General features: G+C 67.7%; 46 protein-coding genes and 1 pseudogene (1 of these 47 running past the window's edge). 33 read left to right on the top strand and 14 right to left on the bottom strand.

Annotated elements, in window-relative coordinates:
* The 3 genes in view from nirD to ACWDPV_RS22540 are tightly spaced (at most 30 nt apart) and all read right to left on the bottom strand, a layout consistent with a single transcriptional unit that may run on beyond the window.
* Nucleotides 1–315: the 5' portion of a nitrite reductase small subunit NirD gene (gene nirD, locus ACWDPV_RS22550; RefSeq protein WP_449744766.1), read on the bottom strand. The gene continues 99 nt to the left of window position 1, outside the view; 315 of the gene's 414 nt are visible here — the first part of the coding sequence; the start codon lies at nucleotides 313–315; its stop codon lies off the left edge, out of view.
* 15 nt (nucleotides 316–330) lie between these two features.
* Nucleotides 331–2,937 carry a nitrite reductase large subunit NirB gene (gene nirB / locus ACWDPV_RS22545; RefSeq protein WP_449744765.1) on the bottom strand — a complete coding sequence of 869 codons (2,607 nt, stop codon included), beginning with the start codon at nucleotides 2,935–2,937 and terminating at the stop codon, nucleotides 331–333.
* A gap of 30 nt (nucleotides 2,938–2,967) precedes the next feature.
* Nucleotides 2,968–4,416: a nitrate/nitrite transporter gene (locus ACWDPV_RS22540; RefSeq protein WP_449744764.1), complete on the bottom strand. Its 1,449-nt coding sequence runs from the start codon at nucleotides 4,414–4,416 to the stop codon at nucleotides 2,968–2,970.
* Between the two features lie 318 nt (nucleotides 4,417–4,734).
* Between ACWDPV_RS22540 and ACWDPV_RS22535 the strand changes: the two genes are divergently transcribed.
* The 11 genes from ACWDPV_RS22535 to ACWDPV_RS22485 all read left to right on the top strand — a co-directional run bounded on the left by ACWDPV_RS22535 (nucleotide 4,735) and on the right by ACWDPV_RS22485 (nucleotide 18,975).
* On the top strand, nucleotides 4,735–5,415 hold the full coding sequence (locus ACWDPV_RS22535) for a GAP family protein (RefSeq protein WP_449744763.1): 681 nt from the start codon (nucleotides 4,735–4,737) through the stop codon (nucleotides 5,413–5,415).
* A gap of 25 nt (nucleotides 5,416–5,440) precedes the next feature.
* Nucleotides 5,441–6,277 carry a thymidylate synthase gene (locus tag ACWDPV_RS22530; RefSeq protein ID WP_449744762.1) on the top strand — a complete coding sequence of 279 codons (837 nt, stop codon included), beginning with the start codon at nucleotides 5,441–5,443 and terminating at the stop codon, nucleotides 6,275–6,277.
* A gap of 90 nt (nucleotides 6,278–6,367) precedes the next feature.
* Nucleotides 6,368–6,856 carry a dihydrofolate reductase gene (locus tag ACWDPV_RS22525; RefSeq protein WP_449744761.1) on the top strand — a complete coding sequence of 163 codons (489 nt, stop codon included), beginning with the start codon at nucleotides 6,368–6,370 and terminating at the stop codon, nucleotides 6,854–6,856.
* Nucleotides 6,857–6,874: 18 nt separating this feature from the next.
* The gene (locus ACWDPV_RS22520) at nucleotides 6,875–8,110 is read left to right on the top strand and encodes a winged helix-turn-helix domain-containing protein (protein WP_449744760.1); all 1,236 of its coding nucleotides are present in this window, start codon (nucleotides 6,875–6,877) and stop codon (nucleotides 8,108–8,110) included.
* A gap of 183 nt (nucleotides 8,111–8,293) precedes the next feature.
* Nucleotides 8,294–11,158 carry a PEP/pyruvate-binding domain-containing protein gene (locus ACWDPV_RS22515; RefSeq protein WP_449744759.1) on the top strand — a complete coding sequence of 955 codons (2,865 nt, stop codon included), beginning with the start codon at nucleotides 8,294–8,296 and terminating at the stop codon, nucleotides 11,156–11,158.
* On the top strand, nucleotides 11,151–14,705 hold the full coding sequence (locus ACWDPV_RS22510; protein ID WP_449744758.1) for an AMP-binding protein: 3,555 nt from the start codon (nucleotides 11,151–11,153) through the stop codon (nucleotides 14,703–14,705). Before ACWDPV_RS22515 ends, ACWDPV_RS22510 begins: the two co-directional genes overlap by 8 nt.
* Complete coding sequence (locus ACWDPV_RS22505) at nucleotides 14,702–14,968, top strand: acyl carrier protein (RefSeq protein WP_449744757.1); 267 nt, start codon at nucleotides 14,702–14,704, stop codon at nucleotides 14,966–14,968. Before ACWDPV_RS22510 ends, ACWDPV_RS22505 begins: the two co-directional genes overlap by 4 nt.
* Nucleotides 14,965–16,044, top strand: coding sequence for an SDR family oxidoreductase (locus ACWDPV_RS22500; protein ID WP_449744756.1), 1,080 nt, complete (start codon nucleotides 14,965–14,967; stop codon nucleotides 16,042–16,044). Before ACWDPV_RS22505 ends, ACWDPV_RS22500 begins: the two co-directional genes overlap by 4 nt.
* Nucleotides 16,041–17,042, top strand: a complete 1,002-nt coding sequence (locus tag ACWDPV_RS22495; RefSeq protein ID WP_449744755.1) for a nucleoside-diphosphate kinase — start codon at nucleotides 16,041–16,043, stop codon at nucleotides 17,040–17,042. Before ACWDPV_RS22500 ends, ACWDPV_RS22495 begins: the two co-directional genes overlap by 4 nt.
* Nucleotides 17,039–18,040 (top strand): ScbA/BarX family gamma-butyrolactone biosynthesis protein, encoded by a 1,002-nt coding sequence (locus tag ACWDPV_RS22490; protein ID WP_449744754.1) that lies wholly within the window; start codon nucleotides 17,039–17,041, stop codon nucleotides 18,038–18,040. The genes ACWDPV_RS22495 and ACWDPV_RS22490 overlap by 4 nt, the downstream gene beginning before the upstream one ends.
* A gap of 74 nt (nucleotides 18,041–18,114) precedes the next feature.
* The gene (locus ACWDPV_RS22485; protein WP_449744753.1) at nucleotides 18,115–18,975 is read left to right on the top strand and encodes a hypothetical protein; all 861 of its coding nucleotides are present in this window, start codon (nucleotides 18,115–18,117) and stop codon (nucleotides 18,973–18,975) included.
* A gap of 29 nt (nucleotides 18,976–19,004) precedes the next feature.
* On the opposite strand, the gene ACWDPV_RS22480 is transcribed toward ACWDPV_RS22485, so the two are convergent.
* Nucleotides 19,005–21,674, bottom strand: coding sequence for a cytochrome P450 (locus ACWDPV_RS22480; protein ID WP_449744752.1), 2,670 nt, complete (start codon nucleotides 21,672–21,674; stop codon nucleotides 19,005–19,007).
* An 89-nt stretch (nucleotides 21,675–21,763) separates the two neighbouring features.
* Here ACWDPV_RS22480 and ACWDPV_RS22475 point away from each other — a divergent pair, with 89 nt between their 5' ends.
* Together ACWDPV_RS22475 and ACWDPV_RS22470 are read left to right on the top strand one after the other, a co-directional pair.
* Nucleotides 21,764–23,044, top strand: coding sequence for a glycosyltransferase (locus ACWDPV_RS22475; protein WP_449744751.1), 1,281 nt, complete (start codon nucleotides 21,764–21,766; stop codon nucleotides 23,042–23,044).
* Between the two features lie 103 nt (nucleotides 23,045–23,147).
* On the top strand, nucleotides 23,148–23,912 hold the full coding sequence (locus ACWDPV_RS22470; RefSeq protein ID WP_449744750.1) for an HAD-IIB family hydrolase: 765 nt from the start codon (nucleotides 23,148–23,150) through the stop codon (nucleotides 23,910–23,912).
* 27 nt (nucleotides 23,913–23,939) lie between these two features.
* Here the strand turns inward: ACWDPV_RS22470 and ACWDPV_RS22465 are convergent, their stop codons facing one another.
* Both ACWDPV_RS22465 and ACWDPV_RS22460 read right to left on the bottom strand, forming a co-directional pair.
* Nucleotides 23,940–25,361: an amidase gene (locus ACWDPV_RS22465; RefSeq protein ID WP_449744749.1), complete on the bottom strand. Its 1,422-nt coding sequence runs from the start codon at nucleotides 25,359–25,361 to the stop codon at nucleotides 23,940–23,942.
* A 296-nt stretch (nucleotides 25,362–25,657) separates the two neighbouring features.
* Nucleotides 25,658–27,418, bottom strand: coding sequence for an alkaline phosphatase D family protein (locus ACWDPV_RS22460; RefSeq protein WP_449744748.1), 1,761 nt, complete (start codon nucleotides 27,416–27,418; stop codon nucleotides 25,658–25,660).
* A gap of 229 nt (nucleotides 27,419–27,647) precedes the next feature.
* On the opposite strand from ACWDPV_RS22460, the gene thyX reads away from it, so the two are divergent.
* The 5 genes from thyX (at nucleotide 27,648) to ACWDPV_RS22435 (ending at nucleotide 35,403) form a co-directional block, all read left to right on the top strand.
* The gene (thyX, locus tag ACWDPV_RS22455) at nucleotides 27,648–28,400 is read left to right on the top strand and encodes an FAD-dependent thymidylate synthase (RefSeq protein WP_348803529.1); all 753 of its coding nucleotides are present in this window, start codon (nucleotides 27,648–27,650) and stop codon (nucleotides 28,398–28,400) included.
* Between the two features lie 130 nt (nucleotides 28,401–28,530).
* Nucleotides 28,531–29,436 carry a 4-hydroxy-tetrahydrodipicolinate synthase gene (gene dapA, locus ACWDPV_RS22450; protein WP_449744747.1) on the top strand — a complete coding sequence of 302 codons (906 nt, stop codon included), beginning with the start codon at nucleotides 28,531–28,533 and terminating at the stop codon, nucleotides 29,434–29,436.
* A complete protein-coding gene (locus tag ACWDPV_RS22445; protein WP_449744746.1) occupies nucleotides 29,436–31,457 on the top strand; it encodes a ribonuclease J in 2,022 nt (673 codons plus the stop codon). The genes dapA and ACWDPV_RS22445 overlap by 1 nt, the downstream gene beginning before the upstream one ends.
* Nucleotides 31,458–31,566: 109 nt before the next feature.
* Entirely contained in the window at nucleotides 31,567–32,202 is a 636-nt protein-coding gene (locus ACWDPV_RS22440; RefSeq protein ID WP_449744745.1) for a TIGR03085 family metal-binding protein, read from the top strand.
* A gap of 108 nt (nucleotides 32,203–32,310) precedes the next feature.
* A complete protein-coding gene (locus ACWDPV_RS22435) occupies nucleotides 32,311–35,403 on the top strand; it encodes a DNA translocase FtsK 4TM domain-containing protein (RefSeq protein ID WP_449744744.1) in 3,093 nt (1,030 codons plus the stop codon).
* Nucleotides 35,404–35,413: 10 nt separating this feature from the next.
* Here ACWDPV_RS22435 and ACWDPV_RS22430 read toward each other — a convergent pair.
* Nucleotides 35,414–35,840, bottom strand: a pseudogene (locus ACWDPV_RS22430) (hypothetical protein).
* Nucleotides 35,841–36,093: 253 nt separating this feature from the next.
* Here ACWDPV_RS22430 and ACWDPV_RS22425 point away from each other — a divergent pair.
* Entirely contained in the window at nucleotides 36,094–37,137 is a 1,044-nt protein-coding gene (locus tag ACWDPV_RS22425) for a TerC family protein (RefSeq protein ID WP_449744743.1), read from the top strand.
* Nucleotides 37,138–37,488: 351 nt separating this feature from the next.
* Here ACWDPV_RS22425 and ACWDPV_RS22420 read toward each other — a convergent pair whose 3' ends face one another.
* Complete coding sequence (locus ACWDPV_RS22420) at nucleotides 37,489–37,776, bottom strand: YciI family protein (protein WP_449744742.1); 288 nt, start codon at nucleotides 37,774–37,776, stop codon at nucleotides 37,489–37,491.
* Between the two features lie 50 nt (nucleotides 37,777–37,826).
* Nucleotides 37,827–38,450: an amino-acid N-acetyltransferase gene (locus ACWDPV_RS22415; protein ID WP_449744741.1), complete on the bottom strand. Its 624-nt coding sequence runs from the start codon at nucleotides 38,448–38,450 to the stop codon at nucleotides 37,827–37,829.
* Nucleotides 38,451–38,975: 525 nt separating this feature from the next.
* Here ACWDPV_RS22415 and ACWDPV_RS22410 point away from each other — a divergent pair.
* From ACWDPV_RS22410 to ACWDPV_RS22375, 8 genes are all read left to right on the top strand, one after another.
* The gene (locus ACWDPV_RS22410) at nucleotides 38,976–39,686 is read left to right on the top strand and encodes a DUF4132 domain-containing protein (RefSeq protein ID WP_449744740.1); all 711 of its coding nucleotides are present in this window, start codon (nucleotides 38,976–38,978) and stop codon (nucleotides 39,684–39,686) included.
* A gap of 178 nt (nucleotides 39,687–39,864) precedes the next feature.
* Entirely contained in the window at nucleotides 39,865–40,575 is a 711-nt protein-coding gene (gene pgsA, locus ACWDPV_RS22405) for a CDP-diacylglycerol--glycerol-3-phosphate 3-phosphatidyltransferase (RefSeq protein WP_449744739.1), read from the top strand.
* Nucleotides 40,576–40,877: 302 nt separating this feature from the next.
* Complete coding sequence (locus tag ACWDPV_RS22400; RefSeq protein ID WP_449744738.1) at nucleotides 40,878–41,216, top strand: helix-turn-helix domain-containing protein; 339 nt, start codon at nucleotides 40,878–40,880, stop codon at nucleotides 41,214–41,216.
* A gap of 173 nt (nucleotides 41,217–41,389) precedes the next feature.
* Nucleotides 41,390–42,202: a PspA/IM30 family protein gene (locus ACWDPV_RS22395; RefSeq protein WP_449744737.1), complete on the top strand. Its 813-nt coding sequence runs from the start codon at nucleotides 41,390–41,392 to the stop codon at nucleotides 42,200–42,202.
* 81 nt (nucleotides 42,203–42,283) lie between these two features.
* Nucleotides 42,284–43,504, top strand: coding sequence for a glycosyltransferase (locus ACWDPV_RS22390; protein ID WP_449744736.1), 1,221 nt, complete (start codon nucleotides 42,284–42,286; stop codon nucleotides 43,502–43,504).
* Nucleotides 43,495–43,689 (top strand): DUF3046 domain-containing protein, encoded by a 195-nt coding sequence (locus tag ACWDPV_RS22385; protein ID WP_348803546.1) that lies wholly within the window; start codon nucleotides 43,495–43,497, stop codon nucleotides 43,687–43,689. Before ACWDPV_RS22390 ends, ACWDPV_RS22385 begins: the two co-directional genes overlap by 10 nt.
* A 331-nt stretch (nucleotides 43,690–44,020) precedes the next feature.
* A complete protein-coding gene (gene recA, locus ACWDPV_RS22380; protein WP_348803547.1) occupies nucleotides 44,021–45,064 on the top strand; it encodes a recombinase RecA in 1,044 nt (347 codons plus the stop codon).
* A gap of 108 nt (nucleotides 45,065–45,172) precedes the next feature.
* Nucleotides 45,173–45,604 (top strand): regulatory protein RecX, encoded by a 432-nt coding sequence (locus ACWDPV_RS22375; protein ID WP_449744780.1) that lies wholly within the window; start codon nucleotides 45,173–45,175, stop codon nucleotides 45,602–45,604.
* Nucleotides 45,605–45,753: 149 nt separating this feature from the next.
* On the opposite strand, the gene ACWDPV_RS22370 is transcribed toward ACWDPV_RS22375, so the two are convergent.
* From ACWDPV_RS22370 to ACWDPV_RS22355, 4 genes are all read right to left on the bottom strand, one after another.
* Nucleotides 45,754–46,644, bottom strand: a complete 891-nt coding sequence (locus tag ACWDPV_RS22370; protein WP_449744735.1) for an amino acid ABC transporter permease — start codon at nucleotides 46,642–46,644, stop codon at nucleotides 45,754–45,756.
* On the bottom strand, nucleotides 46,641–47,324 hold the full coding sequence (locus tag ACWDPV_RS22365) for an amino acid ABC transporter permease (protein ID WP_449744734.1): 684 nt from the start codon (nucleotides 47,322–47,324) through the stop codon (nucleotides 46,641–46,643). The genes ACWDPV_RS22370 and ACWDPV_RS22365 overlap by 4 nt, the downstream gene beginning before the upstream one ends.
* Before the next feature lie 12 nt (nucleotides 47,325–47,336).
* Nucleotides 47,337–48,344 (bottom strand): glutamate ABC transporter substrate-binding protein, encoded by a 1,008-nt coding sequence (locus ACWDPV_RS22360; RefSeq protein WP_449744733.1) that lies wholly within the window; start codon nucleotides 48,342–48,344, stop codon nucleotides 47,337–47,339.
* A 70-nt stretch (nucleotides 48,345–48,414) separates the two neighbouring features.
* Nucleotides 48,415–49,143: an amino acid ABC transporter ATP-binding protein gene (locus ACWDPV_RS22355; protein WP_449744779.1), complete on the bottom strand. Its 729-nt coding sequence runs from the start codon at nucleotides 49,141–49,143 to the stop codon at nucleotides 48,415–48,417.
* Nucleotides 49,144–49,322: 179 nt separating this feature from the next.
* Between ACWDPV_RS22355 and miaB the strand changes: the two genes are divergently transcribed.
* On the top strand, nucleotides 49,323–50,957 hold the full coding sequence (gene miaB, locus ACWDPV_RS22350) for a tRNA (N6-isopentenyl adenosine(37)-C2)-methylthiotransferase MiaB (protein WP_449744732.1): 1,635 nt from the start codon (nucleotides 49,323–49,325) through the stop codon (nucleotides 50,955–50,957).
* Nucleotides 50,954–51,688: an Rv2732c family membrane protein gene (locus ACWDPV_RS22345; protein ID WP_449744731.1), complete on the top strand. Its 735-nt coding sequence runs from the start codon at nucleotides 50,954–50,956 to the stop codon at nucleotides 51,686–51,688. Before miaB ends, ACWDPV_RS22345 begins: the two co-directional genes overlap by 4 nt.
* Nucleotides 51,689–51,736: 48 nt before the next feature.
* Here ACWDPV_RS22345 and ACWDPV_RS22340 read toward each other — a convergent pair whose 3' ends face one another.
* Nucleotides 51,737–53,161, bottom strand: a complete 1,425-nt coding sequence (locus tag ACWDPV_RS22340; protein ID WP_449744730.1) for a DUF349 domain-containing protein — start codon at nucleotides 53,159–53,161, stop codon at nucleotides 51,737–51,739.
* Between the two features lie 279 nt (nucleotides 53,162–53,440).
* Here ACWDPV_RS22340 and ACWDPV_RS22335 point away from each other — a divergent pair, with 279 nt between their 5' ends.
* The 4 genes from ACWDPV_RS22335 (at nucleotide 53,441) to hflX (ending at nucleotide 57,585) form a co-directional block, all read left to right on the top strand.
* The gene (locus tag ACWDPV_RS22335) at nucleotides 53,441–54,187 is read left to right on the top strand and encodes a hypothetical protein (RefSeq protein ID WP_449744729.1); all 747 of its coding nucleotides are present in this window, start codon (nucleotides 53,441–53,443) and stop codon (nucleotides 54,185–54,187) included.
* Nucleotides 54,175–55,098, top strand: a complete 924-nt coding sequence (miaA, locus tag ACWDPV_RS22330) for a tRNA (adenosine(37)-N6)-dimethylallyltransferase MiaA (RefSeq protein ID WP_449744728.1) — start codon at nucleotides 54,175–54,177, stop codon at nucleotides 55,096–55,098. The genes ACWDPV_RS22335 and miaA overlap by 13 nt, the downstream gene beginning before the upstream one ends.
* Nucleotides 55,095–56,000 carry a diaminopimelate epimerase gene (gene dapF, locus ACWDPV_RS22325; protein ID WP_449744727.1) on the top strand — a complete coding sequence of 302 codons (906 nt, stop codon included), beginning with the start codon at nucleotides 55,095–55,097 and terminating at the stop codon, nucleotides 55,998–56,000. Before miaA ends, dapF begins: the two co-directional genes overlap by 4 nt.
* A 76-nt stretch (nucleotides 56,001–56,076) precedes the next feature.
* Nucleotides 56,077–57,585, top strand: a complete 1,509-nt coding sequence (hflX, locus tag ACWDPV_RS22320; protein WP_449744726.1) for a GTPase HflX — start codon at nucleotides 56,077–56,079, stop codon at nucleotides 57,583–57,585.
* The last annotated feature ends 86 nt before the right edge of the window (nucleotides 57,586–57,671 follow it).

The following is a 57,671-nucleotide window of genomic DNA, read 5'->3' as shown; positions in this document are numbered from 1 at the left end:
CGCGTACACCGGGAGTGCGACGGTCGCGTCATCGAGGCATTCGCCGTCGTCGAGCGAGAAGACCTGCTTGAGCAGGGGTGACGCGACGGTCGGCACACCGTCGCGGTCGCCGACCAATCCGCGTGACATCACCGCGGCACGCCCGAACGGATCGATGTTGCCCACCGCGCGTACGTCGGGGGCTCCGGACTCGTCGGTGCCGAGGTAGAAGACCGCCACCTGCCGGTCATCGAGCAGGGCGGCGACACCGCGGCCGGGAACGAGGTCGGCGAGTGGGCAGACGTGAACCCAGGTGCGCGATTCGACGATGGTCATCGTTGGTGTTCCCTCTCAGATGGTGCTGGGCTGGGTGCGGGCACCGGCACGGACGGCCGGTTCACCGAGGAGTACCGGAACCTTGCGGGCGCCGGAGTCGTCGAAGGCGATTGTCGGGTCCGGGGTGTCCGGGGCATTGACGAACGACACGAACCTGCGCAGTTTGTCCTCGTCGTCGAGGACGGCCGCCCACTCGTCGCGGTAGCCGGCGACGTGACGTTCCATGGCCGCTTCGAGATCCCCGGCGATCTCCAGACTGTCGGCGCAGATGATTTCCCGCAACTTGTCCAGGCCACCGTCGAAGGCCTGCTGCCACGGCGCGGTGCGTTGCAGCCGATCCGCGGTGCGGATGTAGAACATCAGGTACCGGTCGATGTAGCCGATCAGGGTGTCGTCGTCGATCCCGGACGCCAGCAGCTGCGCATGGACCGGATTCTGGCCGCCGTTGCCGCCGACATACAGATTCCAGCCGGCCTCGGTGGCGATCACGCCGACGTCCTTGCCGCGCGCCTCGGCGCATTCGCGTGCGCACCCCGAGACACCGAACTTGAGCTTGTGCGGCGACCGCAGTCCCCGATAGCGGGTCTCCAGCCGGACGGCCATCGCCACCGAATCCTGCACGCCGTACCGGCACCAGGTGGATCCGACGCAGCTCTTCACCGTGCGCAGACTCTTGCCGTAGGCGTGGCCGGATTCCATCCCGGCGTCGACGAGGCGCCGCCAGATCAGGGGGAGTTGTTCGACGCGGGCGCCGAACATGTCGATCCGCTGGCCGCCGGTGAGTTTGGTGTACAGCCCGAAATCGCGGGCGATCTCGCCGATCACGATGAGCTGCTCGGGGGTGACCTCCCCGCCGGGCATGCGGGGCACCACCGAATAGGTGCCGTTGCGTTGCAGATTGGCCAGGAAGTGGTCGTTGGTGTCCTGCAGGGCGGCTTGCTCACCGTCGAGGATGTGATCACTGGACGTCGAGGCCAGGATCGACGCCACGGTCGGCTTGCAGATCTCACATCCGCGTCCGGTCCCGAAGCGGCTCAACAACTCCGAGAAGGTGCGGATGCCGGTGGCCGCGACGATCGAGAACAACTCGGACCGTGACTGGGTGAAGTGCTCACACAAGGCCGTCGGCAGGTCGACGCCGGATTCGGCGAGCAACCGGGTCAGCGACGGCACGCAGCCGCCGCAGGTGGTGCCGGCGCCGGTGCACTTCTTGAGGTCGGCCACCGTGCACGCGCCCTCGGCGATGGCGCCGCAGATACTGCCCTTGGACACCCCGTTGCAGGAGCAGACCTCCGCGTCGTCGGGCAGTGCCGACAGACCGACACCCTCCGACGCGCCGCCGGCCGGTGCGATGAACGAGGCGGGATCACCCGGAAGTGCCTGTCCCACCAACGGTTTGAGCATCGCGTAGGCGTCGGCATCGCCGACCAGGATGCCGCCGAGCAGGGTGGTGGCGTCGTCGGAGATGACCAGTTTCTTGTAGGTGCCGGCCACCGGGTCGGAATGCACGATCTCCAGGGCGCCCGGTGTGGTGGCCATGGCGTCGCCGAAACTCGCCACATCGACGCCGAGGAGTTTGAGCTTGGTCGACATGTCGGCGCCGGTGAACTCCTCGTCGGCGACGTCGATGATGTCGGCGGCGGCGATGGCGGCCATCGTGTAACCGGGTGCCACCAGGCCGTAGCACCGACCGTTGACCGCGGCCACCTCGCCGATGGCATAGATGGCGGGATCGCTGGTGCGGCAACGGCTGTCGGTGATGATGCCACCGCGCTCACCGACCTCGAGTCCGGCGGCGCGGGCCACGGCGTCGCGGGGCCGGACGCCGGCGGAGAACACCACGAGCGCGGCGTCGAGCGTGCTGCCGTCGGAGAGGGCGACCTCCAGCATGCCCGGCGCGGAAGCGCTGGGGGCGTCGGCGATGGCCGTGGTGGACACCCCGGTGTGCACACTCAGACCCAGGTCGGTGACCAACCCGGCCAGCAGCGCACCGCCACCGTCGTCGACCTGCAGCGGCATCAGGCGAGGTGCGAACTCGACGACATGCGGTGACATCCCCAGCAGGCGAAGCGCATTGGCGGCCTCCAGGCCGAGGAGCCCGCCGCCCACCACGACACCCGGTGTGCCCGGCCCGGCCGCCTCGGCCGCGGCCCGGATCTCGTCGAGATCGGCGAGGGTGCGGTAGACGAAACTGCGCGGATGATCCGCTCCGGCGACCGGCGGGACGAACGGGTACGACCCGGTGGCCAGCACCAGGGTGTCGTAGCCGATGATCTCGCCGGTGCTCGTCGTCACGCGGCGGGTATCCCGGTCGATGACTGCGGCCGACTCGCCGAGACGCACCTCGACCATCTCGTCACCCGGATAATCGTTGCCAGGCAACGCCATTGACGCCGGATCCCACGCGCCGACATAACCGGACAACCCCACCCGGTCGTAGGCCGCGACCGGCTCCTCACTGAGCACCACGACCCGGCAGGTGTCGGCGACGTCGCGGCGACGGAGTTCCTCGACGAAGCGGTGACCGACCATCCCGTGTCCGACGACCACGACGGTGCGCAGATCGGTGGCGATGTGCAGATCGGAGGTGCTGCGTGGATCGGATGTGGTGTGCTGCGACATTGGTGTCCTCGTGGGCTGGTGGTGGTCGGTTCAGACGCGGGCGTCGCTGGGTGCGGCCACCGTGATGTCCGAGGTGGCGCTCGGCGCGGTGTTGCTCTGGTCGGCGTCGTCGAGGTGGATCTCGCGTCGGGCATAGAACCACCAGGTGACCGCAGCGGCCAGGGCGTAGAAGCCCAGGAACACCCAGAATGCCGCGGTGGCAGACTGATTCGCCTTGTAGCTGGTACGCAGGACCAGGTTGATGCCCACGCCACCCATGCCGCCCAGGGCGCCGGCGATGCCGATCAGCGCGCCGGACATCTTCCGTGACCAGATCACCTTGCCCATCGCGTCGAGGGTGGTGTTGGCGCGGGCCTTGTGCTCGAAGACGGTCGGGATGATCTTGTACACCGAGCCGTTGGCGATCCCCGAGATCAGGAACAGCAGGACGAATCCGACGATGAAGGCGGCCAGTTGCGGGGTTTCGATGCGGTGGGCGGGGTGACCGTCGGCGATGGTGCCGGCGACGACGAGGATGGCCGCCGAGGCGATCATGGCGCCGAAGCAGGCCAGGGTGATGCGGCCGCCGCCGAAGCGGTCGGCGAGTTTGCCGCCGTAGGGGCGGGCGATCGATCCGAGCAGCGGACCGATCCATGCGATCTGGGCCGCCGCCAGGGTCGGGTTCGCCGCGCCGGACGACTTGAAGCTCAGCTGCAGTACTTGGGTGAACGCGAAGCTGAATCCGATGAACGAACCGAACGTACCGATGTACAGCAGCGAGATGAGCCAGGTGTCGCGGTACTTCAGGCAGTCGAACATGGAGCGGTAGCTGGCGGTCTGGTGATCCAGATTGTCCATGTAGATGGCGGCGCCGATACCGGCGAACGCCAGGGCCACCAGGTAGATGGCGCAGATGATCTCGGGGCGGTCGGTGGTCAGCCAGATGACGACCAGGCCGATGAGCTGGATGACCGGGACGCCGATGTTGCCGCCGCCGGCGTTGAGTCCCAGCGCCCAGCCCTTGAGTCGCTGCGGGTAGAAGGCGTTGATGTTGGTCATCGACGAGGCGAAGTTGCCGCCGCCCAGACCGGTCAGTGCCGCCGCCAGCAGGAACCAGCCGAATCCGAACTCGCCGGGGTTGAGCATCAGGACCATCACCAGCGAGGTGGGGATCAGCAGTACGACGGCGGAGAAGATGGCCCAGTTGCGCCCGCCGAATTTCGCCGTCGCCTGGGTGTAGGGGATGCGCAGGCACGAACCGACGAATGCAGCGGTCGCGGTGATCGCGAACTTCTGATCCACGGAGATGCCGTACGCGGGCGTCATGAACAGGACCATCACCGAGAAAAGCGACCAGATCGAGAAGCCGATGTGCTCGCAGACGATGGACCAGGTGAGGTTGCGGCGGGCGATCTGCGCGCCGCCGCTGTCCCAGGAGTCGCGGTCTTCGGGATCCCAGCCGGTGATGTGGTGTTTGCGGGTGTAGGTGTAGGCAGCCATCGGGCGTCATTCCTCGGGGTGGGCGTGTGTCGGCTGAGGCGTCCTCAGATGCGGAGTTCTCAGATGGGGGACTCGTCGACGGCGACGAGGTTGTCCTTAACGGTAGGAAGCCGGGATTGCCACGACTTATCTCAGCGTGAACCCGCGGTCACTTTCTGCTCACCGACCCGCGGCGGCGAGTGTGAGACCGATTGTGGGGACCGATGTCGGGCGAATCCGTGCCGTCGAAGTGTGCAGGTGCGTGCACACGCCGTCGTACCGTGTGATGCTGGGAGTTCTGCGTCCGGTACTCCGACCGGCAACAATGCGACGAAAGCGGTGCGAGTGGTCTCGGCGATCGGATCGGTCCTTCCCATTGCGATCGCGCTCGCCATCGCACCGTTGACCATCATCAGTGGCATCGTCCTGCTCCTCGGCGAGCGAGGGCGCCTCAAGGCGGCATTGTTCGGCGGTGGGTGGTTCGTGGTCATCGCGGCCGTCACCGCGGTGGCCTACCTGGTCACCGATGTGGCCGAGGAGGAGGACGTCGAGGTCGCCGACGACGGCGTGCACGTTCTGACCGCGGTGATCGGTGTGTTCTTCCTGGTGCTCGCGGTGGTCATGTGGTTTCGCCGGCCCCGAAGCGACGAGCCGCACGAGGAGTCGGCGCTGATCCGGCGCGTCACGGGAATGTCGCCGATCGGTGCGCTCGGACTCGGTGCGGCCGAGGGCGTCGTGGTGATCAAGAACATCCCGTTGTGTCTTGGCGCGGGCGCGGTCCTGGCGCGTTCGTCCGAGCTCGCGGCCCCGCAGGCGTGGGCGGTGATCGCCGCGTTTGCCCTGGTCGCGAGTGCGGGGGTGTTCATCCCGGTCCTCATCGCCGTGGCCGGTGGCCGGCGGCTCGATGCCCCGTTGGCTGCGACCCGGACCTGGCTCGAACACCACATGTCGCCGATCACCATCGTCACGCTGCTGGTGGTCGGCGTGTACTTCCTCCTCAAGGCCTTCACGGTCATTTGAGGTCGGGCGACCTACACTGGACCGCGTGACAACGGCCACCGACATCGCCGCCGGCGCCGCGGCGCAGATCCCCACGCCGTATGAGGATCTCCTGCGACTCGTCCTCGAGACCGGCACCCCCAAGGCCGATCGCACCGGCACCGGCACCCGAAGCCTGTTCGGCCATCAACTCCGATACGACCTGGCGCAGGGCTTCCCGCTGATCACCACCAAGAAGGTGCATCTGAAGTCGATCATCTACGAACTGTTGTGGTTCCTCCGGGGTGATTCGAATGTGCGCTGGCTGCAGGAACGCGGCGTCACCATTTGGGACGAATGGGCCGACGCGAACGGTGAGCTGGGCCCCGTCTACGGAGTGCAGTGGCGGTCCTGGCCCACGCCGTCGGGGGAGCAGATCGATCAGATCTCCGCGGCGCTGGACATGCTCAAGACCAACCCGGATTCGCGACGCAACATCGTCTCGGCATGGAACGTCGGGGAGATCCCGCAGATGGCACTGCCGCCGTGCCACGCGTTCTTCCAGTTCTACGTCGCCGACGGCAAACTCTCGTGCCAGCTGTATCAACGTAGCGCCGACCTGTTCCTCGGCGTGCCGTTCAACATCGCCTCCTACGCACTGCTGACTCACATGATGGCGCAGCAGGCCGGACTCGATGTCGGGGAGTTCGTCTGGACCGGCGGGGACTGCCACATCTACGACAATCACATCGAGCAGGTCACCCGGCAGCTCTCGCGTGAGGCGTACCCGTATCCGACGTTGGTGATGCGGCACCGGGATTCGATCTTCGACTACGAGTTCGACGACATCGAGGTGCTCGGGTATCAATCGCACCCGGGGATCAAGGCGCCCGTCGCCGTCTGACGCCCACTCGACGGAATTCGGCGCCCACTCGGCCGGATAGGACGCCCACTCGACGGAATTCGGCGCCCACTCGACGGTAGGGTGGACGACATGATCACGCTGATCTGGGCGCAGGATCGGGCCGGGGCCATCGGCCGAGACAACACCATCCCGTGGCGGGTGCCCGAGGACATGGCCCGGTTCCGGGCGATCACCGGCACGCACGCCGTGGTGATGGGCCGCAAGACCTGGGAGTCGCTGCCGGAGCGGTTCCGCCCGCTGCCGGGGCGACGCAACATCGTGGTGACCCGTTCGGTGGACTATCGGGTGGACGGCGCCGACGTCGTGCACACCGTCGACGATGCGATCGCGCTGGCCGGGGTGGATGTGGTGGTCATCGGCGGCGGCGAGATCTATTCGGCCGCCATGGATCGGGCCACTCACCTGCGCGTCACCGAAATCGACGTGCTCGTCACCGGCGCCGACGCCTTTGCGCCGTCGGTCGACGAATTACGCTGGGACACCGTCGAAACGAGTGAGTGGCAGCGGTCGCGCACCGGTACCCACTACCGGTTCCTCGATTACGTCCGGCATTTGTGAGCGGGGCGTCGTCGATCGATGTCCGCTGACCTCACGCCGACGCAGGCGCGGCGTGTCGCCCTGACCGCTCAGGGGTTCACCGATCGTCGGCCCACCGGTGCGCCGACGATGCGACTTGTCGAACGAGTTGTGCAGCGTACCAAACTGTTTCAGATGGACTCGGTAAACATCGCAGTCCGTGCGCATTACCTGCCGCTGTTCAGTCGGCTCGGTGCCTACGATCGTGGACTCCTCGATCGCGCCGCCTGGCGACCGGGCCGGGGGCGCCGAGTGCTCACCGAGTACTGGGCGCACGAGGCGGCGCTCATTCCCACCGACGACTGGCCGCTGTTCGGCTTCCGGATGGCCGAGTTCCGCGACGGCCGGTATCAACACACCCGAGATATGATGCGGCGCAACCGAACCCTGGCCGCCGACATCCGTGACGTGATCGCCGCCGGCGGGCCGATGATTCCCCGGCGCATCGAGGCCGCGCTGGGCATCGAGCGGGATCCGGCCCCGTCGGGCGGCTGGTGGAATCGTGGTGAGGTCAAACACCTGTGTGAGGCGATGTTCGCCGCCGGCGAGTTGGCCGCCACCCGCGACGACGCGTTCGGCCGACACTATGACCTCGCCGAACGGGTGCTCGGACCGGATATCTGTGCCCGGCGCGTCTCACGGGAGGACGCCCACCGCGAACTGGTGGCCCGCGCCGCCGCCGCACTGGGTGTCGCGACCGTTGCGGATCTGGCCGACTACTATCGCCTCAAGGTGGTCGACGTCCGCCCGGCCATCGACGAACTGGTATATTCCGGTGAGCTGCAGGAGGTTTCGGTATCCGGGTGGAAGGATCGGACCTATCTGCACGCCACCGCCGACGGTGGTGGCCGCGCGAAACGCTCCCGCGCACCCCACGGGACGATTCTCTCCCCGTTCGATCCGCTGGTGTTCTTCCGTCCCCGCGCCGAGCGGATCTTCGATTTCCATTACCGTATCGAGATCTACGTCCCCGAGCACAAACGCGTCCACGGGTACTACGTGCACCCGTACCTGCTCGGTGACCGGATCGCCGCCCGCGTCGACCTCAAGGCCGATCGCCGGCGGGGTGTCCTGATGGTGCCCGGCGCCTTCGTCGAAGAGGGACACGACCCGGGTGAGGTGGCAGAGAATCTCGGTGCGCACCTGCGTGAGCTGGCGCAATGGCTCGGCGTGGGCGATGTCGAGATCGGTGGTCGTGGATCGCTCGGCGCGGCACTGCGTCGAACGTTCAACTGACTGCGTCATCGTCGTGTAGCGCGCAAGGGGTCATCATCGATAGACCGGGTGAGCGTGACGCGCGCCGACGCCCGGCAACGGTCTCGATGGGATGCGGCGGTGTCGTCGGGGTGGCGCGTGGTGCATTTTCTCCGTTTTCGTGCATTCGGCGAGACGGCACATACATCGCGGCAAGCCGTTAGTGTGACAAAAGGACCAGACTTCCGGAGAGGAAACGCTGTGCACCTGTTGGGGCCGTGGAGCGAACAATCAGAGCTGGCCGGACGCGGGGGAGGCAAGGCCGGTGGCCTTCGTCTGTTGTCCGAAAGTGGTCTGCAGGTACCGGATTGGATCGTCCTGGGCACCGATGTCTTCGATCTGGTGGTGCTCGAAACCGGACTCGCGTCCGGTCTGCATCGACTCCGGACCGCGACCGAACTCGACGACGCCCTCGTCGTGGCCGCCGACGTGCGTGACGAGATCATCCACTGTGCCCTGTCTGCCGACGTGAGTGAGGTTATCCGACAGGCATATTCGCGGGTCGGTGGCTCGGCGGTGGCGGTGCGGTCGTCGATGGCGGGCGAGGACGGCGAGTATCGTTCGTACGCGGGCCAATTCGACACATTCCTGAACGTATGTGGTGAGTCCGCGGTGATCGACGCCGTGCGCGGATGCTGGGCGTCGGCGTTCTCACCACGGTCGATCGCCTATTCCCACGCTCGCGGCGGCGGTGACGCCGGCGGAGTCGCCGTCATCCTGCAACACCTCGTCGACGCCGATGCCAGCGGGGTCGTGTTCACCTGCAACCCGATCACCGGTAGCGCACAGGAGACCGTCATCAGCGCGGTGTACGGTCTCGGCGAAGGCCTGGTGTCGGGTGCGGTGGACGCCGACACCTACATCGTCGACGCCGATGGTGTGATCGGCGATACCGCCATCGGCGCCAAGGAAAGTCGTCATCGACCCGATCCGGACGGCGGAGTGCAGCAGGAGCCGGTCGGCATCACCGAGCGGGCGCGTGTGGTACTGACCTCCGCCGAGATCGGCGAATTGACCTCGGCGGCACACCATGTCGCCGACTCCGTCGGGTCACCTCAGGATATCGAGTGGGCGATCAGCGATGGCACCCTCTGGTACCTGCAGGCGCGGCCGGTGACCGCGTCGGCGCCGGCGACCACCGACGTCGGCGGACACCGTGGCGATGGCGATGTCCGCGATACTGTTGTCCGCGAGGCCATTGCGCGCGGTGCGGTTGTGCGTGGTGCCGGAGAAATGCTGGGGGACAACGAGAAGCGAATCTGGGACAACTCCAACATCATCGAGAGTTTCAACGGCATCACCTCACCGTTGACGTTCACCACCGCCGCCGACATCTACGGGCGGGTATACCTCGGCTACGCCGAATCACTGCGTGTGCCGCCTGCCCAACTCGCGCAGGTCGCGCGGTGGACCCCGGTGATGCTGGGGACCTTTCACAGCCGGGTCTACTACAACCTGGTGCATTGGTACCGAATGGTGGGTATCGCGCCCGGGTACCCGCTGAACCGCAAGGTCCTCGAGGCCGCACTCGGCGTGGCCGAACCGCTGGACACCGCGTGGGCAAAGACGTTGCGACCCTACGACTTCGCCACACCGCTGCATCGGGTGGTCGGACGTGCGGTCACCACGGTCACCTATCTGCGCCGGCTGCGCGACATCGATGCCATCGTGGCGGACTTCCTCGAGGAGTTCTATCGGGTCTACGACCGCTTCGAGGAACTGGATCTGGACTCGGTGTCCGGAGCGCAGGCCTACGCCGCCTATCGGGATGTGGACGCCGATCTGGTCCGGCGGTGGGGACCGTTGATGGTGCTCGACGCGATCCTGTTGACCCTCACCGGCTCGATGTACCTGCTGACGAAGGTGTTTCTGCCGAAGGCCCCCGAATGGTTTCTCTATGCGGTCCTCGGTCCGGGTGCCGATGTCGAATCCGCGGAGCCGGCCCGGGCGATGACCGACCTGGCCCGGCGCGCGGTCGCCGACCCCGCGGTGCGGCACCTGATCGAGACGACCGCACCCGCGCGGTGCCGTGACGCCCTGGTCGCCGGCGGGCACACCGCGTTCCTCGCCGCGGTCGAGGACTACCTGCGCCGCTACGGGTATCGGAGCCTGGACGAGTTGAAACTCGAGAGCCCCGACCTGCGTGAGGATCCGTCGTCGGTGTTCGTGATGGTGCGTAGCGCGATGACGCAGGCGCAGGACTCGTCGGTGACGCGCGGCGCGGGGAGCTCGTCGACTCCCACGGCGCAGGAGTATCTCGATGAGCACCTGGCCGGTATCCGGCGACGCATCTATGATCGCTTGCGCGCCAAGGTGTCCCGATGCGCAGCGCACCGCGAGCGGTTGAGATTTGCGCGCACCAGGGCCTTCGGGATGGTCAAGAGACTGATCCGGGTGATGGCTCGTGACCTCGTCGAGCGGGGGGTGCTGGAAAACTTCGAGGACGTTTTCGACCTCACGGTGCACGAACTGCGCCGGTGTTACGATTCCGGGCCCCCCGACGATATCGCTGACATGGTGCACGCACGACGGGCGGCGCGCCTGGACGATTCGGCGCTCGTGGCGCCGGAACGCTTCGTGACCGTCGGCGCGCAGTTCGACGACGCCGAGCTCTCGGAGCAGGGCTGGGTGCCGCTCGAGTCGATTCCACCCGCACCGACCGGCTCGGTGCTGGTCGGCACCCCCTCGTGTGCCGGGGTCGCCGAGGCCACCGCCGCGGTGGTCACGCGGCCCGACGACGTTCGTGGTGGCGTCCTGGTCGCCTACCGCACCGATCCCGGTTGGGTGGCCGCGCTGCCGTCGGCGTCGGCCCTGGTGATCGAGCGCGGCAGCCCCCTGACCCACGTCGCGATCGTCGCGCGGGAACTCGGCGTGCCGACCGTCGTACAGGTCCGTGACGTGACGGCCCGATTGCGCAGCGGAATGCGGGTCCGGGTGGACGGCACCGTAGGCACCGTGACGGTGCTGGAGTCGGCACCCGAGGACGCGGCCGATGACGCCGAACCACTTCGTGAGGAGCGACATGCGTGAACTCGACGACCTGAGCGCCACCGAAGTCATCCGGGGCTGGTTACGGAACCCGTCGCACGACCGCGGCATTCATCTGGCCGGTGAGGGGCAGGAGTGGACGTTCCGCTCCTACGGCGCCATCGCCGATCATGCGGTGCGGATCGCGGCGGACGTGCGGGAGCACGGCGTCGCCGGCGGCGACGGGGTGTGTGTCATCCTGCCGACCGACCACACCTGTGCCGCGGCGTTCTATGCGGTGTGGGTGTGCGGTGGTGTGCTGACCCCCATCGTGCCGCCGACGTTTGCCGATCTCGACCAGTACCGGTCCCACGTCGCCGTTATCATCGATCAGGCGCGGCCACGGCTGGTGGTGACCGAACCGGGACTCGCCGGGCTGGTGCGGGAGGCACTCGAGTTGTCACGTGTGCGCTGCCGGCTGCTGGAGGTGACCGATGACCCGGCGCCAACGGCGGGCGAGGGCGCCGACCTCGACGAGGTGTGGGGCCCGGCCGGCGACTGTGCGTTGCTCCAGTTCACCTCCGGATCCACCGGTGCGCCCCGAGGCGTGCGTATCTCGTGGGAGAGTCTGTCCACCAACACCGCCATGATCAGCGAGCTACTCCGGTGGCGCGACGGCGAACCGATGGCATCGTGGTTGCCCCTTTATCACGACATGGGGCTGGTGGGCGGATTCCTGACCACCGTGACCAATCAGGAGGATCTCCACCTGATGCGGCCGGATCACTTCGTCCGTGACCCCGTGCGGTGGCTACGTGCGATGACCGTCGCGCGTCACACGCCGTCGCCCTCGTTCGCGCTGGGCTATCTCGCGCACCGCATCGGGGCCGACGAGATCGCGGACCTCGATCTGTCCGGGTGGCGAACGCTCGCCGTCGGTTCCGAACCCGTCGAGATCGGCGACCTGCAGTCGTTCACCGAGCTCGCCGGTCCGTGCGGATTCGATGCCGAGGCCGTCACCCTGGCCTACGGATTGGCGGAGTCGACGTTGATGGTCTGCTCCTCGCGCCGGGACGCACCCATCACATTGGTGCGTCCGGGCGTGGGTGGACTGCGCTTCGGGTACCCCGTCGACATCGCCGAGACCCGCGAATTCTCTGCTGGTGCAACCTATTCCGGTTCCGGATGGATCGCCGGACTCGGCTGTTCGACGGCCCGTTCACAGGTCGCGATCGTCGACGACGCCGGAGACACGCTCCCCGCCGGGGTTCTCGGTGAGGTGATCGTCACCGGCAGCTCGGTCGCCTCGGGCTATTCCGACGACCGCGCGCCGGCCGCCGGGAGCACCCGCATCATCGACGGGGTTCTCTACACCGGCGATGCGGGATTCCTGCTCGACGATGAACTCTTCGTGTTGGGCCGGATGGGGTCGAGCCTCAAGGTCCGCGGACGGTCGGTGTTCATGGAGGATCTGGAATCGAAGGTGTCCGCCGAATCCGGCATCACCAAGGGCAAACTCGCCGCCGTCGCCGTCACCGACTCGGGCGACCGCGGGGTCGCACTGTTCGCCGAAGCGCCACCCGGTGAGTGGATGAGTGCCGCGCGCACCATCATTCGTGCCGAGCTCGGGCCCGCGCACACGGTCACCGTCGTCACCGGGCCGCGCGGATTGATCCGCCGCACCTCCAGCGGTAAGCCTCGCCGGCGGCACATGTGGCAGCTGCACATCGCGGGCGCTCTCGACGGCGCCCAGACCCACGACGTGGACGGAACCAGCGCCCACCCGGCACCGACCCCGACCCTCGGCGCTCAGCGCGTCACCGGACTGCTGGACTCCGCACTGGAGTTGGTGACGGTGCCCGACGCATGTGCGGTGGTGTTCGAGGGTTCGCTCGCCGAGGGATTCGGCAACGAGGGTTCCGACGTCGACTTCCTCGTCATCGCGGCCGGCGACGACGAGATGCCGACGCTACCCTCGGTGCTGTTCGCCGATGGTCGTCGGCTCGAGATCCGCACGCGGTCGGTGGCCCAGCTGCGGGAGCAACTCGAGACGGTGGCGCGACACACCGCCACCGACTCCGTCGACGAACTCGGCGAGGACCTGCTCAACCGGTGTCAGCGATTCCTGAACTCCACCACCATCCGCGACGGCGCCGGGGTCGATCTGGACGAACTGCGAAACATCCTGTCGCGCGAGCGATTCGCCGATACGCTGACCTCGTGGTGGGCGGATCGGGCCCGGCAGGCCTTCCGTCAGGCGGTTGCGCTGCGTGTGCTGGGCTGTGCCGACGAGGCACTCGGGTGGGCCGTCGACGCGCTGACCCAGGCCGCCAAGTGCTGGTGCGCCGCGCATGGCGAAACCTACCTCGAATCCAAATGGCTGCCCCGTCAATTGGATCGGGCCGCCGAACGCGGTGACGCCGATCTGATCGACCGATATCGCGTCCTTGTCGACGACGCGCGTCGCACGCCGGAGCCCGACAGGGCGTGGTGGGCGCGGGTCGCCGAGATGTCGACCGCGTTCGGTGTCGACGCGGACCGATGGTGCGATCCGGCTCCGCTCCGCCTGACCCGGGTGCCGGGTGTGACGACCTGGACCGTGGCCGATCGTATCCACGTCATCCGTTCCGGCGCCGACGTTGTCGCGCTGAGCGACCGCGCGGCCCAGGTGTGGCGTCAGGTGGTGTTCCGCCGGCCCTTGACGGCCGTGCTCGGGGGTGCCACGGCGGCCATGGAGGAATCGGAGACCGACGAGTCCGGGGCCGGGGGAGCCGTTCGGTCCCGATTGCAGTCGCACTCGCAAACGGAGTCGCACCCGCCGTCGCCGTCGGTAGCCGCGTGTATCGCCGAGTTCATCCGTCTCGGGCTGGTGGGGCTGGACTGGCGAGGTGCGGGTCCGGTACGACCCGCGATGACGATGTGCGAACCCTCGCCGCCCTACACGCCGATGCCCTACACGCCGCCTCTCGGCGGCGGGCGACCGCTGGTGGGGCTGACCGGCGCGGCGCGACCCGACACCGGAATCGCGGTGCTCTCACCGCTGCCCGCCGCCCGATTCGCCTCCGCGGCACTGGATCTGACGTGGGCGAATGTGGTCGCGGAGAACGCCCGCGAGGATCTGGCCGGAGCGGTCAAGAGCGGCCAGGGCGCGGTGGCGCAGGTCGCCGCACATCGGCTGATCGCAATGTCGGCCCGAATGATGCTGTCCTCGAACGGTATCCATCCGTTGCCGCCAGACGTCGCACCGGTCGCGACGCTGCGGCGGCTGCTTCCCGACGGGGCCGGACACGACGCGTTGGTGATGCGGTTCGAGGCGGCCACCGCGGTGGACTTCCCGGCGCTGGTCGACGGGGGTGATCCGCTGGCCGGTCTCGAGACCCTCGACGACCTCCTCGGCGAGGTCCGGGCCCGCGTCGGGGGTGCCGACTTCCCGTCCTCCTTCGACTCGAAGGACCAATGGCGCGCCACCCTGGGGATCGCCTACGACTGGGTCCGTATCGGTACCCACCTCGGGGTCCCGCTGCCGTTGGCCGAGGCCGGCGACCTGGTCGGGACCGGAGGCGCGCAGCCACACACCGAAGCGCAGCCACACACCGGAGCGCAGCCATGAGCGAGGTGACGGCCGGTGTGCGCGAGGTGATCGCCGCCATGATTCCGCCGTCGGTAAGCAACGTGGGTGCCGAGGACCTCACCGGAACCGCACGCCTGCGCGAGGACCTAGGCTTCGAGTCCATCCGGCTCATCGAACTCACCATGGTCCTCGAGCGACGCTTCGCACTCACCGCGATACCACCGGAACACCTGGCCGGCGTGCGCACCGTCGACGATGTGATCGCCGTGATCACCCGAGCGGTCGAGGCGGGTGCGGCGTGAAGGACCATGTGCTGCTCACCGGCGCCGCGGGCCTCGTCGGCGTCGAAGTCATCGCCCGCCTTCAGGCACACGGGACGCCGGTGATCGCGTTGACCCACCATGTCGGTGAGTTCGTCGCGAATGACGGTGCGCTCGTCACCCCGCGACGCGTCGTCACCGGTGACGTCCGGGAGCCCGACTTCGGTTCCGGGGTCCGCGAGGTCGCCGACGATCTGCGTCGCGAGGTGGGGGCGATCGTGCACTGTGCGGCGACCACCGCGTTCGACGCCACCGACGAGGAGTACGCCACACTCAACGTCGCCGGCACCGCGAACGCCATCGAACTCGCCCGCCGCTGGGAGGTGCCGCTGGTGCACGTCTCCACCGCCTACGTCTGCGGGCTGCGCACCGGGCGGATCGCCGAGGACGATCTCGATGCCGGACAACGATTCGGCAACCGCTACGAGCACAGCAAGTTCCGTGCCGAGCAGCTCGTCGACCAGGCCCGCGACGAGGGCCTGCGTGCGGTCACGGTGCGACCCGGGATCGTCACCGGCACCACCACCGACGGGGCGATCCGCGACCACAAGAACCTCTACACCGTCGTCAAGCTGATGGTCGAGGGCAAACTGCGCACCCTGCCCGGTCGCTACGACGCCACCATCTCCCTCGCCCCGGTCGATCACGTCGCCGAGGTGGTCACCGCCGCGGCCCTGCGCGCCGACGAACTCGACGGGATGACGCTGCACGCCGTGGGTTCTCACCCGATGACCCTCCGCGAACTGTCCGATGTCCTTGCCGAATACCCCTCCTTCGCGGTGGCCACCTTCGTCCCCGACTCGGCCTTCGACGTCGACGCACTCGAGGCGATCGAACGTGACTACTACCTCCGCGTCGGATCGCTCTACACCAGCTACTTCGCGCGGCGCCTGTCCTTTGACACCACCCACGCCGACGCGCTCCTGGGCCGCCGGTCACCGGAATGCGGCGCCGAATACCTGCGACTGCTGCTCGACCACAGCCTCGACATCGGCTACCTCGGTGCGCCACTGCCCGGCGTCGAGGCGATCCTCGCCCGACTCGGGGGTCGACGATGAATGCTCCCGTCCCATCCCCGGCGCGCGAGATGGTCGGAACACCTCGCCCGACCGTGGACCTCCTCGCCGCACTCGGTGTCCCCGCCGCACACCACGCCGAACTGCTCGGTGACACCTACGTCCTCGAGGCGATCGAACATCTCGACCGCGCCGGAGTCGATCCGCGATGGTTCGCCACCGGATGCTCGTTGCTGCTGATCAAACCCGACGCGATCGTGGCGCGGGCCGTGCAACCCAGCCTGGACTGGCTCGCCGACCGGGGGTGGCTCGTGCGTCACGCCGCTCGGGTGCCCGCGGATCGTCATCTCGCACGGGCGCTCTGGGCGCGGTCCTGGGCGACCGCGTCACCGGAGCGGCGACGTCTCGCGGACTTGCTGGTAGGCATCTGCGATGCGATGGTTCTCGTCGTCGAGGAGCCCACGCAGCCGGGGACCGAATCGGCGACCGAACGGCTCACCCGGGAGAAGGGGCCGACGAAACCGTCGGCGCGGATGCCGGGGGAACTGCGGTACCTGCTCGGGCGCCACACGTACCTGCTGAACCTGGTGCACACCCCGGACACGCCGATCGACGTGCTGCGGGAATGGGCGATCATCTCCGATGAGGCGGCGAGGCAACGATGTCTGGCCGACCTGATCCGACCGCCCGACGTATCCGATGCTGCCGACGAATCCGATGGTGCCGCAGCGGCTCTGAGCCTGGCCCACGAGCTCTACCGCCAGGTGCCGGCGTGGGGTTTCGAGCGGGACGCGGCGCTGGCCCGTATCCGCCACGACCTCGCCGGCACCGGAATCGGAACCGGGTGCGCATCCGGCGATGACGCCGCGTGTGCCGCACTTCTTCGCGCCGCATGGGCGTCGGGAACGCCGATGGACCCGTGGTCGGTGATCGTGCTCGGCTCCCATGTCCTGCCGATGATCGGCGATCCACAGGTGCGCGCGGCGTCCTCGGCGCCGATCGCACCGACCACCTTCTCGACCACCCGGAGGGCACGATGAGTACCGACCCACTGAGCTCACGACCCGAACACGCTGTGCACGAGACGATCTCGACACACTCTCAGACCATTGCCCGTGAGCTCGTGCACCGCTGCGCGATCTCGGAGGTGTTCGTCACCTCGCTCGACCGACCGTATCCCAGGGGTGACGCCGATTTCGTCGTCGGTGCGCAACTGCCGCGTATGCACGCCTACTACGGCGATCACCTCGGTGCCCAGGCCGGGCGCCATGATCCGCTGATGGTGATGGAGGTGGCGCGGCAGGCGTCGATCGCATTGACCCACACCTACTTCGACGTCCCGATCGACAGCGCATTTCTGGTGCGTACCTTCAACGGGCTCGCCGCACCGGGATCCGCGTGGGAGATCGGTCGCGCACCGGCCGACCTGGACATCGCTGTGCGCGTGGCGAATCGGCATGTAGCCGCGGAACGGTTGCGGGGCCTCGATCTCATCCTCGACGTCGGCCTGGACGGCGCGCATCTCATGACCGTCGACGGTTCGTTCTCGTGGACCACCCCGAAGCAGTGGCGGGCGTTGCGGTCGCAGGCCCGTGGCGGCGCCGAGATCGGGCCCATCACGATGCCCGATCCGATCTCGGAGGAGACGGTGGGTCGCAACGATCCGCGCAACGTCGTCATCGGCTCGTGGGACCCGGCGGCCGGGGCACCGAGCGCACCGCTGGTCGTCGACATCGACCACGGTGGACTGTTCGACCATCATCTCGACCACGTGCCGGGAAGCCTGTTGCTGGAGGCCGCGCGGCAGGTCGCGCTCGCCGTGTCCGGTGTGGTGCCCGGTGTGCCGGCCGGCCGGATCACCGCCGTGCACAGCACATTCGGACAGTTCGTCGAACTGGATCGGCCCGCGGTGTGCGTGGCGCGGCGGGTCACCTCCGCGGACGGGGTCACCACGGTGCTGGTGAGCATCGAGCAGGAGGGTCGACGCTGTGCCGACATCCATGTCGCGGTGACCTCGGACGCGGCGCAGGGCCGGTGAGCGTCATCGACCGGGGTCGGGGCACGACGCCGCGAGGTGTCTCGGCGTCTCGGCTCGTCCGGTTCACCGCGGTCATGTACAAGCCGCAATATCTGCTGTACGGGATCCTGTGGACCCTGGCATTCGAGGGCACCGCGGCACATCTGAGCGGTCACGAGTGGCGGCCCGCAGCGGCGACCGTGGTGCGGATTGTCGTCGTCGTCATCGTGTTGCTCTACCTGCGCATGGTCGATGAACAAAAGGACCTCGAGTACGACCGTCTGCACCATCCCGATCGACCCCTGGTGACCGGTGCGGTGACCGCCGCCGATCTGCGCGTCGGGATGGCGGTGATCGCCGCTGTCGCGGTGGGGGTCTCGGCGCTGTTGTCGTGGGGATCGGCGGTGGCCATCGCGGTGGTCCTGGCCTACGGGCTGGGATTGTGGGCCGCCGAGTCGATGTGGCCGGCGTTGCGCGACGGCGTGCTGGTGAACCTGATCATCACTTACCCGATACAACTCCTGATCGCCGGCTATGTGCTGGTGTCGGGGATCGGCACCGGTCAGATCGACGCCGACGGGCAGGTCGGCTGGGCGGTGCTGATCGTCGCTGCCGCGTTTTTGCAATTCGAGTTCGCGCGCAAGATCTCCCGTAGACCCAGGCCGGGGGAGATGTACTACTCCAACACGCTGGGGGCGTGGCCTGCGGTCGGGGTGTCGCTCGGTCTGGTCGCCGTCGCCGTGGGTGCAAGCCTCGTCGCCTTGGCGCCATGGCGGTTCGGCGGATGGCCCGCCGCCCTCGGGTGGTTGCCCCTGGCGACCGCGATGATCCCGGGACCGGCCGCAGTCGCATTCCGTCGTGGCGGCGACGACTATTCGCCGGTACCCGCCGTCATCTTCGTCCTCGCGTTGTATCTCGAACTGATCGTGGCCGCACTGGTGGTGCCGGTGTTATGACGTGTTCGACGAGGAAGGTGATGCTGCCGTCACCGACGGACCTCGAGTCGTACCCGCAGATGCGACGGCGACGCGACGAAGTCGGTGGTCGACGGACGAACCGGGCGCGGGTCGGCGAGCCGCGGCGTCCGGCGCGCGAACAATGCCGCCGTGGCGAGCAGGATCGTCGACATCGCGAAGTTGCTTCCCGGGCAATGACGTTCGCCGACGCCGAAGGCAAGGTTGGCCCGTTTGTCGAGATGCTCGACCCGCCCGGGCGCCCAGCGGTCCGGATCGAAGGACTCCGGATCGGCGAAGTACCGGGGATCGTGGCTGACCAGGTACGGACTGTAGATCACCATCGCGTCGGCCGGCAGGGTCAGACGGCCGGTGGTGTCGTCGCCGAAAGTGACCGGACCGTCGGCGTTCTGACTGCTGATCCACGGACCCCACATTCGCAGTGTCTCCTGGACCACCCGCCGCAGGTACACCAACTCGGGCAGGTGGTCGGCACGGACCGGGCCGTCACCGACCACCCGCGTCACCTCGTCGACGACCCGCGCCATCACCGATGGTGCCCGCAGGATCTCGTACCAGACCCACGCGAGAATCGAAGCGGTGGAACCGACTCCGGCGGCCACCATCAACAGCAACTCGTCGACGATCTCGTCATCGGTCAGTCCGTCGGCGGGGTCGTCGGTGTGGCCGACCAATACCGACAGCACATCGTCGTGATCGCGGTCCTCGGTGCGGTACGCGGCGACGACGGCGCCGATCTCGCTGCGCAGCATGGCCGCGCGTCGGGCGAAGCGACGGTTGGCCACGATGCGCAGACGTTGCACCGGCGCCGGCAGCGCACCGCGCACGATCACCTCGCCCAGCAACCAGGGCACGGTGTCGCGGACACGTTCGAGGGCGGACGCGCCGAAATCGGCGCTGAACAGGGTGGAGGTGACGGTCTCCAGGATCAGTCCGTGTGCCTCGGTGGTGAGGTCGACGGTGTCCGCGGCGGGCAGTCGGCGCGACCACGAGTCGACCAGCGCGGCGGTGGTGATCGCGTATCGGGCGAGCCGGCCCTGCCGCAACGCCGGCGCCATCTGCCTGCGGCGCTTCTCATGTCGACTGCCGTGCAGCACGTTGGAGGCCTCGCGGATGGCCTCGTGCATCGCGCGCGCGAGGTCGTCGCGATGGAACTCGCCGGCGGTGCGGAAGCCGACCTGGCGGATGAGGTCCGGCGTGGTGAGCAGATACGCCGGCGAGCGCCCCAGGTTCAGGCGCACCACCGGGCCCACCGCACCGAGGGTGCGGATGAAGTGCAGACCACGGCGCAATGCCACCACGCTGTGCCCGAGAACCGGCACCGCGCCGGGTGCGGCGGGAACCTCGTCGGGTGTCGCGGGCAGGCGGGTGTGTCGCGCCCGGGCGTCGTCGATGAGATCGGAGTACAGCGAGATGATGTCGGTGCTCAGTTCCGATTGCCGGACGGGCGATGCGCCGCCGATGCCGGACGAACCGACTCGCGACAGGCGATCGGCGGCCTCCCGCAGGCGATGGCGATCGTCGGCGAGCCCGGCCAGCAACCCGGCCATCGTCGATGTGGTTGTGCCACCGAGGAATCCCGAGCCGGCGTGAATGCTCTCGGCGACGTCGGGATCGCTGTGGATCACCGGGAGTCCGGCGGCGGCCGCCTCGATGAGGACGAGTCCCTGCGTGTCGAACCCGACCGAGGTGAACAACAGCGCGTCGTACCCACGCATTGCCGTGATCACCGCGGCGCGGTCCCGCCGACCGAGGAGACGAACCCGATCGGCGACGTTCAGTTCGGCGATGCGGTTGGCTGCGGCGGCGATCTGGTCGCCGTCACCGATGAGATCGAGTGTGACACCAGGGGATGCGGCGACAGCCTCGATCGCCTGAAGGGGCCGCTTCTCGGCGGAGAGCCGGCCACACCACAGCAGGCGCAACGGGCCATCCGCGGGATCGGGCCGCGATCCGGTGAGTTCGTCGATGAGGGCGTCGTCCACGCCGTTCGGGATCACCCGCACGTCGCCGGCGTAGCCGTGGTCGGTCAGCCGCGTGGCGAAGTGGTGGCTGGGTGTGATCACCGCGTCCGCGGCGCGGCACTGGGCGATCATGGTGTGCCACACGTGATGTGCCGCGCGCGATTCCGTGATTCGGGTGGTGCGGGCACCGCGGGCACCGCGGGCACCGCGGGCAGCTCGGGCACCAGGCACCGCATCGGACGGTTCCTCCCGGCCGCGCTGAGAGATGGCCGCGCGGTGCAGGATTCGCATCGCGAGGGCGGTCGGCAGGGGTGCCGGCGAGGTCAGTTCGACGAAGGCGTCGTCGCGGCTGTGCATGGTCTGGACGAGCGGCAGATGATGCCTGCGAGCGGCACGCACCCCGGCGGCGCCCACACCGTAGGTGGTGTGCACGTGCACCAGGTCGACCGGGCCGCGACGGGTGAATTGCTCATCGATGAGACCGGCGACCGACCGGGTCGGAAAGACCGCGGGAAAACCGTTGACGGACAAGCCGAACACCGGTGGCAGGGTGACGAGCCAGTCCGCCGCGGCGGTCGGCTCGTCGCGTTCGGATTCCGGTGCGAACACCGTCACCGTATGTCCACGGCGTCGCAGTTCTCGCGCCTGGTCGGCGACGGCAACCGAGATCCCACCCAGGGTGTCGGGGTGGAAATCGGTGAACATGGCGATGTGCATCACCAGCAGGGTAACCACATACGGCCGTGCGCGGCCAGCATCGTCGGCGGTCGCGCCGTCGTCTGGATGACGAATCGGAGGACAGCGCAATGAAAGTGGCGATACCACTCACGGGCACACGAGGTGATGTACAGCCGGCCATCGCACTCGGGCTGGAACTCATCCGGCGGGGCCACGACGTCCTGGTGGGTGCACCACCCAACCTCGTCGACTTCACCGGCCGCGCCGGACTGTCCGCCGTGGCGTGCGGACCCGATGTGGCGCAACTGTATTCGTCCGACGAAGGCCAGCGGGCGTTGGCCGCCGGCAGCACCCTGGCGCTGATGCGGATGGTCGGCGATCAGATGGCCGCCTACGCCGACCAGATGAACTCGGAGGTCATCGAGGTGTGCCGGGGGGCCGACGTCGTCGTCGCGACACTGCTCACCGAGGACCGCGCGGCGTCGGTCACCGAGGCATTCGACATTCCGCTGGTCACCATGCACGGATTCCCGGGGCGGCCGAGTCGCACCTACCCGTTTCCGGGGGCGCTTCCCACTCATCTGCGGCCACCGGCACTGGTGAACCGGGCCACGTGGACCATTGCCGACAACCTCCGTCGAATGGTGTTCCTACCGTACCTCAACCGTCTGCGTCGTGAACTGGGCCTGCGACGCAGCATCGCCACACCGACGGAGATGTGTGCCCGGCGTGGCGTGCCGGAGATCCAGATCTATGACCCGGCGCTGGTACCGGGTCTCGCCGAGGAGTGGGGCGACCGCCGACCCTTCGTCGGGTTCCTGCCGCTCGAGCGTGACGCTCGAGAGGCCGTCGGAGAGATGGCCGACGGACACGGCGAGGTGATGGACTGGATCGACGCCGGAGATCCCCCGCTGTACTGCGGATTCGGATCCATGCCGATCCGGGATGCGGCGGCCACCGTGGACATGGTGCGCGACGTCGCGGCACGTTTGGACACCCGCATCCTGGTCAGTGCCGGGTGGAGTGATCTCGATGCCGATCCTCCTGGCAGCGATGAGCGGGTCCTGGTGACCGGCGCGCTCGCCCACGACGTCGTGTTCCCGCGGTGCGTCGCGGCCATGCATCACGGTGGTATCGGCACCACCTTCGAAAGCCTGCGCGCCGGACTGCCAACCCTGGTGTGCTCGGTGTCCTTCGACCAGCCGATGTGGGGTGCACAACTCGAGCGACTCGGCGTCGGCGCCCACCTGCCGTTCGTGAAGCTCACCACGGACTCGTTGACCGCATCCCTGCGCACGGTGCTGGAACGCGATGTCGGGGTACGTGCGCGTGAGTTCGCCGGGCGTCTGGCATGTCGCACCGATGCGACGGCACGGACCGCCGACATCGTCGAGGCGGCGGCCCGGTGACGAGTCGATGCGCGGAAGTGTCGGTGGCCATGACATCCTGATCTCCACGAAGTCCACCCGCCGCGCCCCGGTGGGGCGATCTGTTTCGAGGAGTGAGCGCACAATGTCGGTGACCTATGGCGGCCACGAGTATCGGCTGGTCATGTTCGATCTCGACGACACTCTTGCCCCGTCGAAGAGTCCACTCGACGACTCGATGGTCGACGTGATGCGGCGCCTGCTGCAGCGCAGCCTGGTGTGCATCATCTCCGGCGGACGCTACGAACAGTTCCGGGCCCAGGTACTCGATCGGATCGGCGACATCGACGACGTAGCCAACCTGCACCTCATGCCCACCTGCGGCACCCAGTACGTGCGATGGTCCGACGGTCAGTGGCAGACCGTTTACGCCGAGGACCTCACCGACGATCAGAAGCAGCGCACCCTCGACGCATTGGAGACCGGCGCCAAGGAACTCGGTGTGTGGGAGTCGGAGACCTGGGGACCGATCCTCGAGGATCGCGGGAGCCAGATCACGTTCTCCGCGCTCGGTCAGTCCGCACCCGTGGATGCCAAGAAAGCATGGGATCCGGACGGCGCCAAGAAGGAAGCGCTGCGTGCCTACGCACAGGAACGACTGCCCGATCTCGAGGTGCGCAGCGGTGGCTCGACGTCGGTCGACGTGACCCGAAAGGGAATCGACAAGGCCTACGGCGCAGGCAAGCTGATGGAGATCCTCGATCTGAAGCTGTCCGACATCCTGTTCTTCGGCGACCGCCTGGATGAGGGCGGCAACGATCGTCCCGTACAGGACATGGGTATCGACTCGGCGGCCGTGCACGGCTGGGAAGACACCCACGCGAAACTTGTTGCGCTGCTGGAGAACTGATCGGTAACGCCGGGGACCACGGCGCGGTCAGAGGTGATCGAGGGGTGGCCGCCGTCGAAGTTCCTCGCGACGCAGGCTCTCGATCTGCACCGCTGTCGACAGCACCACCGGTTCACCCCCGGGCGGGCCGATGACCTGCACGCTCTGCGGAAGACCGGCCCGATCGAATCCCACGGGAACGGCAGCGGCGGGATTGCCGAGCACATTCCACATGCTCGTGTACGACGAGACATCGGACGCGGCCCGTGCGAGACCGACAAAACCGTGACGGTCGATCTGGCCGATCGACAGCGCCGTCGTCGGCGTGGTGGGCGTGAGCAGCACATCGACATCGGAGAACAGGGTGGCCAGAAAGCTCTGTGCGGTCGCCTCGGCGTTGCGTTCGGCGCGTCCCACGAACGGGCGCAGCACGCGGCCCAGCGTGGCCATCCGACGCGTCGGGCGTTCCAGGAGATCGGGATGCTCCACCCGGGACGCCTCCTCGGCCACTCCCGTTGCGACCTGAATCTGGAAGGGGATCGCGACATTCGGGTAGTCGGGGTCATCGTGCACCACCTGGTGGCCGGCGGCGGAGAGGTGGTCGGCCAGCGCGGTGAGCGCCGTGACGGATTCGGTATCGGCTTGCCCGCCACGCATCGGGTTGCGGGTGGAGACCAGAATCCGGAGCGGCTGCCGCGGAGAAGCGGCGGCCTCGGTGAAGGTGCCGGCCAATGGTTCCGCGCGGAAGCGATCGGTGTCGGCGGCGCCGGCGATGACGTCGTAGATGAGTGCGCTGTCGGCGACGGTGCGGGTCAGCGGGCCGAGAGTACCCAGGGCTCGCCACAGATCCGGGTGGGGTGCGGTCGGAACCCGGCCGCGCTGTGGTTTGAGGCCGAAGAGTCCGCACCAGGAGGCGGGCAGTCGGATGGATCCACCACCGTCGCCACCGATCCCGGCGGCCACCATTCCCGACGCCACCGCGACCGCGGTACCCCCGCTCGACCCGGCCGGTGATCGGGTCGGATCCCACGGATTGCGTGTCCACCCGTGCGCGGCGGACTCGGTGAACGGCCAGATCCCGAACTCGGGCATCCGGGTCTTGCCGATGATGATGGCTCCCGCCGCGCGCAGTCGACGCACTATCTCGGCGTCGTCGCGTGCCGGTGTGAGAACGGCGCCGCCCCCATAGGCGGTGGGGAGTCCCGCGACGTCGTTCTCGTCTTTGACGGCGATGGGGATGCCATGGAGCGGTCCGAGCAAGGTTCCCGCGCGACGTTGCGCATCGAGGTCATCGGCGGTCGCACGAGCCGAGTCGCTCAGGACGTGACCGAAGGCGTTGAGCGTCGGATTGAGGCGCGCGATCCGGGCGAGGCTGTGCTCGACGAGGTCGCGGGCGCTGACCACGCCGTCCGTTATCCACCTGCGCTGGTCTGTGACCGTACTGAACGCCAACTCCACCACGCAGGTCATTATGACGGGTAACGATCTGAGGTGTCGAGGCCCGTGCGATGCGGCTGGATCGGTGATGTGTGCCGGGGTGCGGATTCGCCGGCGCTGTCAATGGAAAACCGAGCGCTGTCAACGGAGAACCGGGCGCTGTCAATGGAAAACCGAGCGCTGTCAATGGAAAACCGAGCGCTGTCAACGGAGAACCGGGCGCTGTCAACGGAAAACCGAGCGCTGTCAACGGGGAACCGGGCGCTGTCAACGGAGAGCCGGGCGCTGTCAACGGAATTGCGGGCGCTGTCGGTGGGGCCACGGCGCCGTCAGGTGATGGGGCCTGCCGCCGGTTTGACGTACGGGGCGCCGCTGGCGACCGCAAAGGACCGCGCGTGGTAGCTGCCCGTGCGGGGATCGGTCTTGTCGGTGAGGAAGTACCAATCCATCTGTGTCGCAGACGGAGTGACGGTGAGGACCGAATAGCCGTGGGCGTCGAAATCGTTCCATCGGACGTGCCGGTTGGCGGCGATGAGGCCGGTGGTGACGGCCGTGCCCGCGGTGTGTTCGGGTACACCGAGAATGTCGTCGATGTTGCTCGACGTCACCGAGGTGACCACCAATTCGGTTGCCACCGAGCCCTTCTGGGGATAGGCCGCCGCGTCGACGGGGACGTCGCACGCCCACGACGAGTGGATGTCGCCGGTGATGAAGACGACATTGTTGATGCGGTTCTTCGTGATCGTGTCCAGCAGCCGATGCCGGTCGGCGGTGTAGCCGTCCCACTGATCGGGGTTGTAGGGCATGCCCTCCCGGGGGAGTCCGAGGGTCTCGGTGAGGGCGGAGGTTGTCTGGGCGTCCAGGGGTGGCAGCAGCACCGGGCTGATCATCACCGGATTGCCGACGATGCGCCACCGCGTGGATGAGTCGACCAAACCGTCTGTCAGCCAACGCATCTGGTCGGCTCCGGTGATCGATCGAGCCGGGTCGTCGATACTGCTCGAGGTCATCGACGCCTGTTCGTCGCGGTAGGTGCGCAGATCGAGCATCGACAGTTCCAGTAGTCGTCCGAAGCGGAGGCGGCGGTACAGGTGGCGGCCGCCGGCATCGGCGGCGGGGCGGACCGGCATCCACTCGAAGTAGGCGCGCTCCGAGGCGGCCTTGCGGGCCGCCCACGCACCCTCGTCGGCCGAGTGGTTCTCGGCGCCGCCGGACCAGGCGTCGTTGGCGGATTCGTGGTCGTCCCAGGTGCAGATCCAGGGCAGGAGACGATGCAGCGCCGCCAGATCCGCATCGGTCTTGTACTGTGCGTGTCGGATCCGGTAGTCGTGCAGGGTGATGATCTCGTTGCGGGGTTCGTGCGTGCGCACCGCGCCGGTCTTGCCGGTGTACCCGCCGTGTTCGTATTCGTAGAGGTAGTCGCCGAGATGGACGATGGCCGTCAGGTCGCGGTGGTCGCGCAGATGACGGTAGGCGCCGAAGTATCCGGCCTCCCAGTTGGAACACGACACCACGCCGAAGCGGACGCGCGCGACGCCGGCGTCGGGCGACGGCGCGGTGCGGGTGTGTCCGGTCGGTGACACGGCGCCTGCGGCCGGACCCGAGCTCACCCGGAACCGGTACACGTAGCGTGTGTCGGCCGACAATCCCGTTGCGTCGACCTTCACGGTGAAGTCGGTGTCCGGTCCGGCCACTGCCGAACCGGACGACACCACGTGGGTGAACTGCTCGTCGCGTGCGATCTCCCAGGCCACGGTTGCTGCGACTCCGCGCCCCGAACCCGGCGTCGCATCCGCCGTCGGTGTCACCCGGGTCCACAGGATCACCCGATCGGCCAGCGGATCCCCGGAGGCGACGCCGTGCGCGAAGACCGGATGGCCCGGCGCGGCCGCAGCCGGCGACCGGGCCGACAATGGTGCTCCGACGACGGCGGCGGAGCCGGCGATCAGCCCGGACCCCAACAGCGTTCGGCGTGACGTGCCGGTTCGTCCGAGATCGGGCCGTGTCGATCCGGTGGACGCCGAATCGGTGGTGGATGCGGTGATGATGTCCCCCGGACGCTCGCGATGATGGTGTGCGAGGCACATCATGCGGCACCGGCGGCGGTCCGCGCGAGTTCGGGCACACCGAAATCGTGTGGTCGGCAAAATGCGTCACCGGGGCGTCGCCTACTGTTCATCCCCCGGCTGTTCATTCCCCGCGACTCGGCGGTGAATCGTCGGCGTCGGCGAGGGCACGTCACCGGCGTCGACGCCGCTGGTGGACAATCGGTGGGATCGCGCGGCCGCGTGGCCGGCGACGACCAGATGAGGAGTCGACGTGTCGGAGATGGTGCCGTTGCGAGTGCAGATGGTGGCCGCCACTGCCTTCACCCCGCCCGCGGAGGTGCCATGGACCACTGATGCCGATGGGGGAGAGGCGCTCGTCGAGTTCGCCGGCCGGGCCTGCTACCAGAGCTGGGACAAGCCCAATCCGCGGACCGCCACCAACGCCGGATACCTGCGGCACATCCTGGAGGTCGGTCATCTCTCACTGCTCGAACACGCGACGGTGACCTTCTACATCACCGGGATCTCACGGTCGTGCACCCACGAACTCATCCGGCACCGGCATTTCTCCTACTCGCAACTGTCGCAGCGCTTCGTGCCCGAGCACGACTCGAACGTCGTGCCGCCCCCGGCCATCCGGGGTGACGACGAGCTCGAGCGGCTGTTCACCGAGGCCACCGATGCGAGCCGGGAGGCCTACACCGAACTGCTGGCCGCCCTGGAAGCGAAGTTCGCCGACGTCCCCAACGCCATCCTGAGACGCAAGCAGGCCCGTCAGGCCGCGCGGTCGGTACTGCCCAACGCCACCGAGACGAAGATCGTCGTCACCGGCAATTACCGCGCATGGCGGCATTTCGTCGGCATGCGGGCCACCGAACACGCCGACGTCGAGATCCGCCAGCTCGCCGTCGAATGTCTACGGCAACTGATGGAGGTCGCACCGACCGTCTTCGGTGACTTCGAGATCGGCGAACTGGCCGACGGCACCGAGGTCGCGACGTCGCCGTTCGTCCTGGAGGGCTGAGCGACCCCAGCGCCGTATGCAGGTGCCAACAGCTGACACCTACGGACGGCACTGGCAGGGGACACGCCGGACACGCGTCACCTGCGACCCGTTCGCTCCGGCGAGGACCGCCACGGTAGCCTTGAGCACCATGAACGCAGCCGCTTCGCAGCCACAGGCGCACCCATTCGGGACCAACGTCGTGGCCATGGTGACCCCCTTCCGGCCCGACGGTTCGCTGGATCTGGACAAGGCTGCCGAACTGGCCGACCATCTCGTCGGAAAGGGCTGCGACGGGTTGGTGGTCTCCGGCACCACGGGGGAGTCGCCGACGACCACCGTCGCCGAGAAGCTGGATCTGTTGCGTGTGGTGCTCGACGCCGTCGGTGATCGTGCCCGCATCACTCAGGGTGCCGGTAGTTATGACACCGCCGAGAGCATTCGTTTCGCCCGGGCATCGGCACAGGCCGGTGCCCATGCCCTGCTCGTCGTCACGCCCTACTACTCGAAACCGCCGCAGGCCGGGCTGCTCGCACATTTCCGTGCCGTCGCCGACTCCACCGACCTACCGGTGCTCCTCTACGACATCCCGCCACGCTCGGTGGTGCCCATCGCCAACGAGACGATGCTGGCGCTCGCCGAGCACCCCCGGATTCTCGGGGTCAAGGACGCCAAGGGCGATCTGCATTCGGCCGCCGGACTCATCGCGTCCACCGACCTGGAGTACCTCTCCGGCGAAGACGCGCTGAACCTCCCGTGGCTGGCGATCGGCGCCACCGGATTCGTCAGCGTGATCGGACATCTCGTCGCGGATCGCCTGCGCGACATGCAGATCGCCGTGGAGAAGGGTGACATGCAGGCCGCGCGTGCGATCAACGTCACGATGCTCCCGCTCGTCAACGCGATGGGACGCCTGGGTGGGGTGACGATGGTGAAGGCGTCGCTGCGGATTCTGGGCCTCGAGGTCGGCGATCCCCGACTTCCTCAAGTGCCCGCCGACGGTCAGCAGATCGAGGCGTTGAACGCCGATCTGCGCGCAGCAGGGTTGCTGAGCTGATGACCCGCCCACCGCGTCGCCGCAGCGCCCGCCGCCAGGCCGGCCCGCCCGAGATCGCTCCCGAACAGCAACCGGCCGAACAGAATCCGGCCGATCAGACCACATCACCTCACACCGCCGACAATGCCGAACCGCCGGTGGTCGCGGTGTCCGAGGTGCCCGACACCACCGTTCCGGACAAACCGGCGGCCACCCGCGGGGGCAACCAGGGCTCACGCCGATCCGGACGACACGAGCGGCGTGACAACAGGGGATCCGAGAACAAGGGACCGGGCAACAAGGGATCGGGCAACAAAGGATCGGGGCGGAACGCATCCGGTTCGTCGCACACCGCCCCCGTCGACCGGCTCGGCACTCCACGCCGTCTGCCGAAGGGTGCGCTGCGCGTGGTCGCGCTCGGCGGGATCGGTGAGATCGGCCGCAACATGACCGTCTTCGAATACGGCGGACGGCTCCTCATCGTCGACTGTGGGGTGCTGTTCCCCGAGGACGCCCAACCCGGCGTCGACCTCATCCTGCCCGACTTCCGCTACATCGAGGACCGGATGGATGACGTCGAGGCCGTCATCCTCACCCACGGACACGAGGATCACATCGGTGCGGTGCCATTCCTGCTCCGGTTGCGCAGCGACATCCCGGTGATCGGCTCGAAGTTCACGCTGGCATTGGTCGAGGCCAAGTGCCGCGAGCATCGGTTGCGTCCCAAGCTGATTCAGGTGCGTGAGGGTGAACGCACCCAGCACGGCCCCTTCGAATGTGAGTACTTCGCGGTCAACCACTCGATCCCGGACGCCATCGCCGTGGCAATCCGCACCCCGGCCGGTGTGGCGCTGCACACCGGCGACATCAAACTCGATCAGTTGCCGCTCGACGGCCGGTTGACCGACCTCGCCGGTTTCAGCCGCCTCGGTGACGAGGGCGTGGACCTGTTCCTCGTCGACTCCACCAATGCGGAGGTCCCCGGCTTCGTCACGCCCGAACGTCAGATCGGCGGTGTGCTCGACCAGGTGATCGGCAAGGCGCGGGGGCGCGTGATCGTGGCCTCGTTCGCCAGTCACGTGCACCGCATCCAGCAGATCATCGACGTCGCCCGCGCCCACGACCGCCGGGTCACCTTCGTCGGCCGGTCGATGGTCCGCAACATGCAGATCGCGCAGGATCTCGGATACCTCGAGGTGCCCGCCGGGGTCGTCATCGACATGGACACCGCGGCCACCCTGCCCGATCACCGCGTCGTCCTCATCTCCACCGGGTCGCAGGGTGAACCGCTATCCGCGTTGTCGCGGATGGCCCGCGGTGAACATCGACAGATCAACATCCGCTCGGCCGACCTCGTCGTGCTGGCATCCTCGTTGATCCCGGGCAACGAGAACTCGGTGTTCGCGGTGGTCAACGGCCTGGCGAAACTCGGTGCGACCGTCATCACCCAGCAGAGCGCCAAGGTGCACGTGTCGGGTCACGCCTCGGCGGGTGAACTGCTGTATCTGTACAACGCCGTCCGGCCGAGCAACGCGATGCCGGTGCACGGCGAATGGCGGCACCTGCGTGCCAACGCCGCCCTCGCCGAGGCCACCGGGGTCAACCCCGACAGCATCATGCTCGCCGAGGACGGTGTGGTGGTCGACCTCATCGACGGGCAGGCACGGATCGTCGGGCGTGTCCCCGTTGGCCACGTCTACGTCGACGGTCTGTCGGTCGGCGACGTCGGCGAGTCCACCTTGTCGGAGCGACTCGTCCTCGGTGAAGGCGGCTTCATCGCGATCACCGTGGCGATCGACGCCACCACCGGTCGTGCGGTCAGCACCCCGGAGGTCTCCGGACGCGGATTCTCCGACGATCCCGACGCCCTCAAGGCCGCGGCCGATCTGGTCGATCAGACCCTCGACGCGCTGGCCGCCGAGGGTGTGTCCGACACCCATCGCATCGCGCAGGCGATCCGGCGCGCCGTGGGCCGATGGGTCGCCGACACCTACCGCCGGCGCCCGATGATCGTCCCGACGGTGCTGGCGGTCGGCGACTGATCGCTGCGGTCGGATCACCGGCCGACCGGTCGTTGGAACACAGTCGTTGGAACACAACGGCCGGACCGTCGCTTCGTCGCGGCACGCCTTAGGGTCTTAGGGTGGAGTCGTGAGCTACGCACAGGATGAGCGCCAAGCCCTTGTCGAGACCTTTCGTGACGTCGGTCCGGATGCCCCCACGCTGTGCGAAGGATGGACGACCCGCGACCTGGCCGCGCACCTGGTGGTCCGGGAGAGGCGACTCGACGCCGCCCCGGGCATCCTGATCAAGGCCCTCTCCGGTCATACCGCCAAGGTGCAGGACAAGGTGGCCGCCGAGGCGGGATGGTCGAGGTTGCTCGACGACATCGCCTCCGGACCACCGATCTACTCGCCGATGAAGCCGGTCGACCGCTGGGCCAACCTCGCCGAATACTTCATCCATCACGAGGACGTGCTGCGCGGCGCGGCCGATCCCACCAGCGACTGGCAGCCCCGCCGCCTCGACCCGGGGCTCGAGAAGGCCCTGCTGACACCGCTCAAGACGATGGGCAAGATGTCGGTACGGTCACTGCCCGCGGATGTATCGCTCTGCCTGCCGGATGGCACCGTCGCACTGCGCGGCGGTTCGGGACCCGCGGTCACCGTGACCGGACCGGTCGGTGAATTGATCCTGTTTGCCACCGGCCGCAAGCCGGTGGCGGTGACCTTCGACGGTGATCCCGCCGCGATCGAGGCCGTGAAGGCGGGTGTGCACGGGTTGTGATGTGCCCGTGATGGGCGCCGGCCCGCTGGGGTCACAACTTCGACACACGCCCGTGTTGCCTGTGTTGCCCGTGTGACTGAGGTGATGGTTGCCGACTAGTCTGTCGGCATGGCTTCGAAAGCGAGCACTGGTACGCGCGCGTCCGCATCACGTGCGTCCGGGGGGAACAAGACCGGCGCCGGTTCGACCCGATCCGGTTCGACCCGATCGGCATCGGCCGGAACCGTGCGGTCGTCATCACCGAAGGGTTCCTCGGGGGCGGCGTCACGCTCGACCGGATCCCGTGCGCGGGGTGGTCCCGCCTCGACGGCGCGCAGTCGGACGTCGGGTGGTCGGACGTCGGGTGGTCAGGGTTCCCGCGGCGGCGCGGGCACGTCCCGTTCGCGTGCGGCCGCCTCGGCCGACATCTCCCGCAGGGGCAGGGGAGCGGGTGCCGCCGGTGCCGTCGGCAAGGGGGTCGGCAAGGGCATCGGCGCGGGCTGGTCATTGCTGGCGCGGGGGGTCGGTGGCGTGGCGCGCGCCGGTTCCGGTGGCGGTCGGCGACGTGCTGATCGGGCCTTCGACGACGCCTTGGATGTCGACCAGGACGTCGAACAGGACCTCGACTACGACGACTACGACGATGGCGGCGACGACCGGTCGCCGAACGCGCCGGAGCGTGGGGGCGCGGGGCACACCCATCGCCGCGACGGCACCGCGCTGGCGATCATCGCGATCGCCGTCCTGATCGCCGCCGGCGTCTGGTTCGGCGCGGCCGGCCCGGTCGGCGCGTTCATCGACGCATTCATCCGGGCGATCGTCGGGTTCCTCGCCGTCGTCGTCCCCGTCGCCCTCGTCGTGATCGCCGTCATCCTGATGCGGCGACCGCCGAACCCGCAGCGCCGCGGCCGTTACATCGGCGCCGGACTGCTGATCGTGCTGCCGTTGCTCGGTCTGATCCATCTCGTGGCGGGCTCGCCGACCGACCTGACGGATCGCTCGGCCGCCGCAGGATTCCTGGGATTCGCGGTCGGCACGCCCCTCACCACCGGCGTGACGGCCTGGGTGTCGGTGCCGATCCTGTTGTTGTGCATGGCCTTCGGCGTTCTGATCATCAGCGGTCGCACCGTCCGCGAGGTCACCGACGGCGTGCGTCGCTGGCTGGGTCTGAGCGCACCACTCGCCGAGGACTGGGACGACGACGCACCCTGGGATGACGAGACCGAGGGCGATCTCGACGCGCACGCCGACGATGACGACCTCGACGACGATGGCGCGCGGTTCTCGTCGTCGATCGCACGTCGAGGCGGATGGTCGGCCGACCCGTACGACAACTACCCGCCCGACGCCGTCGACGAGGCACCGCGACGCTCGGCGCGCCGATCACGCCGTCCGGCGCCCGGCGCCCGGGCCGGGGATGTGTTGGCGTCGGCGCCGACCGAACCACTCGGTGATGCGGCCACTGATCCGTTCGGCGCTGAGGGGTTCGGCGCTGAGGGGTTAGGCGCTGACATGTTCGACGAGCCGACCGAACCGATCGACGAGCCACCCGCGGCGCCGCGCTCTCCGAGCCGGTCGTCGGCGCGGGGTGCGTCATCGCGCACGCGTGATTCCGCCGCGCCGGCCAAGGCCGCCAAGGTCAGGGCTCCGGAGCCGGCACCCACGCCGAGTCCGGCCGATGACGCCGATGACGAGGCGTTCGCCATCGCCCCCACCGAGGGGGACTACCGCCTGCCGCCGACGAGTCTGCTCATCGAAGGGGATCCGCCCAAGCAGGGCAGCCGATCCAACGACGACATGATCGACCGGATCTCCGGCGTGCTGGAGCAGTTCAAGATCGACGCGGCGGTCACCGGCTACACCCGCGGGCCGACCGTCACCCGCTACGAGGTGGAACTCGGTCCCGGTGTGAAGGTCGAGAAGATCACTGCGCTGCAACGCAACATCGCCTACGCGGTGGCCACCGACAACGTGCGACTGCTCGCGCCCATCCCGGGCAAGTCCGCCGTCGGTATCGAGGTCCCCAACTCCGACCGGGAGATGGTGCGGCTGGCCGACGTGCTCGAGGCGCCGGCGACCCGCAAGGACACCCACCCCCTGGTGATCGGTCTCGGCAAGGACATCGAAGGTGACTTCGTCAGTGCGAATCTCGCGAAGATGCCGCATCTGCTGGTCGCCGGATCGACCGGCTCGGGTAAGTCCAGCTTCGTCAACTCGATGCTGGTGTCGCTGCTGACCCGGGCCACTCCCGAGCAGGTACGGATGATCCTGATCGACCCCAAGATGGTGGAACTGACTCCCTACGAGGGCATTCCGCATCTGATCACCCCCATCATCACGCAGCCGAAGAAGGCTGCGGCGGCGTTGGCGTGGCTGGTCGAGGAGATGGAACAGCGCTATCAGGACATGAAGGCGTCGCGGGTCCGTCACATCGACGACTTCAACGCGAAGGTGCGATCCGGTGAGATCACCACCCCGCTCGGTTCGGAGCGCGTGTACAAGCCGTATCCCTACATCATCGCGATCGTCGACGAGCTCGCCGACCTGATGATGACCGCCCCGCGCGACGTCGAGGATGCGATCGTGCGGATCACCCAGAAGGCGCGTGCGGCCGGCATCCACCTGGTGCTGGCGACCCAGCGTCCGTCGGTAGATGTGGTGACGGGTCTGATCAAGACGAATGTGCCGTCGCGGCTGGCGTTCGCGACGTCGTCGCTGACCGACTCCCGCGTCATCCTCGATCAGCCGGGTGCGGAGAAACTCATCGGCATGGGCGATGGCCTGTTTCTGCCGATGGGCGCGAACAAGCCGATCCGGATGCAGGGTGCGTTCATCACCGACGAGGAGATCGGTGCCGTCGTCGACTACGCCAAGGAACAGGCCGACCCGGAATACACCGAGGGTGTGACCACCGCGAAGGCCGGCGACAAGAAGGACATCGACTCCGACATCGGCAATGATCTCGACGACCTGCTCCAGGCCATCGAACTGGTGGTGAGCAGTCAGTTCGGGTCGACGTCGATGCTGCAGCGCAAACTGCGCGTCGGATTCGCCAAGGCCGGTCGCCTGATGGACCTGATGGAGACCCGTGGCGTCGTCGGTCCCAGCGAGGGCTCGAAAGCCCGCGAGGTACTGGTGAAACCTGACGACCTGGCCGGGGTGATCGCCTCGATCACAGGTGGTGGCGACGACGGGGATGACGAGGGGGCGCCGGCCGGGTAGGGCGGGCGGGTCAGGCCGACGGGTCGTGCTCGGCCAACCATGTCCGGGCACGGCGTGCCGACGCTCGCGACAGCCACGCGTCGGCGATGATCTCCGACAGCTCGGTCTCACTCACCTCGCCGATCCCGCGACGTGCGAAGCAGTACCGAGGGGTGTCCGTCGAAGTGCGTCGTGAAGAACGGTGACCGACTGTCGTGGACGAGTGCCTGTTTGTCGGCCTCCGACGGCACCCAGAGGACGACGACATCGTCAAAACGTTCACCGGTGTCGGCGTCGACGGCGTCTGGGCGCGGGGTGCGGAAGTAGACGAAGCTCTTCCCGCCGACCTGGTAGACGGGTCGCTCGGGAGCCCCGCCCGCGTCGGTCACATAGGGCATCGCACGGGCAAGGCGATGGATGTCGTCCACGGTTGCGGGCCGATCTCGGCGCCGGGGCATGGCTTGATGGTAGGCCGCACGCCGCCGCCCGCGAGCGCCGACGAGGCCCGACAAAACGGACATAGGGTATGGTGGTCCGCAGATCGAAGAGGGGAGTATCCCCACGCGGCGTATCCGTCAATACGGTCGCGGTAGTCAGAGATGCAGATCATTTTTGCGACCGCGGCCCGGGTACCCGGTCGTCCACCTCGGCGGGAGAGACCTCTGGCATCGCAACCAATTCTGTGCTGCGCGCTGGAGGTAGATCGTTCCCATGGAAGTAACCGCAACCATCTGGATCATCACGTGTGTGGTGATCGCCGGCCTGTTCATCTTCGACTTCTTCGCCCACGTGCGGGTGCCGCACGCCCCGTCGCTCAAGGAATCCGGATTCTGGTCGGCGGTCTACATCACCATCGCCCTCATCTTCGGCCTGTTCGTGTGGTGGAAGTGGGGATCGACATACGGCGGTGAATATTTCGCCGGCTACGTCACCGAGAAGGCGCTCTCGGTGGACAACCTGTTCGTGTTCGTGATCATCATGAGCAAGTTCGCCGTGCCCAAGGAGTATCAGCAGAAGGTGCTGCTGCTCGGCATCGTGATGGCCCTGGTGTTGCGTGGTGTGTTCATCGCCGTCGGTGCGGCCGCCATCAACGCCTACAGCTGGGTGTTCTACCTGTTCGGTGCCTTCCTGATCTTCACCGCGATCAAGCTGCTGCGTGAGAGCGACGATCCCGTCGACCACGAGGAGGAGCGCGAGTCGCGGCTGGAGCGTTTCCTCAAGAAGTACCTGCGGACCAGCGACGAGTACAACGGTGACAAGCTGTTCACCCGCATCTCCGGCAAGCGGATGGCCACCCCGATGCTGATGGTGCTCATCGTCATCGGCTTCACCGACATCCTCTTCGCGCTCGACTCGATCCCGGCGATCTACGGCCTCACCCAGGAGCCCTACCTGGTGTTCACCGCCAACGCATTTGCGTTGATGGGTCTGCGGCAGCTGTACTTCCTGCTCGGCGGACTGCTGGATCGTCTCGTCTACCTGTCGTTCGGGCTGTCGTTCATCCTCGCGTTCATCGGTGTGAAGCTGGTGCTGCACGCGCTGCACGAGAACACCTTGGGATTCATCAACGGTGGTGCGCACGTGTCGGTCCCGGAGATCTCCACGCCGCTGTCGCTGGGTGTCATCGTCGGCACACTCGTGATCACCACGGTCGCCAGCCTGCTCAGTTCCAAGCGCAACAACGTACCCGAGGTCGATTCTGCCGAAACCGATGGTGTGGAACCGTCATCGGGACGCGATTACGACGCCAGGTAGGCGCGCGCCGCGGCGTCGAGGATCTCGACGGTGAGATCGCATGAACTGCGGTAGGTCTGGTACGCCTCGACCAGGGTCTCCGTGCGTTCGTACCGTCGGATCCGGGAGCCAGTCCGGGACCACCGTGGATCGACGCCTCATCGACACCGCCCATCGGCAGCGGCGTGAACGTGCCGAAGCCCAGGAGGTGAAACGGTGTGGGGGAGATCGAGTTCCGGGCGGTCGCCTCGTCGAAACGCAACTTACAGTCGATGATTTCGCTGGTGAGACCGACATCGCAGGGTTGCGCGTCGGCGGCCCGACGACAATCTGTGGATAACTCGAACGGTGGGATCGCGCGGATCGCGCCTGTCAGGCGTCGAACGGACCGTAGACCTGGGTCCACTCGACGATGCGGACGCCGTCGATCGCCTCATGGGCGTTGAACGGATCGTTGGCCATGAAGGCCTCGGCGGCGTCGATCCCACCGTCGGCCTTGATCATGATCAGCGCGCCGGATCCGTCGGGATAGGGGCCCGAGATCAACACATTGCCCGCCCCGTACTCCTCGGACAGCCACTGCCGGTGTTGTGCCCGATGCTCGTCGCGGATCGCCGCCTTCGCTGCGGTGTAGGTGTAGTGGACCGCGTAGATCGCCACGGTGAAGGTCTCCTTGTGTTCGAGTGTCGTGTGTGAATTGTCTTGGGATGTCAGGGGTTCTGCGCGTCCGGGGTTTGTGCGTCCGGGGTTTGCGCGTCCGGGGTTTGTGCGTCCGGGGTGCCGTCGAGCGAGACCAGCATCCGGGTGTTGCCCAGCGTATTCGGCTTCACGTAACTGAGGTCGAGGAACTCCGCGACACCGGTGTCATACGACCGGCACATCTCCTCGAAGACCTCGCGCGTCACCGGGGTGCCCTCGATCTCGCGAAACCCGTGGCGGCCGAAGAACTCGGTCTCGAAGGTCAGCACGAACACCCGCGACAGCTGCAGTTCGCGGGCGACGCCGAGCAACCGGGCCACCAGGCGGTGGCCGATCCCGCGTCCGCCGCAGGTCTTGTCCACGGCGACGGTACGGATCTCACCGAGATCGGCCCACAGCACATGCAATGCGCCGCAACCGACGACCGCGTCGTCGAGTTCGCACACCCAGAACTCCTGCACCGCCTCGTACAGCGTGACGAGGTTCTTCTCCAGCAGGATCTTGCCCGCGTACTGGTCGACGAGGGCCTTGATCCGGGGAACGTCAGAGGTACGGGCACGTCGGATGGTCACCTCGCCGGTGGTGCTGCGGGTGTGATTCGATGAGGCGAACTCCACCCCGTCCTCGCTGTGCATGCGCCCATCTTGCCCCGAGGGATGTCGGCGCGTCCTACCAGGCTCGGTTCCGCTTCGTTCACACGCGTAGAGGAGTCGGCGAGTGCGACGATACGAGTTCACCGGGGAAGCTCGGAAAGATGTTGGGCGAGCGAACGCGCCGGCACGACGGTGATCGTGCGTCACGGGCGGCTCGACACGGCCGGGCGCGCGAGTCGATGCATCGTCGTGCGGCCGTTGTCGTGACCGACGGGAAAGCCATTGTCCTCTCGGTGAGATGGCAGAAACTCGTGCACCCGGATCGGACCGACCCGGGACCCGCGTAGGCGGCAACGGATCAATGCCGCAGCCGCCGACCGCTGCCGCGACCTGATCACGCGCAGAGGAATTCATCTACGGCAGCATCATCGACGGGGGAGATCCGGAGATCGTCGACGCGGCCCACACGGGCACCTCCGCGTTGGGACACGCCGCCATCGCCTTCGCCCTCCACGAGAGTTACCGCGGACCGGAGGGTATGACGGTGCGACCCCGATCGGCTTCCCGATGGCGGCACCGGATCGGGCGCGGGAACCGAAACGCCCGGCTCCGGTGGGCTCGTATCCGACGACGTCCTCGCCGAACCGGAATCGATCATGGTGTGTGGACGGGTCTGGGACGCGCCGGTGTTCACACGGCGATTCCTCGGCCGTCGCACCGGTTCCCCGAATTACTCGGGTGGTGTTCGCGGCGCGATCGAAAATCCGAAACTGTTGTGCCCGAACCCTTTCGGATCGCCAAGGACGGATCGCCAAGGACGGGACTCCGGTCGACGCGGACGGTCGGGTCGTCGACTTCGACACCGACACGGTGATCGGTGTGGCGCATCCGATGCGCATGGGTGAGCCGGCGGTACGACGGTGGCGCCGCGTCTTCGACGACCTCGGACCATCGCAGCCCTTCGAACAACTCCGGCGCACGGTCTACCACGTCTGCGCGGACACCGCCCGGGGCACTCGGATTGACGCAGTCACCGGAATGTTCCTGCGAGCGACGACGCAATTCTGGCGAGGATTTCCCGGATCGTCATGGTCGATCACGGTGCGAATCCGTCCCGGAGTGCTGCTTGGCGCGGGCGTCCGCGAAGTCGGCATCGGCCGGCAGACGCTTGACGCGGCCACCCTCGTCGATGCGGCGGGGGCGCGCGTCGCGCCGGCACTCATCGATCCGGCGCTGTCCTCGGAGATCCTCGGCGAGCTCGACTGGTTGGCGTCGTGAGCCGAGAGCGGGTGGAGGCGATCGTGGGTGTACGGCCGGCCACGGGTCCGCCGACCGGATGACGTGACGGAGTCGATACTCTGTTGATCGTGCGAATGACTGACACCCGCCCGATGGCGACGTGCCTCGATCGGCGCGTGCCGGCGTTGTCCGCCATCGCTGCCGCAGGTGTGTGCCCGTGACCGATCGGATGCGACGAGCGGTCAACGAGCGGGGATTGGCCGACGTCGGACGCGGACCCGATCACATCACCGATCCGGTGGACCCGGTGCCGGTGGTCAACATCGCCAACGCGTTGACGGTCTTCCGCATCATCCTGGTTCCGGTCTTCGTGATCGTCCTGTTCGTCGCCGGCGGCCACGACACGGCGTGGCGTATCGCCGCCGCCATCGTGTTCGGTATCGCCGCGATCACCGACCACATCGACGGCAGGCTGGCGCGGAACCGGGGACTGGTCACCGACTTCGGCAAGCTCGCCGACCCCATCGCCGACAAGGCGTTGATCGGGGCCGCGCTGATCAGCCTGTCAATACTGGGGGAGTTGTCGTGGTGGATCACCGCGATCATCCTGGCCCGTGAACTGGGGGTGACCGCCTTGCGGTTCTGGGTGCTGCGCCACGGGGTCATCCCGGCCAGTCGCGGCGGCAAACTCAAGACCTTGCTCCAGGCCATCGGAATCGGTCTGCTGCTGTTGCCACTGTCGGGCGCATGGCATCTGGGTGCCGTCGTCATCATGTGGGTGGCCGTCGCGATCACGGTGGCCACCGGGGTCGACTACGTGTGGCAGGCGATCAGGTTGCGCACCGGCAGTGGAGCGAGCGATCGGCGAGGGCCCTCTGCGTCGCGCAATCGGACGCCGATCACCGACTCGGGTAGCGACGCGAGCTGATCGGTCGGTGGGGTCGGCATCTGTCCTCCGGTGATCTGTACCGGTGATCTGTCCATCGGCGGTACGGCACGCGGGGCAGGTGCGCGGCAACCGGCGCGGAATTCGACTACTGTCGTCCACACACGTCGCCGGAAACGGCGGCGTGTGGCTTCGGGAACGGTATGCGCTCGGCAGACGTTGAGGTACCGGTCGGTCCGGTTCGATATCCGGCCCGGCGAGTCCAGGCCGTGGTGTGCGAATCGACTCACATCGAGTCGGCGCGGACCGTACATGGACTCATCGCAGAGGAGGAGGGATACCCGATGGCAGTGCTCTTGCGGGAGGCGCTCGGCGACAGCCTGCGCCGTGTTCGCACTCAGCAAGGCCGGACGCTTCGTGAAGTGTCCACCGATGCGCGGGTGAGTCTCGGTTACCTCTCGGAGGTCGAGCGGGGACAGAAGGAAGCGTCGAGCGAATTGCTGGCCTCGATTTGCGATGCACTGGACGTGGAGATCGCCGATCTGCTTCTCGAGGTCGGGACGGCCATGCGGCCCGAGCCTGCCAAGTCCACGTCTGCCGATCACGACGCCGCGATCACCCCGGCCGTCGTCATCCCTGCGCCCGAGGTGCATGCACGGGCCACCGCCCTGGCCGCCGCCTGACCGCGGGTCGACATCCGCATTGCCACCCGCGGTGGACGGCCGCTGTCGCGCGTCAGACGCCGGTGACTGTCATCCGCCGAAGACCGTGTGCCCGTGCCGCACCGGTGAGTGAGGCGCTAGATTGGGTGGAACCCTCACGACGAAATCCGTTCTGAATGGAGTTGACGAGAAGCATGGCGAACCCGTTCGTAAAGATGTGGCGATACCTGATGGCGCTCGGCAACGCGAAGATCGACGAGAATGCCGATCCCAAGGTGCAGATCCAGCAGGCGATCGAGGATGCCCAACGGCAGCATCAGGCCCTGTCGCAGCAGGCCGCATCGGTCATCGGCAACCAGCGTCAGCTGGAGATGAAGCTCAATCGGCAACTCGAGGACGTCGAGCGGCTGCAGGCCAACACCCGTCAGGCCCTGACGCTGGCCGATCAGGCCAACGCCGCCGGTGACGCTCAGAAGGCGCAGGAGTACACCAACGCCGCCGAGGCCTTCGCGGCGCAGCTGGTGACCGCCGAGCAGAGCGTCGAGGATCTGAAGTCGCTGCACGATCAGTCGTTGCAGGCCGCGCAGCAGGCCAAGCAGGCCGTCGAGCGCAACGCGATGATCCTGCAGCAGAAGCTCGCCGAGCGGTCGAAGCTGCTCAGTCAGCTCGAGCAGGCCAAGATGCAGGAGCAGGTGAGCGCCTCGCTCAACCAGATGAGCGAACTGTCGGTGCCCGGCAACACGCCGAGCCTCGATCAGGTGCGCGAGAAGATCGAACGCCGCTACGCCAACGCCCTCGGTTCGGCCGAGTTGGCGAAGAATTCGGTGCAGGGCCGGATGGCCGAGGTGGAGCAGGCCGGGGTGCAGATGGCCGGCCACGCGCGCCTGGAGCAGATCCGGGCCAGTATGTCGGGTGGTTCGCTGCCGGCCGGTGGCGCCGCGGCCCCCGCCACACAGCCGGCTCCCGGGCGGCTGTCCAAGCCCGAGCCCCCGCAGGCGGGCAGCTGACATCGTCGTCGTTCTCACGACACAACCCGCGGCCGCCGGTCGCGGGTTGTGTGCGTCTATCCGGGGATCGTCGGTGATCCGGTGAGGGTGGCGATCGTCGCCGGCCCCGATGCCGGACACGCCTTTCCCGCTTTTGCTCTTGCCGAAAGGCTTGTTGCGGAAGGTATTTCGGCGACGGTGTGGACGGGGACGTCGTGGTTCGCGTTGGCGGAATCGCGCGGGATCGACATCGCCGAACTGCCGGGACTCGCGGCCGAGGACGACGATGACGACACCGACGCCGGCAGGAAGCTCAGTGTCCGGGCGGCGCGGATGGCGGTGGCGCTGGCGCCGGTGCTGGCGGTGCGCGGCGTCGATCTGGTGATCTCCGATGTGATCACCGTGGCCGGGCTGTGGGCCGCCGAACTGTGCGGCATCCCGGCCGTCGAACTGTCCCCGCATCCGCTGTATCTGCCGTCGCGGGGACTGCCGCCGGTGGGTGCCGGTCTGGAACCGGGAACCGGGCTGCTCGGGCACCTGCGGGACACCGCGCTGCGGGCGGCGAGCAACACCTCGGTGCGTGCCGGTCGTCGCCAGCGGGGTGCCGCGCGCCGGTCGATCGGCCTGCCGGCCGACCCGCCGACGTATCGGCCACGGCTGATCGCCACCCTGCCGGCGCTCGAGGTGCCGCGTCCGGATTGGCCGGCCGATGCCCATCTGGTGGGCCCGTTGGTGTGGGAGCCGACCACCGAGATCATCGAACCCCCGTCCGGCGACGCACCGCTGATCGTCATCGCGCCCTCGACCGCCCAGATCGGTGCCGACATGGTGGGGGCGACGATGGATGCAGTACGTGATAGGGCGGCGCATTCTCCTGTGCGCGTGGTGATCTCGGCCCTGCACCCACCTTCGGCGGAACTTCTGGCCACGGCTCCCGGATTGTCGGTGCGGGCCGGACTCGGGCGCCAGGATCGGCTGCTCGAGCGTGCCGACGCGGTGGTGTGCGGCGGCGGGCACGGGATGCTCGCGAAGTCGCTGTCGGCGGGTGTGCCGGTGGTGACGGTGCCCGGCGGCGGTGATCAATGGGAACTGGCCACCCGGGTGACCCGGCAAGGTGGTGGGCTCGTGGTGCGCCCGGTCGACGCCGAGGCGATCGGGCGGGCCGTCGGAGCGGTGCTCGACGATCCCGCGCATCGGGAGGCCGCGGCGCGTGCGGGCGCCTCGGCCGTCGACGTCGTCGACCCCGTGCGGGTCGTGCGAAGCGTTCATCAGAGGCACCTCGCCTCGCGCGAACCGACCGAAGGGGCCGACGAATGCGACTGACCGAGTTCACCGAGCGGATCACCGAACAGTTCGGCGCGATGTCGGCGGATTCGATCATGACCGACCATGTGCTCACCGAACTGGGCGGCCGGACCGGCGCCCAGGCGATCGAGGACGGAGTGGACCCGCGCGACGTCTGGGTGGCGATCTGCCGGGATTTCGACGTCCCCAGACACGTGTGGTGAGAGTTGTGGGGTGAGAGTGCTGTTGTGCTGAGACTTCTGTGCGGATAGTGCTGTGGCGATGGTTCTGGGGCCTCTGAGGCGGCGGTGACGTTGGCTGCGGTGATTTCCGGCGGCGTCCGCGTGTCACACTTGCCATCGAACACATGTTCTCCGAGAGTGGAGGGGTACGGAACCGAACCGGGTTGGCGAGCGTCAGAACTTTTTGTCGGACCCCATGAGTAGCGTGCGACGCGTCAGAAGTTCCGACGGATATCCGTCGGAAACAGCCACCACCCACACGACAACCACAACCGCCGGAGCACTCCGGCGCACAACCGAGGAGACAAGTCCCATGGCACCAGCGGCCCCCGATCGTGACAAGGCACTCGATCTCGCCCTCGCGCAGATCGACAAGAACTTCGGCAAGGGCTCGGTCATGCGCCTTGGCGAAGAGACCCGTCAGCCCATCGAGGTGATCCCCACCGGTTCGATCGCGCTCGACGTCGCTCTCGGGATCGGCGGGCTGCCACGTGGCCGCGTCGTCGAGATCTACGGCCCGGAATCCTCCGGTAAGACCACCGTCGCGTTGCATGCGGTGGCCAATGCGCAGGCGCAGGGCGGCATCGCCGCATTCATCGACGCCGAGCACGCCCTCGATCCCGACTACGCCGCCAGGCTGGGCGTCGACACCGACGCGCTGCTGGTCTCCCAGCCCGACACCGGTGAGCAGGCGCTGGAGATCGCGGACATGCTGATCCGTTCCGGTGCGCTGGACATCCTGGTGATCGACTCGGTCGCCGCGCTGGTGCCCAAGGCCGAGATCGAGGGCGAGATGGGTGATTCGCATGTGGGCCTGCAGGCCCGGCTGATGAGCCAGGCGCTGCGCAAGATGACCTCGGCGCTGAGCAACTCCAACACCACCGCGATCTTCATCAACCAGCTGCGCGAGAAGATCGGCGTGATGTTCGGTTCCCCCGAGACCACCACCGGCGGAAAGGCACTGAAGTTCTATTCGTCGGTGCGACTGGACGTGCGCCGCATCGAGACCCTCAAGGACGGCACCGACGCCGTGGGCAACCGCACCCGCGTGAAGGTCGTCAAGAACAAGGTGGCGCCGCCGTTCAAGCAGGCCGAGTTCGACATCCTCTACGGCAAGGGCATCAGCAAGGAGGGCTCGCTGATCGACATGGGTGTCGCCGAGGGATTCATCCGCAAGTCGGGTTCCTGGTTCACCTACGAGGGCGATCAGCTGGGTCAGGGCAAGGAGAACGCCCGCAAGTTCCTGCTCGAGAACGACGACATCCGCGACGAGATCGAGAAGAAGATCAAGGAGAAGCTCGGCATTGGCGCGGTCGTCGACGCCGACGACGTGGCCCCGGCTCCGGTCGAGTTCTGATCGGTCGGCGTGGGCGACACCACCACCGACCCCGAGGGACGCAAGCAACCCAGCGCTTGGGACGCCGCTCTGCGGCTCCTCGGGGTCCGCGCACGGTCACGCAGTGAGATGCGGGAACGCTTGTCCCGCCGAGGTTTCGAACCCGACGTCGTCGACGACGTGATGGATCGGCTGGATCGCGGCGGCCTGCTCGACGACGAGGATTTCGCCGCCGAATGGGTGCGGTCCCGGCACGCCAACTCCGGACGGGGCCGCGTGGCGCTGCGTCATGAGCTGGTGGCCAAGGGCGTCGACGCGGACACCATCGAATCCGCACTGGCCGACATCGACCCGGACACCGAGCGGTCCGTCGCCGTCGGCATCGTCGAGCGCAAGTTGACGGCGACGGTCCGCGAACAGATCCGCGACGACCGCTCCGCACGGGACAAGCAGTACCGCAGGTTGGTCGGGCTGCTCGTGCGGCGTGGTTATCCGCAGACGTTGGCGATCGATGTCGTGGGGGAGTGTCTCGATGCGGCCGCCGCGGATGCACACCCCTGACCCGCCGGTCGCCCCGGAGATGCACTCCTGACATGCCGATGCCCTGACGATCTGCTGCTCGTCAGGGCATCGGTCACTCGGGCATCCAGTCTCGCAGGCCGCGTGCCCCGTGGCTGCGTACGATCCGGCGGTCGGTTCCGGCCGGCGGATCAGTGCTTGCCGAAGGACGGCATGTTCTCCATCGCGGCACGGTCGGCCTCGTCGGGGTCGGGAGCCGCGGTCTTACGACGACCCTGCCGCAGCGACTTCTCGATGAAGGTCGCCAACGACGACAGGCCGAAGTTGATGACGATCATCACGATGGCGACCACCACCAGCGCCGGGAGGTAGTTGCCGTAATACGACGCGGACTGCAGACCCGACCGCACCACCTCGACGTAACCGATGGCGTAGCCGAGCGCGGAATCCTTGAGCGCGATGACCATCTGCGAGATGAGTGCCGGCAACATGGCGGTGACCGCTTGCGGGAGCAGGATGATGCGCATGATCTGCGACTTGCGCAATCCCAGCGCCTGAGCGGCCTCGGTCTGGCCCTTGGGCAGCGAATTGATCCCGGATCGCAGGATCTCGGCCATCACCGATCCGTTGTAGAGCGTCAGACCGGTGACGACCGCCGCGAACGCGAGCTGCGACGACGGGAAGATCGCATAGTCGGCGAACAGGTAGTACGAGAAGATCATCAGGATCAGCACCGGGATGGCACGGAAGATCTCCACGAACAATCCGCTCAGGCTGCGCACCCACCAGTGGTCCGACAGTCGGCCGATGCCGAGAATCGAGCCCAGGATCATCGCGAAGACGATCGAGAGGGCCGCAGCCTTCAGCGTTCCCCACAGTCCGGGGAGTATGTAGGTCGTCCAGGTGGTCCCGATGACGAAGGGATTCCACTTCTCGCCGGTGAGCTGGCCGTTGTTCGCCAGCACCACAATCACATACGCGAGGATCGCCACGATGATCGCGACGAAGACGACGGCGATGATCGCGTTGCGGACCCGGGCCTTCGGGCCGGGAGCGTCGTAGAGGACTGTTGCGCCGCTCATCGTTTCACCGCCAGTCGATTCGCGAGGTAGCCGAAGACGGCTCCCTCCAGGAGGGTGATGATCATGAATCCGACCGCGGTGATCGCGAAGATCGCGATGATCTGATCGGAGTAGGTCTCCAGCTCTTCCTTCATCAGCAACGCGGCCTCACTGACGCCGATCACCGAGGCGATCGTGGTGTTCTTCGTCAGGGCGATCAGCACGCTGCCCAATGGTCCGATCACCGCGCGCATGGCCTGCGGCAACACGATGATCCCGAACACCTGCAGGAACGGAAGTCCCAGCGACCGTGCCGCCTCCGCCTGCCCGATCGGCACGGTGTTGAAACCCGAGCGCAGCGTCTCGCACACGAACGTCGACGTGTAGAGGATGAACGCCAGAACCGCGAGCCAGAAATTGTTGTTCTTGACGAAGTTCTCGTTGTCCGGGGCCAGCGCCAGACCGAGGTTCTGGTAGAGCCCGATCGAGCAGAACAGGACGATCAACGTCAACGGCGTGTTGCGCACGATGTTGATATAGGTGGCGCCGAACCACCGCATCACCGGCACCGGTGACACCCGCATCCCGGCCAGGACCACACCCAGGATCAATGAGCCGAGGGCCGACCAGAAGGTCAGTTGGATCGTCACCCAGAATGCGGGCCACAACTGTGGCCCCATGCTGGACCAGAGGTCACTCATGGTTCACCCCTCTCAGCTCATGCCCGCAGGGCACGGCACCGACGGTGCGTCGATGATGGTCTGGACGGCTTCGACACTCGGATCGGGCAGGAATTTGTACTTCGCCGGTTCACGTTCGGCACGCGTGATCATCTCGTCGACGTACTCGTTGCCGATCGCGTCACGCAGTGCGAGCTCCCACGCCGATTCGCTGCCGTTCGGGCCGGGCGCGAGCATCGCGTCCAGCGCCTGGTTTACTGCGACCACCGCGTCGGGGAACTGCTTGGCCATGCCGATGCCGTAGCGCTCGGTGGAAAACGGGGCCCCGGCGGTCTTGAGGACCTTCTTGCCGCTGCTGGTGACGCAGGCGGCTGCCGGGTAGGTCATCCCGACGATCTTGAACTCGTCCGGGAAGAAGTTCGCGTAGCCGGCGAGGATGACCTCGTCGGTGGTCAGCGCATCGACCTTGCCGCGGCGCAACGCCTCCACGCAGGAGGAATACGAGTCGTACTCCTGCAGCTGTACCGACGGCAACTGTGCCTTGACGTTCTGCGCCGACGTCGAGCCGGTCACCGAACACAGCTTCTTGCCCTTGTTCAGATCGGTCAGCGACGTAATCGAATCGTCGTCGTCGCGGACCAGCAGGCCCTGGTAATTGATCAGATACGGCCCGGCGAAGTCGACCTTCTTGGCACGTGCGCCGGTGATCGAGTAGGTGGCGGCGATCATGTCGACCTCACCGTTGTTGATCAACGTCTCACGCTGCGCCGACGGTGTCTCGCGCCAGGTGATCTCCGGATGCGGCACCCCCAGGGAGTCGGCGATGTGGTTGACCACGTACGTCGACACCGACGGATCGAATCCGGTGACGCTCTTGTCCGGGTTGCGGATGCCCAGCCCGGGCTGGTCGAACTTGGTTCCCAGCACCACCTTGCCGGCGCGGATCGAATCCAGCAGGTTGCGGGGTTCGGTGCTGCCGCACGCGGTCAGCGTCGCGGCGAGGACGGCCGCGATCGTCGCGATCACGCCGAGCGCCAGCATCCGGGGCAGTCGGGTCCGGGGTGTTCGGGTATGAGGTTGTGTCGTCTGTCGTGTCGACGAAGGTGTCATGTCAGTGGCCCAGAATCTTGCCGAGGAAGTCCTTCGCCCGGTCGGATTGGGGATTGTCGAAGAAGGAATCCGGGTCGGTGTCCTCGACGACGGCACCGTCGGCCATGAAGATCACCCGATCGGCCGCCTTGCGGGCGAAGCCCATCTCGTGGGTCACCACCAGCATGGTCATGCCCTCCTTGGCCAGCGAGACCATCACGTCGAGGACCTCGTTGACCATCTCGGGATCGAGCGCCGAGGTGGGCTCGTCGAAGAGCATGATCCGCGGTTCCATCGCCAGCGAACGGGCGATGGCGACACGCTGTTGCTGCCCGCCGGAGAGCTGCGCGGGATACTTGTCCTTCTGGCTGGCGATACCGACGCGGTCGAGGAGTTCCAGCGCGCGTGTGGTGGCGTCGGCCTTGCTCTGCTTGCGCACCTTGATCGGTGCGAGGGTGACGTTCTGCAGAATCGTCTTGTGTGCGAACAGGTTGAACGACTGGAAGACCATTCCGACGTCGGCGCGCAGGCGCGCCAGGTCCTTGCCCTCGGCCGGCAGGAGCTCGCCGGAGATGCGGATCTCACCGTCGTCGATGGGTTCGAGCCGGTTGATGGTGCGGCACAGGGTGGATTTACCCGAACCCGAGGGCCCGAGAACCACCACCACCTGCCCACGGGGGACCTCGAGGTTGATCTCCTTGAGGACATGGAGCTCGCCGTAGTGCTTGTTGACGGCCGTCATCGAGATCATCGGAGGCGACTCGGATGCGGTAGACGGACCGGGTGCCTGGAAGGGGGATTCGGTCATACGTGCCAAGCCTAATCACGGTCGGCGGTATCGGCGCGGCAAATGGGACATGCCCGGCGTGCCGCGAGCCGGCCGGCGCCGCGCGACCAGGCGATTTGCGCTCACACCGTACTCTGGATCCAGTGAGTATCGACCTGTCCGAGCCCGTGGCACCCACCCCGACATCGACCGCTGCGCCGTGGGCGCCGGCCGTCGCGGATGCCGATGCGGTCACCGCGCCCGTCGACGCATCGGCCGATTCGCCTCGATACCAGGTCCGCACCTACGGCTGTCAGATGAATGTGCATGACTCGGAACGGATTTCGGGTCTGCTCGAACAGGCCGGCTACGTCCGGGGCGCCGACGACGACGAGGTCGACCTGGTCGTGTTCAACACGTGTGCGATCCGGGAGAACGCCGACAACAAGCTCTACGGCAACTTGTCGCACCTGGCGCCGGTGAAGGCGTCGCGGCCGGGAATGCAGATCGCGGTCGGCGGGTGTCTGGCGCAGAAGGACAAGGACACCGTGCTTCGGCGGGCACCGTGGGTGGACGTGGTCTTCGGCACCCACAACATCGGCTCGTTGCCGGTGTTGCTGGACCGGGCCCGGCACAACGAGCAGGCGCAGGTCGAGATCCGGGATTCGCTCGAGGCCTTCCCGTCCACGCTGCCCGCCAAGCGGGAATCGGCCTATGCGGGCTGGGTGTCGGTGTCGGTCGGCTGCAATAACACGTGCACGTTCTGCATTGTGCCGTCGCTGCGCGGCAAAGAGGTCGACCGGCGACCCGGCGACGTCCTCGCCGAGGTGCAGACCCTGGTCGACGCCGGTGTGCTCGAGGTGACGCTGCTCGGGCAGAACGTCAACGCCTACGGCATGTCGTTCGCCGATCCGGATCAGCCCCGCAACCGCGGCGCCTTCGCGGACTTGCTGCGCGCCTGCGGTGACATCGACGGACTCGAGCGCGTCCGGTTCACCTCGCCGCACCCCGCCGAGTTCACCGACGACGTGATCGAGGCGATGGCGCAGACCCCCAACGTCTGTCCGCAGCTGCACATGCCGCTGCAGTCGGGTTCGGATCGGATTCTCAAGGCGATGCGGCGCAGCTATCGGCGCACCAGGTTCCTGGGCATCCTCGACAAGGTCCGCGACGCGATGCCGCACGCGGCGATCACCACCGACATCATCGTCGGATTCCCCGGCGAGACCGAGGAGGATTTCGCGCAGACCCTCGAGGTCGTCGAGCAGGCACGCTTCTCCAGCGCGTTCACCTTCCAGTACTCACCGCGGCCGGGCACCCCGGCCGCCACGATGGACGATCAGGTGCCGCCCGAGGTGGTCAAGGACCGCTACCAGCGACTGATCGACCTGCAGGAACGTATCTGTTTGTCGGAGAATCGCGCCATCGTGGGACGCGACGTGGAGTTGCTGGTCATCGCCGACGAGGGACGAAAGAGCGCCCATGCGCACCGGATGACCGGTCGTGCCCGCGACGGGCGACTGGTGCACTTCGCTCCCGGCGATCGGGGTGCGGCGATCCGCCCGGGTGACGTGGTGACCACGGTGGTGACCGACGCGGCGCCGCATCACCTGATCGCCGACGTAGGCATCGGTTCGCACCGACGGACGCGCGCCGGCGATGCCCACGAGCAGGCCCTGACGCCGACGACACCGCCGGTAGGAGTCGGCCTCGGAATGCCCGGGGTCGGACCGAGCACTCCGGTCGCCTCCGGTGGCGGCTGCGAGTCCGGTGCCTGCGGGGCCCCGGCCTCCCGATGAGCGGCACACAGGACCGGGATACATCGAAGATCGAGGAAGCAGTGAACGAGCAGGACAACGCCGGCCCAGAGCCCGAACCGTCAGCGCGCCGCAATCCGGCGAAGCGTGATCCTATCGACGACGGCTTCGCCGGGTACGAGGACGATTTGCGCAGGGCCGAACGCAAGGTGGCCGGCGAGATCGATCCGGGTGCCCGCGCCGTCGTCGTCGCCGTCGCCGTGCTGGTCGCGATGGTGTCGTTGGTGCTTCCGCACACCGGTGCGGCGAGCGGCATCGACGTGTTGACGGTGTCGCCCGACGCGGTCGCCGAACGGGTGGCCATCACCTCGAAGGTGTTCGTCTGGCTGTTGCTGGTGTTCGGCATCGGGGCGTCGATGCTCGCCCTGCTCACGCGTCGCTGGATCATCGCCTGGATCGCCCTGTGCGGGTGCGCGATCTCCTGCGTCGCCGGCATGCTGGCCTGGTGGACCCGTAACACGCCGGGCGTCGGCGGGGTGGAACCGCCGCACGGTGTCGGTATCGGCCTGATCCTCGGCTGGATCGCCGCGTTGGTCCTGACCTTCCACTGGGCGCGGGTGGTGTGGGCCCGCAGCACGTATCACCTCGCGCTGGAAGAGGAACGCCGTCGGGAGTCCGCCGCGCGGGAGGATGCCGCGCGCCGTCTCACCGGCCGCACCATCACCCGGCCGAGTGACATCCCGCGAGAAGACGGAACGACGGGAAGCTCGTAGCCGCCGCACGCCCAACGGGGAAGCGCGCCCACTCGACGGGGTCGGGGGTCACCGATCCTCGATGGCGCTCTGGGCCGCGCTCGCCCATTCGCGCCACTGCGCCGCCTGATCGCGCAGTTTCGCGGCGTCCTTGGCCTTGCCGCGTTCCTCGGCCTTGCGGGCCTGCTCCTCGTATTGCGCGGCGCGTTCGGCGAACTGCGCTGCGCGTGCCTGCGCCTCCGGGTCGGTGCGCTGCCACTGCGCGTCCTCGGCGTCGCGAATCCGCTTCTCGAGCGCGCGTGCGCGGCTTTCCAGCGAATGCATCTGCTCGCGGGGCACCTTGCCGATCTCGTCCCACTTGTCGCGGAACGCGCGGAACTCCTTGCGTGCGCCGTCGAGGTCGGCGGCCGGGTCGATGCTCTTCTCGGCCTGTGCGAGGAGATCGAGTTTGGCCTGCCCGTTGGCGCTGAATTCGGCGTCGCGTTCGGAGGCGACCGCATTGCGTGCGGCGAAGAAGACGTCCTGGGCTGCCTTGAACCGCTGCCACAGCGCCTCGTCGGCGTCCCGGGGAGCACGTCCGGCGGCCTTCCACTCGGTCAGCAGGTCACGGAACTTCGCCGCGGTCGTGCCCCAGTCGGTGGAGCCGGACAGTTCCTCGGCCTGCGCGATCAACTCCTCCTTGCGCACCTTGGCGCCGGCGCGAACCCGGTCGAGTTCGGCGAAATGTGCGCCGCGCCGACGGTTGAATGCGTCGCGTGCCTTCGCGTACCGCTTCCACAGCACATCGTCGGTCTTGCGGTCGATGCCTTTGATCGACTTCCACTCGTCGAGGATGGCTCGCAGCCGATCCCCGGACGACTTCCATTGGGTGGATTCGGCGCCGATGGTCTCCGCCTCCGCGGCCAACTCCTCCTTGCGGGCGATCGCGGCCGCGCGGGTGGCCTCCCGCTCCGCCTTGAGTGAGTCGGCGACCTCGTCGGCGGCCCCGACGATCACCGACAGGCGCTTCTCGAGGGCGTCGACGTCGCCGATGACCGCGGCGTCGGGCAGCGAGTCGAGCAGGTGACGGGCCGCGGTCTGTGCCTTGCGCGGATCCCCGGATCGCGCGGCCAGCCGTTCCTCGAGGATTTCCACCTCGGTGGCCAGATCGTCGAAGCGCCGGCTGAAGTGATTGAGACCGTCCTCGACGGAACCGGCCTGCCAGGAGCCGATCTGACGTTCCCCGGATGCGGTGGTGAGCCAGACGACGCCGTCGGCGTCGATCCGTCCGAATCGGTGCGGGTCGGTGTGCGGGACGTGGGTGGGTGTCACCACCGGGGTCACCGCGGACGCGGCAGGTGGGGTCGGGCGGGGCCGCGGTCCGGGCTTGGGGCCGGGTCGGGGTCCGGGCTTCGGGACGGGCGTGGAAGCCCCGCCGATATCGGTTGCGCCGATATCGGTTCCGGGACCGGGCTCGCCGGTGTTGTCTCCGGTGCTGTCGTGTTCTCCGCTCATGTGCAGATGCCCCTTCTGCGCTTCATGGTGCCGCGCGACACGGCTGCCAGGTCACTGAATCCATCCCGGACGGACCACCGGCCGCCGGGCTGTTCCCCATTCAAGCAGCTCAGGCTCCGTCGCGTGCGCGCTGCGCGACAATGATCCGCGCGCGTCGCGTCGTCGATCGCCCTGGGGCGCCGGCTTGCGGACCGGGTATTCGCCGGTGATCGGGTGGCGTGGACTAGCGTCGAGCAGGTGTTTGCCTGCGCGGTCTTCGTTCCGAGTGCACCTCTTCTCGTGCCCGAACTGACCGGACCGGAGGCCGACGAGGCCGATGCGGTTCGCGACGCCACCCGGCACGCGTTCGCTGCCGCCGCGCCGGCGGCCACCACCTGGGTGGCGATCGGGGCGGCCGATCGGCCGCGGTCATCCGACGATGCCGGTCCTACCTGCGTCACCGATGTGCCCACCTCGGGAACGTTCGCGCGATTCGGGGTCGACGTCGGGGTGAGCCTCGATCCGTCCCGTGGTGCGCCCCCGGATGCGTCGGCCCCGGCCGAGCCGATGCCACTGTCGATGCTGATCGCGGCCTGGTTGCGGGAACAGGCAGGCGTTGCCGCACTCACCCCGGTCGTCATCGATCCGGAGGCGAGCACCGCCGAGTGTGCCCGCATCGGCGGTGAGATCGCCGCGGCACTGGACTCGCGCGCTCAGCCGATCGGGTTGTTGGTGGTCGGCGACGGTGCCTTCGCGTTGACGCCGAAGTCGCCCGGCGGGGGCCTCCGGGAGGAATCGGTACGCCTGCAGCGCCGGATCGAGGCGGCGATGGCTGCCGGCGACCCCGACGCCCTTGCGGCACTGGACCAGGACGAGTGTGTCGCCGAGGGCATCGGCGGCCGCGTCGCCTGGCAGACGGCGGCCGCAGCGGTGCGCGCATCGGCCCGGACCGACGATCCCGCGGGAGCGCCCGCCCTGACGGCGTCGGTGGAGTACGCCGATGCGCCGTTCGGCGTCGGATATGTGGTGGCCCGATGGCAGAAGTGACCTCGTCCGGCGTGGTCCCGGTCGCCGTGGTCGGCCCGACGGCGGTCGGCAAATCCGATCTGGCCCTGGATCTCGCCGAGGACCTCGGCGGAGAGATCGTCAACATCGACGCGATGCAGCAGTACCGCGGGATGGACATCGGGACGGCCAAACTGCCGCCCGAAGAGCGTCGAGGTATCACCCACCACCAGATCGACGTGCTCGACGTCACCGAGGTCGCGACGGTGGCCCGCTACCAGGCCGCGGCGTCGCAGGACGTGGAGGCGCTGCTCGCGGCCGGGCGTACCCCGGTCATCGTCGGTGGTTCGATGCTCTACATCCAGGGACTGCTCGACGACTGGAAGTTCCCGGCCACCGACCCGGAGGTGCGGGCCCGCTACGAGGCACTTCTCGCCGAGATCGGCGTCGGCGCGTTGCACCGCAGACTCGCCGAGGTCGACCCGGCCGCCGCGGCGTCGATCCTCGACACCGATGGCCGCCGGATCGTGCGTGCACTCGAGGTGGTCGAACTCACCGGTGAACCGTTCGCCGCGTCTGCGCCGCAGATCGGCGAACCGCGCTGGGGTACCCGGATCCTCGCGCTGGACCGCGACACCGCCGATCTCGACGACCGGATCCGGGCGCGGACCGCGGCGATGTTCGCCGGTGGCCTCGTCGACGAGGTGGCAGCCCTGGCCGACCGCGGTCTGCGGGAGGGACGCACCGCTCGGCGGGCCATCGGGTACGCCCAGGTCCTCGACGCGCTCGACGGCGACGGTGACCTCGACCGCGCCGAGGCACTCACCGTCATCGGGACCCGCCGCTATGTGCGTCGCCAGCGGTCCTGGTTCCGTCGTGATCACCGCATCGTGTGGCTCGATGCGGCCGCCGACGATCTCACCGATCGCGCGCTGGCTACCCTGGACCGGTGACGATCAGCACCGCCCCGAGTGGGAACGACCTCAGCTTTGTGAAGGGGCACGGCACCCAGAACGACTTCGTCATCCTGACCGATCCGGCCGCCGAACTCGATCTCGACGATGACCTCGTCGCCGCGCTGTGCGATCGGCAACGTGGCGTGGGTGCCGACGGCCTGCTGCGCGTGGCCCGCGCCGGTGCGCTGGTGGCGGCCGGGGTTCTGCCGGAGCTGCCCGCCGGGGTCACCCCGGATGACTGGTTCATGGACTACCGCAACGCCGACGGTTCGATCGCCGAGATGTGTGGCAACGGCGTGCGGGTGTTCGCGCACTACGTTCGCGCCACCGGACTGGCCGAACGTGACGAGTTCACGGTCGGGTCGCGGGCCGGTGCCCGCCCGGTGATCGTGCACGCCTGTGATCACGTGGATGCCGACGTGAGTGTGCAGATGGGGCCCGCGCGACTCGGGGTGGAGACCACCGCACGGATCGGCGACGACCTCTATGTCGGCACGGCTGTCGACGTCGGCAATCCGCACCTGGCGTGTGTGGTGCCCGGACTCGACGTCGCCGGACTCGCGGCGGTCGACTTCGCCCAGGGGGTCACCTTCGACGCCGCGGTGTTCCCCGACGGCACGAATGTCGAGCTCCTGACCGTGCCCGAACCGACGGAGGGCGGCCTGCACGCCCACATGCGTGTCTTCGAACGCGGGGTGGGCGAAACACGCAGCTGCGGGACCGGCCTCGTGGCCGCCGCCGCGTCCGGTCTGGCGCACCTGCATCACCAGACCGGTGAGATGACCATCGACGTGCCCGGCGGGCGGGTGCAGGTACGCATCCTCGACGACGACGCATGGTTGCGGGGGCCGTCGCGGCTCGTCGCCGACGGCCGCCTCCGCGCCGGCTGGGCCCGCTGAGGGTGCACGTCGTCGAGGTGGGCGGCGAAATATTCGTGTGCACCGCGACGTTTCTCCGTGCAACCATGGAAGGCGTATGAGCGAATCAACCCACATTTTCCCACCCGTCCCGGCCGATGACGCGAATCCAGCGCATGACGTCCGCGAGAGCGATCGTCACGAGATCACCGATCGTCACGAGATCACCGCGTCCGATCCGACGCTGGGTGAACTGCAACTCTCCGATCGTGCCTCGCTGCAACGTGTGGCCGGACTGTCCACCGAACTCGCCGACGTCACCGAGGTCGAGTACCGACAGTTGCGCCTCGAACGCGTGGTGCTCGTCGGTGTGTGGACCCACGGCACCGCGGCGCAGGCGCGGGCGGCGATGACCGAACTGGCGGCACTCGCCGAGACCGCCGGTTCGCAGGTCCTCGAGGCCGTCATCCAACGCCGTAACGCCCCCGACCCCGGGACCTACATCGGCTCCGGCAAGGCCGACGAGTTGCGGGAGGTGGTGCTCTCCACCGGCGCCGACACGGTGATCTGTGACGGCGAACTGACCCCCGGTCAGCTGACCGCACTCGAGAAGGTCGTCAAGGTCAAGGTGATCGACCGGACCGCCCTGATCCTTGACATCTTCGCCCAGCACGCGACGTCGCGTGAGGGCAAGGCACAGGTGTCGCTGGCCCAGATGGAGTACATGCTCCCGCGTCTGCGTGGTTGGGGTGAGTCGATGTCCCGGCAGGCCGGTGGCCGCGCCGGCAGCAACGGAGGTGTGGGACTGCGCGGTCCCGGTGAGACGAAGATCGAGACCGATCGTCGTCGCATCCGGGAACGAATGGCCAAGCTGCGCCGCGAGATTCGCGACATGAAGAAGGCTCGGCTGACCAAACGGGCGGCGCGGCAACGCAGTTCCGTCCCCAAGCTGACGGTTGCCGGTTACACCAATGCCGGTAAGTCCAGTCTCGTCAACGCGATGACGGGTTCGGGTGTGCTGGTGCAGGACGCACTGTTCGCGACCCTCGATCCCACCACGCGTCGCGCCACACTCGACGACGGACGCGAGGTGGTGTTCACCGACACCGTCGGTTTCGTCCGCCACCTGCCGACGCAACTGGTGGAGGCCTTCCGCTCGACCCTCGAAGAGGTCGTCGACGCGGACCTGGTGCTGCACGTGGTCGACGGTGCCGACGAGTTCCCCGCCGAACAGATCGCCGCGGTTCGCCAGGTGATCAACGAGGTGGTGGCCGACGAGGACGTCACCGCACCGCCGGAGTTGTTGGTGATCAACAAGATCGACTCGATCGACGCGACGCGGATGGCCGAACTCCGGGCGATGGCACCGGATGCGGTGTTCGTCTCGGCGCGTACCGGCGAGGGATTGCCGGAATTGTTCGACCGGGTCCGGGAATTCGTCGGACGCACCGACGTCGAGCTCACCCTCGCCGTCCCGTTCACCCGTGGTGAGGTGCTCTCCCGCATCCACCGCGAGGGTGAGGTGCTGAGCACCGAACACGATGAGCACGGATCGATTGTGCGAGTACGGGTTCCGCAGGCCATGGCAGGTGAGCTCGCCGACCTGGTGTTGGCGACGGCGCACTGAGCCGCCGATCCGGCTCCACCGGGCACAACCAGAACCAGACGAGCACGACCAGACGAGACGGCCGGTCACCCGTACGGGTGACCGGC

The sequence above is a fragment of the Gordonia sp. NPDC003504 genome, from assembly GCF_053587995.1.
The sequence above is the reverse complement of the archived record's forward strand: the minus strand, read 5'-3'. Positions and strand labels throughout refer to the sequence as shown.

What these genes read in the sequence shown, in the direction of transcription:
- nirB (WP_449744765.1), bottom strand. Translation starts at nt 2,937, where the DNA reads ATGTCGCAGCACACCACATCCGATCCACGCAGCACCTCCGATCTGCAC.
- ACWDPV_RS22540 (WP_449744764.1), bottom strand. Translation starts at nt 4,416, where the DNA reads ATGGCTGCCTACACCTACACCCGCAAACACCACATCACCGGCTGGGAT.
- ACWDPV_RS22525 (WP_449744761.1), top strand. Translation starts at nt 6,368, where the DNA reads ATGATCACGCTGATCTGGGCGCAGGATCGGGCCGGGGCCATCGGCCGA.
- ACWDPV_RS22520 (WP_449744760.1), top strand. Translation starts at nt 6,875, where the DNA reads ATGTCCGCTGACCTCACGCCGACGCAGGCGCGGCGTGTCGCCCTGACC.
- ACWDPV_RS22510 (WP_449744758.1), top strand. Translation starts at nt 11,151, where the DNA reads ATGCGTGAACTCGACGACCTGAGCGCCACCGAAGTCATCCGGGGCTGG.
- ACWDPV_RS22505 (WP_449744757.1), top strand. Translation starts at nt 14,702, where the DNA reads ATGAGCGAGGTGACGGCCGGTGTGCGCGAGGTGATCGCCGCCATGATT.
- ACWDPV_RS22495 (WP_449744755.1), top strand. Translation starts at nt 16,041, where the DNA reads ATGAATGCTCCCGTCCCATCCCCGGCGCGCGAGATGGTCGGAACACCT.
- ACWDPV_RS22490 (WP_449744754.1), top strand. Translation starts at nt 17,039, where the DNA reads ATGAGTACCGACCCACTGAGCTCACGACCCGAACACGCTGTGCACGAG.
- ACWDPV_RS22485 (WP_449744753.1), top strand. Translation starts at nt 18,115, where the DNA reads ATGTACAAGCCGCAATATCTGCTGTACGGGATCCTGTGGACCCTGGCA.
- ACWDPV_RS22480 (WP_449744752.1), bottom strand. Translation starts at nt 21,674, where the DNA reads ATGCACATCGCCATGTTCACCGATTTCCACCCCGACACCCTGGGTGGG.
- ACWDPV_RS22475 (WP_449744751.1), top strand. Translation starts at nt 21,764, where the DNA reads ATGAAAGTGGCGATACCACTCACGGGCACACGAGGTGATGTACAGCCG.
- ACWDPV_RS22470 (WP_449744750.1), top strand. Translation starts at nt 23,148, where the DNA reads ATGTCGGTGACCTATGGCGGCCACGAGTATCGGCTGGTCATGTTCGAT.
- ACWDPV_RS22465 (WP_449744749.1), bottom strand. Translation starts at nt 25,361, where the DNA reads ATGACCTGCGTGGTGGAGTTGGCGTTCAGTACGGTCACAGACCAGCGC.
- ACWDPV_RS22460 (WP_449744748.1), bottom strand. Translation starts at nt 27,418, where the DNA reads ATGATGTGCCTCGCACACCATCATCGCGAGCGTCCGGGGGACATCATC.
- dapA (WP_449744747.1), top strand. Translation starts at nt 28,531, where the DNA reads ATGAACGCAGCCGCTTCGCAGCCACAGGCGCACCCATTCGGGACCAAC.
- ACWDPV_RS22445 (WP_449744746.1), top strand. Translation starts at nt 29,436, where the DNA reads ATGACCCGCCCACCGCGTCGCCGCAGCGCCCGCCGCCAGGCCGGCCCG.
- ACWDPV_RS22435 (WP_449744744.1), top strand. Translation starts at nt 32,311, where the DNA reads ATGGCTTCGAAAGCGAGCACTGGTACGCGCGCGTCCGCATCACGTGCG.
- ACWDPV_RS22425 (WP_449744743.1), top strand. Translation starts at nt 36,094, where the DNA reads ATGGAAGTAACCGCAACCATCTGGATCATCACGTGTGTGGTGATCGCC.
- ACWDPV_RS22415 (WP_449744741.1), bottom strand. Translation starts at nt 38,450, where the DNA reads ATGCACAGCGAGGACGGGGTGGAGTTCGCCTCATCGAATCACACCCGC.
- ACWDPV_RS22410 (WP_449744740.1), top strand. Translation starts at nt 38,976, where the DNA reads ATGGCGGCACCGGATCGGGCGCGGGAACCGAAACGCCCGGCTCCGGTG.
- ACWDPV_RS22400 (WP_449744738.1), top strand. Translation starts at nt 40,878, where the DNA reads ATGGCAGTGCTCTTGCGGGAGGCGCTCGGCGACAGCCTGCGCCGTGTT.
- ACWDPV_RS22395 (WP_449744737.1), top strand. Translation starts at nt 41,390, where the DNA reads ATGGCGAACCCGTTCGTAAAGATGTGGCGATACCTGATGGCGCTCGGC.
- ACWDPV_RS22385 (WP_348803546.1), top strand. Translation starts at nt 43,495, where the DNA reads ATGCGACTGACCGAGTTCACCGAGCGGATCACCGAACAGTTCGGCGCG.
- recA (WP_348803547.1), top strand. Translation starts at nt 44,021, where the DNA reads ATGGCACCAGCGGCCCCCGATCGTGACAAGGCACTCGATCTCGCCCTC.
- ACWDPV_RS22375 (WP_449744780.1), top strand. Translation starts at nt 45,173, where the DNA reads ATGCGGGAACGCTTGTCCCGCCGAGGTTTCGAACCCGACGTCGTCGAC.
- ACWDPV_RS22370 (WP_449744735.1), bottom strand. Translation starts at nt 46,644, where the DNA reads ATGAGCGGCGCAACAGTCCTCTACGACGCTCCCGGCCCGAAGGCCCGG.
- ACWDPV_RS22365 (WP_449744734.1), bottom strand. Translation starts at nt 47,324, where the DNA reads ATGAGTGACCTCTGGTCCAGCATGGGGCCACAGTTGTGGCCCGCATTC.
- ACWDPV_RS22360 (WP_449744733.1), bottom strand. Translation starts at nt 48,344, where the DNA reads ATGCTGGCGCTCGGCGTGATCGCGACGATCGCGGCCGTCCTCGCCGCG.
- ACWDPV_RS22355 (WP_449744779.1), bottom strand. Translation starts at nt 49,143, where the DNA reads ATGATCTCGATGACGGCCGTCAACAAGCACTACGGCGAGCTCCATGTC.
- ACWDPV_RS22345 (WP_449744731.1), top strand. Translation starts at nt 50,954, where the DNA reads ATGAGCGGCACACAGGACCGGGATACATCGAAGATCGAGGAAGCAGTG.
- ACWDPV_RS22340 (WP_449744730.1), bottom strand. Translation starts at nt 53,161, where the DNA reads ATGAGCGGAGAACACGACAGCACCGGAGACAACACCGGCGAGCCCGGT.
- miaA (WP_449744728.1), top strand. Translation starts at nt 54,175, where the DNA reads ATGGCAGAAGTGACCTCGTCCGGCGTGGTCCCGGTCGCCGTGGTCGGC.
- hflX (WP_449744726.1), top strand. Translation starts at nt 56,077, where the DNA reads ATGAGCGAATCAACCCACATTTTCCCACCCGTCCCGGCCGATGACGCG.